The sequence below is a fragment of the Hymenobacter sp. FMD4 genome (assembly GCF_058932745.1).
On sequence record NZ_JBZYWH010000007.1, the window covers coordinates 1 to 56,711 of the forward strand.

Annotated in this window: 53 protein-coding genes (1 of these 53 running past the window's edge); 23 read left to right on the forward strand and 30 right to left on the reverse strand. The window is 58.8% G+C overall.

Features of this window, described 5'->3' with window-relative positions; genetic code table 11:
- The 5 genes from AC5FXY_RS08935 to AC5FXY_RS08955 form a co-directional block, all read right to left on the reverse strand.
- Positions 1–642 (reverse strand): sterol desaturase family protein (locus AC5FXY_RS08935; RefSeq protein WP_493556319.1); only part of this gene is annotated, 642 nt, incomplete at its 3' end.
- A gap of 67 nt (positions 643–709) precedes the next feature.
- Entirely contained in the window at positions 710–1,258 is a 549-nt protein-coding gene (locus AC5FXY_RS08940) for a shikimate kinase (protein WP_493556320.1), read from the reverse strand.
- 48 nt (positions 1,259–1,306) lie between these two features.
- A complete protein-coding gene (locus AC5FXY_RS08945) occupies positions 1,307–2,368 on the reverse strand; it encodes an ABC transporter permease (RefSeq protein WP_493556321.1) in 1,062 nt (353 codons plus the stop codon).
- A gap of 135 nt (positions 2,369–2,503) precedes the next feature.
- On the reverse strand, positions 2,504–3,610 hold the full coding sequence (locus AC5FXY_RS08950) for a BT_3928 family protein (protein WP_493556322.1): 1,107 nt from the start codon (positions 3,608–3,610) through the stop codon (positions 2,504–2,506).
- Positions 3,611–3,836: 226 nt separating this feature from the next.
- On the reverse strand, positions 3,837–4,388 hold the full coding sequence (locus tag AC5FXY_RS08955; protein ID WP_493556323.1) for a DUF1599 domain-containing protein: 552 nt from the start codon (positions 4,386–4,388) through the stop codon (positions 3,837–3,839).
- 136 nt (positions 4,389–4,524) lie between these two features.
- On the opposite strand from AC5FXY_RS08955, the gene folP reads away from it, so the two are divergent.
- The 4 genes from folP (at position 4,525) to AC5FXY_RS08975 (ending at position 9,548) form a co-directional block, all read left to right on the forward strand.
- The gene (folP, locus tag AC5FXY_RS08960; protein WP_493556324.1) at positions 4,525–5,403 is read left to right on the forward strand and encodes a dihydropteroate synthase; all 879 of its coding nucleotides are present in this window, start codon (positions 4,525–4,527) and stop codon (positions 5,401–5,403) included.
- A 48-nt stretch (positions 5,404–5,451) separates the two neighbouring features.
- Positions 5,452–6,258, forward strand: a complete 807-nt coding sequence (gene cdaA / locus AC5FXY_RS08965) for a diadenylate cyclase CdaA (RefSeq protein ID WP_493556463.1) — start codon at positions 5,452–5,454, stop codon at positions 6,256–6,258.
- A 300-nt stretch (positions 6,259–6,558) separates the two neighbouring features.
- Positions 6,559–8,610: a phenylacetic acid degradation bifunctional protein PaaZ gene (gene paaZ, locus AC5FXY_RS08970; RefSeq protein WP_493556325.1), complete on the forward strand. Its 2,052-nt coding sequence runs from the start codon at positions 6,559–6,561 to the stop codon at positions 8,608–8,610.
- 158 nt (positions 8,611–8,768) lie between these two features.
- Positions 8,769–9,548 carry an enoyl-CoA hydratase/isomerase family protein gene (locus tag AC5FXY_RS08975; protein WP_493556326.1) on the forward strand — a complete coding sequence of 260 codons (780 nt, stop codon included), beginning with the start codon at positions 8,769–8,771 and terminating at the stop codon, positions 9,546–9,548.
- An 89-nt stretch (positions 9,549–9,637) separates the two neighbouring features.
- On the opposite strand, the gene AC5FXY_RS08980 is transcribed toward AC5FXY_RS08975, so the two are convergent.
- Positions 9,638–10,876, reverse strand: coding sequence for an exo-beta-N-acetylmuramidase NamZ family protein (locus tag AC5FXY_RS08980; protein WP_493556327.1), 1,239 nt, complete (start codon positions 10,874–10,876; stop codon positions 9,638–9,640).
- 568 nt (positions 10,877–11,444) lie between these two features.
- Between AC5FXY_RS08980 and AC5FXY_RS08985 the strand changes: the two genes are divergently transcribed.
- The gene (locus tag AC5FXY_RS08985; RefSeq protein ID WP_493556328.1) at positions 11,445–12,668 is read left to right on the forward strand and encodes a T9SS type A sorting domain-containing protein; all 1,224 of its coding nucleotides are present in this window, start codon (positions 11,445–11,447) and stop codon (positions 12,666–12,668) included.
- A gap of 1,158 nt (positions 12,669–13,826) precedes the next feature.
- Entirely contained in the window at positions 13,827–14,276 is a 450-nt protein-coding gene (locus AC5FXY_RS08990; protein WP_493556464.1) for a T9SS type A sorting domain-containing protein, read from the forward strand.
- Between the two features lie 68 nt (positions 14,277–14,344).
- Here AC5FXY_RS08990 and AC5FXY_RS08995 read toward each other — a convergent pair whose 3' ends face one another.
- Complete coding sequence (locus AC5FXY_RS08995; RefSeq protein WP_493556329.1) at positions 14,345–15,028, reverse strand: DUF4386 domain-containing protein; 684 nt, start codon at positions 15,026–15,028, stop codon at positions 14,345–14,347.
- Positions 15,029–15,973: 945 nt separating this feature from the next.
- On the opposite strand from AC5FXY_RS08995, the gene AC5FXY_RS09000 reads away from it, so the two are divergent.
- A complete protein-coding gene (locus tag AC5FXY_RS09000; RefSeq protein WP_493556330.1) occupies positions 15,974–16,693 on the forward strand; it encodes a T9SS type A sorting domain-containing protein in 720 nt (239 codons plus the stop codon).
- A gap of 79 nt (positions 16,694–16,772) precedes the next feature.
- On the opposite strand, the gene kbl is transcribed toward AC5FXY_RS09000, so the two are convergent.
- Together kbl and AC5FXY_RS09010 are read right to left on the reverse strand one after the other, a co-directional pair.
- On the reverse strand, positions 16,773–18,020 hold the full coding sequence (gene kbl, locus AC5FXY_RS09005) for a glycine C-acetyltransferase (protein ID WP_493556331.1): 1,248 nt from the start codon (positions 18,018–18,020) through the stop codon (positions 16,773–16,775).
- A 204-nt stretch (positions 18,021–18,224) separates the two neighbouring features.
- A complete protein-coding gene (locus tag AC5FXY_RS09010) occupies positions 18,225–19,622 on the reverse strand; it encodes a S41 family peptidase (RefSeq protein WP_493556332.1) in 1,398 nt (465 codons plus the stop codon).
- A 286-nt stretch (positions 19,623–19,908) separates the two neighbouring features.
- Between AC5FXY_RS09010 and AC5FXY_RS09015 the strand changes: the two genes are divergently transcribed.
- A complete protein-coding gene (locus AC5FXY_RS09015) occupies positions 19,909–21,351 on the forward strand; it encodes an amidohydrolase family protein (RefSeq protein ID WP_493556333.1) in 1,443 nt (480 codons plus the stop codon).
- A gap of 204 nt (positions 21,352–21,555) precedes the next feature.
- On the opposite strand, the gene AC5FXY_RS09020 is transcribed toward AC5FXY_RS09015, so the two are convergent.
- The 3 genes from AC5FXY_RS09020 to AC5FXY_RS09030 form a co-directional block, all read right to left on the reverse strand.
- The gene (locus AC5FXY_RS09020; RefSeq protein WP_493556334.1) at positions 21,556–22,686 is read right to left on the reverse strand and encodes a PepSY-associated TM helix domain-containing protein; all 1,131 of its coding nucleotides are present in this window, start codon (positions 22,684–22,686) and stop codon (positions 21,556–21,558) included.
- A gap of 168 nt (positions 22,687–22,854) precedes the next feature.
- A complete protein-coding gene (locus AC5FXY_RS09025) occupies positions 22,855–25,278 on the reverse strand; it encodes a TonB-dependent receptor domain-containing protein (protein ID WP_493556335.1) in 2,424 nt (807 codons plus the stop codon).
- Positions 25,279–25,667: 389 nt separating this feature from the next.
- The gene (locus AC5FXY_RS09030; protein WP_493556336.1) at positions 25,668–26,750 is read right to left on the reverse strand and encodes a patatin-like phospholipase family protein; all 1,083 of its coding nucleotides are present in this window, start codon (positions 26,748–26,750) and stop codon (positions 25,668–25,670) included.
- 156 nt (positions 26,751–26,906) lie between these two features.
- Here AC5FXY_RS09030 and AC5FXY_RS09035 point away from each other — a divergent pair, with 156 nt between their 5' ends.
- From AC5FXY_RS09035 to AC5FXY_RS09055, 5 genes are all read left to right on the forward strand, one after another.
- The gene (locus tag AC5FXY_RS09035) at positions 26,907–27,905 is read left to right on the forward strand and encodes an NAD-dependent epimerase/dehydratase family protein (RefSeq protein ID WP_493556337.1); all 999 of its coding nucleotides are present in this window, start codon (positions 26,907–26,909) and stop codon (positions 27,903–27,905) included.
- Positions 27,906–28,088: 183 nt separating this feature from the next.
- The gene (locus AC5FXY_RS09040) at positions 28,089–28,820 is read left to right on the forward strand and encodes a DUF3891 family protein (protein WP_493556338.1); all 732 of its coding nucleotides are present in this window, start codon (positions 28,089–28,091) and stop codon (positions 28,818–28,820) included.
- A 91-nt stretch (positions 28,821–28,911) separates the two neighbouring features.
- Positions 28,912–29,883, forward strand: coding sequence for a YihY/virulence factor BrkB family protein (locus AC5FXY_RS09045; RefSeq protein ID WP_493556339.1), 972 nt, complete (start codon positions 28,912–28,914; stop codon positions 29,881–29,883).
- 190 nt (positions 29,884–30,073) lie between these two features.
- Complete coding sequence (locus AC5FXY_RS09050; RefSeq protein WP_493556340.1) at positions 30,074–31,312, forward strand: hypothetical protein; 1,239 nt, start codon at positions 30,074–30,076, stop codon at positions 31,310–31,312.
- Positions 31,313–31,374: 62 nt separating this feature from the next.
- Positions 31,375–32,046, forward strand: a complete 672-nt coding sequence (locus AC5FXY_RS09055) for a hypothetical protein (protein ID WP_493556341.1) — start codon at positions 31,375–31,377, stop codon at positions 32,044–32,046.
- Between the two features lie 76 nt (positions 32,047–32,122).
- Here AC5FXY_RS09055 and rlmN read toward each other — a convergent pair whose 3' ends face one another.
- Positions 32,123–33,190, reverse strand: a complete 1,068-nt coding sequence (gene rlmN, locus AC5FXY_RS09060; protein WP_493556342.1) for a dual-specificity RNA methyltransferase RlmN — start codon at positions 33,188–33,190, stop codon at positions 32,123–32,125.
- A gap of 151 nt (positions 33,191–33,341) precedes the next feature.
- Here rlmN and moeB point away from each other — a divergent pair, with 151 nt between their 5' ends.
- Positions 33,342–34,418 (forward strand): molybdopterin-synthase adenylyltransferase MoeB, encoded by a 1,077-nt coding sequence (gene moeB / locus AC5FXY_RS09065; protein ID WP_493556343.1) that lies wholly within the window; start codon positions 33,342–33,344, stop codon positions 34,416–34,418.
- Between the two features lie 80 nt (positions 34,419–34,498).
- Here moeB and AC5FXY_RS09070 read toward each other — a convergent pair whose 3' ends face one another.
- Complete coding sequence (locus AC5FXY_RS09070; RefSeq protein WP_493556344.1) at positions 34,499–34,927, reverse strand: thioesterase family protein; 429 nt, start codon at positions 34,925–34,927, stop codon at positions 34,499–34,501.
- Positions 34,928–34,953: 26 nt separating this feature from the next.
- On the opposite strand from AC5FXY_RS09070, the gene mnmC2 reads away from it, so the two are divergent.
- The 5 genes from mnmC2 (at position 34,954) to AC5FXY_RS09095 (ending at position 39,599) form a co-directional block, all read left to right on the forward strand.
- Positions 34,954–35,655: a tRNA (5-methylaminomethyl-2-thiouridine)(34)-methyltransferase MnmC2 gene (gene mnmC2, locus AC5FXY_RS09075; RefSeq protein ID WP_493556345.1), complete on the forward strand. Its 702-nt coding sequence runs from the start codon at positions 34,954–34,956 to the stop codon at positions 35,653–35,655.
- 97 nt (positions 35,656–35,752) lie between these two features.
- Positions 35,753–36,613 carry an archaemetzincin gene (locus AC5FXY_RS09080; protein WP_493556346.1) on the forward strand — a complete coding sequence of 287 codons (861 nt, stop codon included), beginning with the start codon at positions 35,753–35,755 and terminating at the stop codon, positions 36,611–36,613.
- Positions 36,614–36,760: 147 nt separating this feature from the next.
- Positions 36,761–37,774, forward strand: a complete 1,014-nt coding sequence (locus AC5FXY_RS09085; protein WP_493556347.1) for a hypothetical protein — start codon at positions 36,761–36,763, stop codon at positions 37,772–37,774.
- Between the two features lie 46 nt (positions 37,775–37,820).
- Positions 37,821–39,035, forward strand: a complete 1,215-nt coding sequence (locus AC5FXY_RS09090; RefSeq protein ID WP_493556348.1) for a DUF2157 domain-containing protein — start codon at positions 37,821–37,823, stop codon at positions 39,033–39,035.
- Between the two features lie 6 nt (positions 39,036–39,041).
- Positions 39,042–39,599: a GDYXXLXY domain-containing protein gene (locus AC5FXY_RS09095; RefSeq protein ID WP_493556349.1), complete on the forward strand. Its 558-nt coding sequence runs from the start codon at positions 39,042–39,044 to the stop codon at positions 39,597–39,599.
- A 265-nt stretch (positions 39,600–39,864) separates the two neighbouring features.
- Here the strand turns inward: AC5FXY_RS09095 and AC5FXY_RS09100 are convergent, their stop codons facing one another.
- The 4 genes from AC5FXY_RS09100 to bshC form a co-directional block, all read right to left on the reverse strand.
- Positions 39,865–40,386: an ExbD/TolR family protein gene (locus AC5FXY_RS09100; protein WP_493556350.1), complete on the reverse strand. Its 522-nt coding sequence runs from the start codon at positions 40,384–40,386 to the stop codon at positions 39,865–39,867.
- A 70-nt stretch (positions 40,387–40,456) separates the two neighbouring features.
- Positions 40,457–41,032: a 5-formyltetrahydrofolate cyclo-ligase gene (locus AC5FXY_RS09105; RefSeq protein ID WP_493556351.1), complete on the reverse strand. Its 576-nt coding sequence runs from the start codon at positions 41,030–41,032 to the stop codon at positions 40,457–40,459.
- A gap of 31 nt (positions 41,033–41,063) precedes the next feature.
- The gene (locus tag AC5FXY_RS09110) at positions 41,064–41,936 is read right to left on the reverse strand and encodes a carboxypeptidase-like regulatory domain-containing protein (protein ID WP_493556352.1); all 873 of its coding nucleotides are present in this window, start codon (positions 41,934–41,936) and stop codon (positions 41,064–41,066) included.
- A gap of 45 nt (positions 41,937–41,981) precedes the next feature.
- On the reverse strand, positions 41,982–43,562 hold the full coding sequence (gene bshC, locus AC5FXY_RS09115) for a bacillithiol biosynthesis cysteine-adding enzyme BshC (protein ID WP_493556353.1): 1,581 nt from the start codon (positions 43,560–43,562) through the stop codon (positions 41,982–41,984).
- 148 nt (positions 43,563–43,710) lie between these two features.
- On the opposite strand from bshC, the gene AC5FXY_RS09120 reads away from it, so the two are divergent.
- Positions 43,711–43,923: a hypothetical protein gene (locus AC5FXY_RS09120; RefSeq protein ID WP_493556354.1), complete on the forward strand. Its 213-nt coding sequence runs from the start codon at positions 43,711–43,713 to the stop codon at positions 43,921–43,923.
- A gap of 100 nt (positions 43,924–44,023) precedes the next feature.
- Here the strand turns inward: AC5FXY_RS09120 and rimO are convergent, their stop codons facing one another.
- The 10 genes from rimO to AC5FXY_RS09170 form a co-directional block, all read right to left on the reverse strand.
- The gene (gene rimO, locus AC5FXY_RS09125) at positions 44,024–45,340 is read right to left on the reverse strand and encodes a 30S ribosomal protein S12 methylthiotransferase RimO (RefSeq protein WP_493556355.1); all 1,317 of its coding nucleotides are present in this window, start codon (positions 45,338–45,340) and stop codon (positions 44,024–44,026) included.
- A 172-nt stretch (positions 45,341–45,512) separates the two neighbouring features.
- Complete coding sequence (locus AC5FXY_RS09130) at positions 45,513–46,091, reverse strand: hypothetical protein (protein WP_493556356.1); 579 nt, start codon at positions 46,089–46,091, stop codon at positions 45,513–45,515.
- Between the two features lie 54 nt (positions 46,092–46,145).
- On the reverse strand, positions 46,146–46,625 hold the full coding sequence (locus AC5FXY_RS09135) for a hypothetical protein (protein WP_493556357.1): 480 nt from the start codon (positions 46,623–46,625) through the stop codon (positions 46,146–46,148).
- The gene (locus AC5FXY_RS09140; RefSeq protein WP_493556465.1) at positions 46,580–47,182 is read right to left on the reverse strand and encodes an acyltransferase family protein; all 603 of its coding nucleotides are present in this window, start codon (positions 47,180–47,182) and stop codon (positions 46,580–46,582) included. The genes AC5FXY_RS09135 and AC5FXY_RS09140 overlap by 46 nt, the downstream gene beginning before the upstream one ends.
- Positions 47,183–47,526: 344 nt before the next feature.
- A complete protein-coding gene (gene ftsY / locus AC5FXY_RS09145; RefSeq protein WP_493556358.1) occupies positions 47,527–48,501 on the reverse strand; it encodes a signal recognition particle-docking protein FtsY in 975 nt (324 codons plus the stop codon).
- A gap of 259 nt (positions 48,502–48,760) precedes the next feature.
- Entirely contained in the window at positions 48,761–48,922 is a 162-nt protein-coding gene (locus AC5FXY_RS09150; RefSeq protein ID WP_493556359.1) for a DUF4295 domain-containing protein, read from the reverse strand.
- A gap of 8 nt (positions 48,923–48,930) precedes the next feature.
- On the reverse strand, positions 48,931–49,113 hold the full coding sequence (gene rpmG / locus AC5FXY_RS09155) for a 50S ribosomal protein L33 (protein WP_045689232.1): 183 nt from the start codon (positions 49,111–49,113) through the stop codon (positions 48,931–48,933).
- Positions 49,114–49,244: 131 nt separating this feature from the next.
- Positions 49,245–50,831 (reverse strand): aminopeptidase P family protein, encoded by a 1,587-nt coding sequence (locus AC5FXY_RS09160; protein WP_493556360.1) that lies wholly within the window; start codon positions 50,829–50,831, stop codon positions 49,245–49,247.
- Positions 50,832–51,057: 226 nt separating this feature from the next.
- Positions 51,058–51,297, reverse strand: a complete 240-nt coding sequence (gene rpmB, locus AC5FXY_RS09165) for a 50S ribosomal protein L28 (RefSeq protein WP_059068864.1) — start codon at positions 51,295–51,297, stop codon at positions 51,058–51,060.
- 222 nt (positions 51,298–51,519) lie between these two features.
- Positions 51,520–51,684, reverse strand: a complete 165-nt coding sequence (locus tag AC5FXY_RS09170) for a C1orf53 family protein (RefSeq protein WP_493556361.1) — start codon at positions 51,682–51,684, stop codon at positions 51,520–51,522.
- A gap of 80 nt (positions 51,685–51,764) precedes the next feature.
- Here AC5FXY_RS09170 and AC5FXY_RS09175 point away from each other — a divergent pair, with 80 nt between their 5' ends.
- On the forward strand, positions 51,765–53,237 hold the full coding sequence (locus AC5FXY_RS09175) for a DUF6056 family protein (protein WP_493556362.1): 1,473 nt from the start codon (positions 51,765–51,767) through the stop codon (positions 53,235–53,237).
- A gap of 149 nt (positions 53,238–53,386) precedes the next feature.
- Here the strand turns inward: AC5FXY_RS09175 and AC5FXY_RS09180 are convergent, their stop codons facing one another.
- Complete coding sequence (locus AC5FXY_RS09180) at positions 53,387–53,767, reverse strand: RidA family protein (protein ID WP_493556363.1); 381 nt, start codon at positions 53,765–53,767, stop codon at positions 53,387–53,389.
- Between the two features lie 276 nt (positions 53,768–54,043).
- Between AC5FXY_RS09180 and AC5FXY_RS09185 the strand changes: the two genes are divergently transcribed.
- Positions 54,044–55,192 carry an acyltransferase family protein gene (locus AC5FXY_RS09185; RefSeq protein WP_493556364.1) on the forward strand — a complete coding sequence of 383 codons (1,149 nt, stop codon included), beginning with the start codon at positions 54,044–54,046 and terminating at the stop codon, positions 55,190–55,192.
- 8 nt (positions 55,193–55,200) lie between these two features.
- Here AC5FXY_RS09185 and AC5FXY_RS09190 read toward each other — a convergent pair whose 3' ends face one another.
- Positions 55,201–56,109, reverse strand: coding sequence for an LEA/WHy family protein (locus tag AC5FXY_RS09190; RefSeq protein ID WP_493556365.1), 909 nt, complete (start codon positions 56,107–56,109; stop codon positions 55,201–55,203).
- 195 nt (positions 56,110–56,304) lie between these two features.
- On the opposite strand from AC5FXY_RS09190, the gene rocD reads away from it, so the two are divergent.
- A protein-coding gene (gene rocD, locus AC5FXY_RS09195) for an ornithine--oxo-acid transaminase (protein ID WP_493556366.1) crosses the window boundary here: on the forward strand, positions 56,305–56,711 show its 5' portion. It continues 856 nt past the right edge of the window; only the first 407 of its 1,263 coding nucleotides appear in the window; it begins with the start codon at positions 56,305–56,307; its stop codon lies beyond the right edge, outside the window.

The following is a 56,711-nucleotide window of genomic DNA, read 5'->3' on the forward strand; positions in this document are numbered from 1 at the left end:
GCTCCGTTTTTCAGGCATTGTCCCGATGATGTGGTCCCACAGCGTGGTCGACACGCCAAAGGCAACTTCATCCTGCCGGTAGTGATGCTGCGCGTGGTGGTGCCACCAGAACTTCAGAAAGTTTTTCGGTGGGGCGTACACGTGAATGGCATAGTGCACAAAGAGGTACAGCGCGTAGCCAAACACGAATCCGGCCAGGATACCGAAACCAGCATTGCCGAAAATAAAGCGGAACAGGAAAAACAGCAGCGAGGTCACAAATACCGTCACGATAGGCGGCATGGCCAAGCGGGTTTTATCCTTTGGAAACTCGTGGTGCACACCGTGCATGGTGTACTGAAACTTAGCACGCTGCGGGGTGCTGGGCTTGATGTGGTACAGGTAGCGGTGCATCACGTACTCCACCAGCGTAAAGGCAAACCAACCGGCTAGAAACAGCCCGAAGGCCGACAGTCCGGTTAGCAGTCCTTGGCTCAGGCTGTAGTAGAGGCTAATGGCAGCTACCGAGAAGAAAATAGAGAGGGGCGCAGCAATGTGCGTGTGCGTCAAACGCTCCAGCACGGGGTTCTCAAACAATTGCGCCGAACCTTTGTGCTTGGGCTTGTGGAGTTGGCCCGACGCAGGAGCAGCCTTTTGTTCCATGGTAGTAGAGAGAAGATGTGGGGCAAAAGTAGCCACGAACGCCTTAACGGCGGACCTACTATAATGTTTAAGCTGACCGCAGATAACGTGCCAGCAGTGCTTGCACTGCTTCCACCGTGCAGGCCGGAGGCGCACAACGCAGTGAAGCTACGGCATAAAACCGGCTTCTATCGGCCAATGTTTCGTGCAGTCGCTGCCGCAGTGCGGCGGTATCGGGCAAGGTTGCCAGCAGGGGGCGCGAGGCAACTGCGTGCTGTAGCCGGGCCACCAATTCATCCACCGGCACGTCCAGCCACAGCGCCACACCGTGCTCATTAAGATACGCTGCATTCCCGTGAAAACAAGGCGTACCGCCGCCAGTGGCCAATACTAACCGCTCGTGTTCGGCTACCACGGCCCGTAAAGTGGCCGCCTCCAGTTCCCGAAAATAAGCTTCCCCCTCCTGTGCAAACACCTCGGGAATGCTTCGTCCCTCGCGTTGCACGATTTCGTCATCCAGGTCCCGAAACGGCAGGCTATAGAGTGCCGCCAGGGCCCGACCTAAAGTAGTTTTGCCGGCGCCGGGCATACCTACCAAAAATAAACGGGGGGGATGCGACAAAGCTTCGTTATTCATGGCGTTTTGTCAGCTTGAGAATGCAAAACCCAGCTTGCCGGGGAACGGCTAGCCCAGTTTCACACGCGGGTCAAGCACGGCATAGAGCACATCCACGCCAATGTTGATGACCACAAACAGAAAAGCCACGAACAGAGTGGCACCCATCACCACCGGAAAATCCAGGTTTTCAACGGCGCGCAGCGTCACTGTACCCAGGCCTTTCCAGTTGAAGATGTACTCAATAAAAAACGCACCAGCCATCAGCGAAGCCAACCAGCCCGATACAGCCGTTACCACCGGGTTCAGGGCATTTTGCAGGGCGTGATGCCACACTGTGCGGTTCTTTGATACGCCCTTGGCCCGAGCTGTGCGCACAAAATCCTGCGACAGCACATCCAGCATGGAGCTGCGCGTGAGCTGCACAATCACGGCCAGCGGCCGGATGCCCAGCGCAAACGCCGGCAACACCAGGTTGCGCAGCACCACGTGCGACTCGGCCGTGAACGGATCGGTTTCAAACAGTTGCCCCGTCAGGCTTAGGCCTGTGTAGCGGCTCCAGTAAAAGCCGAACGTCATAGCAATCAGAATACCGGCTACAAACGACGGCACCGAAATACCCAGCACCGACACCGTCAGCAGGGTGCGGTCGAGCCAGGTGTGCGCCCGTAGCGCTGCCACAATGCCGAAGGCAATGCCCAGCACCGCCGCCAGCAGCATGGCGGCCAGCGCCAGCCACAACGTACCACTGAAGTGGTCGAGCAGAATGTCAAGCACGTCCTTGTTGGACTGAAACGAGCGGCGCAGGTAGGGTTTTTTGAGCACCACAGCCCGCTCGCCTCCCAGGGGCAGCAGCGTTACGCCGCCGTAGCGCGCCACGGAGGCAGAGTCGCGGGGGTGCACGCCCACCGGCGACACATCATTCAGATAACCAGCCAGCTGCATGGGCAAGGGCTGATCCAAGCCCAGATCGGCGGCAATAGCGGCGCGGGTAGCCACGTCGCTGCGCTGGCCAGCCAGCAACGCTACCGGGTCGCCAGGCAATACCTGGAACAACACAAATACCGTAAGGGCCACGCCGGCCAGAATCAGCAGGCCATGCAGCAGACGACGCAGAATAAACAGCAGCATACCGTTTCTATCGTTGTCATCCTGAGCAAAGCGAAGGACCTAACCCCGCCCGAACAACCAGCACTGGGTGGTTACGATCCGCCGTGGCAGGGTCCTTCGCTTTGCTCAGGATGACATTCTTATTACTCGCTTCCCTTACAACGACTCCTCCAGCTTTTCGCGGTCCGGAATATCGTGGTAGTGGAATTTGTTTTTCACCACGCCGTTTTGCAGCACCATGAAGCCGGGGTTTGAGCGAATCATGGACTTGAGCACCGTGGCATCGGCAAAGTAGTATTTGCCCGAGAGGTTCACTTCGTGACGGAACACGTCGAACTCCTGCCGGCTGCTGCTGGTGATGATCATCGTCTTGATGTTCTTTCCCGACGAGTCGGCTGCCGCCAGCGTTTGGTTGATCAACTGAAACCGGTCGCGGTCGGCCTTATCCGTATTCTGGATGATGAGCAGCAGCTTGTTGCCCTTGAGTACTTCCTTGGTTACGTCTTCGCCCTCGGGCGTGCTCACGCTGAAGTCGGTGATGACGGGCTTGGATTTCTCCGGGTTCAGCACCACCATTTCTTTAAAGCGCCAGGTGGTATCGGTGGGGTATTCGGGAAACTCCTGTGTCTGCCCGTTCCGCTCCATCACGTACTTGTACTTTGCCTGCTCCTGGGGCTGCATCAGCTTGCCAATGTCGTTGCCGACTTTGTAGGGCAGGAAATCGAAGTACGGCAGGTGGCCCAGCGCATACACCCCGATGCCCACGGCTACGGCTGTGGCAAACGTCAGGTACATGGCGCCCAGCGTGCCTTTGGCAAACACCCGGCGCAGGTAACGCTGATTAAAAAACACCACCGCCCACAGCGCCAGCAGGAACAGGTCCTTGAAGAAAGAGGTCCAGGGCGTGAGCTTGATGAAGTCGCCGAAGCAGCCGCAGTCGGTGACTTTATTAAATGCGGCCGAATAGAATGTCAGGAAGCCGAAGAATACCAGCAGCCCAAACAGGCACCAGAGCGTGAAGCGCAGGTTCCAGCGCAGCAGCAGGGCCACACCCAGCACCACCTCCAGGGAGCTGAGCGTCAAGCTCAGGGCTCGCGCCATGCCTTTAAAGGCCAGGAAGAATGAGCCTAAATCGGTGGCAAATACTTCAAAGTATTCTTCCAGCTTGTAAGCCGTACCGATGGGGTCGTTGAGCTTCACGAGCCCCGAAAAGATGAACAACGCGCCGAGCAGCAGCCAGCAAAGTCGGACAAACGTACGCATGGGTGGATCTGTGGGGGAAGCCGCTGAACTAGCACCAGGCCAGCGGCACGCTAAGTACTGAACACAAAGAACGTCATGCGAAGCGAAGTCGAAGCATCCCGCCCGCTTTGCCGAATAGAAAAAATACTATCCGGCCTCGGCGGTAGAGATGCTTGCCCAACGGCGACCTTTCGGCTCGCCAAGCTCAGCATGACGCTTGAAGTTTGCGCGTGTAACGGCCGGCTGACTACGCTTGTTCCACCGCCCCGCGCAGGATCAGCGCAAACACGGCGTAATTCAGCATATCGCGGTAGTTGGCCTCTACGCCCTCCGAAGCCAGCGTGCGGCCCTGCAGGTCTTCGATCTGCTTGGTGCGGTGCAGCTTCATCAGGATAATATCGGTGATGCTCGATACGCGCATCTGCCGCCAGGCCTCACCGTAATCGTGATTCTTGGCGAACAGCAAGCGGCGGTTTTCGGCAATTTCCTCGTCGTAGGTAGCAGCCACGGCCTCGGTGTCGAGGTCTTGCGGCGCATCGGCCGGCAGGTGCAGCTGCATCAGGGCAATGACGCAGTAGTTGATGATGGCCACGAACTCGTCGTCGATGGGGTCCTGCACCAGCTGCGCGCCCTTCTCCTGGATGGAGCGGATGCGCTGGGCCTTGATGTAAATCTGGTCCGTGATGCTGGGCAAGCGCAGGATGCGCCACGCCGTGCCGTAGTCGTGAGTCTTGGCCAGAAACAGCTTCCGGCAGCGCTCGATTACGCGGTCGTACTGGAGCTGGGTTTGGTCGTTCAACGTCAAAAAGCTATTTTTAGGGGGAGTGCTTGGGCCTTTGAGCCTAGTGCTTAGGCCGTTACTAGTCTAGCCCGCACGGGTTGCGTGATTTTCAGCTTCCTAAGCACCAAGCACCGGGCTCAACGCACAAGAAAACATGGCCAGCCTGGTTGCGCAAGATACGCTATTTCGGGTGAGGCAGACATTGCGCTGCCCCGGCGGCCGTGTGCTCGATTTGAGCCGCCCGCAGGTAATGGGCATCCTGAACCTGACGCCCGATTCGTTTTTCGCCGACAGCCGCATTTCGGGCACCGACGCCGTACTGCGCCAAGCCGATCAGATGCTCCAAGCCGGGGCCGCGGTGCTGGACGTGGGCGGTTACTCCTCCCGCCCCGGCGCCGACGACGTGCCCATGGACGAGGAACGCCAGCGCGTGTTGCCGGCCATCGAGGCCCTACGCCGGCACTTCCCCGAAGCCTTTATTTCCGTCGATACTTTCCGGGCTGAGGTGGCGGAACAAGCGGTACAAGCCGGCGCCGACATCATCAACGACATCAGCGGCGGGCAGCTGGATGAGGCAATGTTTGCAACCGTAGCACGTTTGCAGGTGCCTTATATTCTGATGCACATGCGCGGCACGCCGCAAACCATGACCCAGCTCACCCAGTACGATGACCTGCTACTGGAGCTCATCCGCTACTTCCGCGACCGACTCACGGCCCTGCGCACCCTCTGGCCCGGCACCGACGTGGTACTGGACCCGGGTATGGGTTTTGCCAAGACGCCGCAGCAAGGGTACGAGCTGCTGAAACGCCTGCCCGAGTTGCACACCGCACTGGATTTGCCACTGTTGGTAGGACTTTCCCGTAAAACCCTCGTATGGAAAACCCTGGGGCTGACGCCGGCGGCGGCTCTTCCCGGCACCATTGCGCTCAACACGCTGGCCGTGCTGGGCGGAGCACATATACTGCGGGTACATGATGTGGCGGAGGCAGTGCAGACCGTACGATTGATTGACAACACTTTAAGCTCGTAACCAACCGTGTTCAACCCCGTTTCCATCGGCTTCCTGCGCATTGGCTGGATGGACGTCGTCGACGTGCTGTTGGTCACGTTGCTCTTTTATCAGATTTACAAGCTGCTGACCGGTTCGGTCGCGCTGCGTATTTTCCTCGGCTTCCTGTCGGTGTACCTGGTATACCTGGTGGTGAAGGCCGCGGGCATGGAGCTGCTGACGTCCATTCTGGGGCAGTTTATGAGCGTGGGCGTACTGGCGGGCATCATCCTCTTTCAGCAGGAAATCCGGCGCTTTTTGCTGAACATCGGCAAGGCTACTTCGCTTGACCGGGTGCGCATGTTTCCGTGGCGCCGCGAGGCAGCGCAGCCGCGCATGAGCGTGACGCCCTTCGTGGAAGCGGCCAAGAGCCTGTCGGGCAAGAACACCGGGGCGCTCATCGCCTTCCAGCAAGCCTCCGACCTGAAATTCTACGCCGAAAGCGGCGACTTGCTCGATGCCACCGTGAGCAAGCGCCTGCTTATGAGTATTTTCAACAAGACCTCTCCGCTGCACGACGGCGCGGTCATCATCGCCAATGGCCGCATCAAAGCCGCCCGCTGCATCCTGCCCGTAAGCGAAAGCCCCGATGTGCCAGCCGCTCTTGGGCTGCGCCACCGCGCCGCCATCGGCCTCTCGGAAGTGACCGATGCACTGGTGCTGGTAGTGAGCGAAGAAACCGGGCAGATGTCCTTGGTACGCGGCGGCGAGGTGTATCGCAACCTCTCCGCAGCCGATCTGCGCGCCAAGCTCAACGAATTCCTGTTCGACGGGGCCCCGCGGCCTTCCACTACTTCGTCGTCTTCGGCCCGTTCCGCAGCGGAAGTAGCGGCGTAATTAGGTTAGCATTCAGAACCTACCAGCCCCGCTTCGGTTGAGGCCATCTTGCCGGTTGTCTTCTGCCTGAACGCGTAGCGCAGGACTGTCCCGCAGGGCGGCACAATGGCCTTGCCACCTTCAAGCCGTCATTGTTTTGACAAGCCCCTGTCGGCTCGCCCTACATCGGCTCTGACCGTGCGCCATTTCTGGCCCTGCTGCTGGGCAGCCCGCAGGTTTAAACCGAGAAGTTGCGGATATTTCCGCTCCAATTTCTGTTGTTGGCTGTAAGCCAATAACCCTTGCTCCCGCTAATTCCCTATGACTCCCACCCTCGAAAACTACGCCCTGGGCCGCTGGATGCCTGGCTCGGGCAACAAGCAGGAACTGTACGACGCCTCAACGGGCGAAGTAGTAGCCATTGCCGACGGCGAAGGCCTGGACTTCGCGGCCATGCTCGACTACGGGCGCCGCGTGGGCAACCCAGCCCTGCGCAAAATGACCTTCCACGAACGCGGCCGCATGATCAAGGCCCTGGCGTTCTACCTCATGGAGCGCAAGGAGCAGTTCTACACGCTCAGCTACCGCTCCGGCGCCACCCGCGCCGACTCCTGGATTGACATCGAAGGCGGCATCGGCAACCTGTTTGCCAACGCTTCGTTACGCCGCAAATTCCCCGATAAGCCGTTCTATGTCGACGGCGAGCCGATCGGCCTGTCGAAGGGCGGCTCGTTTATGGCCCAGCACATCATGGTGCCCCGTGAAGGCGTGGCCGTGCACATCAACGCCTACAACTTCCCCATTTGGGGCATGCTGGAGAAGATTGCCGTAAACCTGCTGGCGGGCATGCCGGCCATCGTGAAGCCGGCCGTACCCACGGCTTATCTTACAGAAGCCGTCGTGCGCGAAATCATTGCTTCCGGCATTTTGCCTGAGGGCGCGCTGCAACTGGTGGTAGGATCCGGCATTGGCATTCTCGACCACGTCAACTATCAGGACGTCGTCACCTTCACCGGCTCGGCCGAAACCGGCCGCAAGCTGAAGGCGCATCCGCGCATCATCGAAGAGGCCGTGCCTTTCAACCTGGAGGCCGACTCGCTCAACGCTGCCGTGCTCGGCCCCGACGCTGTGCCGGGCACCCCAGAGTTTGACCTTTTCATCAAGGAGGTGCGCAAGGAAATGACGGCCAAAGCTGGGCAGAAATGCACCGCCATCCGCCGCGCCATCGTGCCCGAAAACCTGGTGGAGGACGTGCAAATTGCCTTGGGCAAGGCCCTGGCTCAAACCACCGTTGGGCACCCGCAGGCCGAAGGCGTGCGCATGGGTGCACTCGCCGGCCGCGAACAGCTGCAGCGCCTGCGTGAAAAGGTGCAGCAGCTAGCCAAAAACACGCCCATTGTGTACGGCGACCTGGAAAACGTACAGGTGATTGGGGCCGACAGCAAAACCGGTGCGTTTATCTCGCCCATCGTACTGCTCAATTCCGACCCGTTCCGCTTCACCGATTCGCACGAAGTGGAGGCCTTCGGCCCCGTCACCACGCTCATGCCTTATAAGGATGTCGACGACGCGGTGAAGCTGGCCAACATGGGCAAAGGCTCCCTAGTGTGTTCCGTGGCTACCAACGACCCCGGCGTGGCGCAGGAGTTTGTGCTGGGCGCGGCCACGCACCACGGCCGCATTCTGGTGCTGAACCAGGAAGTAGCCAAGGAAAGCACCGGCCACGGTTCTCCCATGCCCCTGCTCATCCACGGTGGCCCCGGCCGGGCCGGCGGCGGGCAAGAAATGGGCGGCATGCGCGGCGTGGAGCACTTCATGCAGCGCGTAGCGGTGCAAGGTTCCCCCACCATGCTCACGGCCATTACCAGCGTGTACCAGCAAGGTGCCAAGCAGTTTGAGCGCGACAAGCACCCCTTCCAGCACTTCTTCGAGGAGTTGGAAATCGGTCAGACTTACACCACGCACCGCCACACCGTGACGGAGGCCGACATCACGGCCTTCGCGCAGGTATCGGGCGACAACTTTTACGCCCACGTCGATGCGACTTCGTTGGAAGGCACGCTCTTCACCGGCCGCGTGGCGCACGGCTACTACATCCTCTCGAAGGCGGCTGGTATGTTCGTAGACCCGCGCAAGGGCCCGGTGCTGCTTAACTACGGCCTCGACGAATGCCGCTTCACCAAGCCGGTGTACCCCGGCATGACCATCGGCGTGCAGCTGACAGTGAAGGAAAAGATCGGCCAAGAGAAGCGCGACGAAACCGACGTAGCCAAAGGCATCGTGCGCTGGCTGGTGCAGGTGACCGACGAAACCGGTGAAACGGTAGCCGTGGCCACCATCCTGACCATGGTGAAGAAAAAGAACCAGGAATAAGCAGCACCATTCATCCTCTAACTCATCTGTCATCCTGAATACAGCGCAGCGGAGTGAAGGACCTTTTCACGCAAGAACGGCCGACGTGAGGCATGTTACCACCTAGCATTAGAAGGTCCTTCGGCTGCGCCTCAGGATGACAGTTCTTTTTTCAGTACATGAGCACCACTGATACCCTAGCCGCTGGCAAAGTTGAAACCACGACCGACGCCCAAGGCATTGCTACCATTTCCTTTTTTCACCCCTCGCACAACTCTCTGCCCGGCGCGCTGCTGACGCAACTGGCTGAAACCATCACCGCCGTTGGGCAGGCTGATTCCACGAAGGTCATCATCCTGCGCAGCGAGGGCGAAAAGACCTTTTGCGCTGGTGCCTCCTTCGATGAGCTAATGGCCATCGATAACGAGGCGCAGGGCCTGGAGTTTTTTTCCGGCTTCGCCAAGGTGATTAACGCCTGCCGCACCTGTCCCAAAGTCATCATTGGGCGCGTGCAGGGCAAAGCCATCGGCGGCGGCGTGGGCGTAGCCGCTTCCACCGATTACTGCTTTGCCACGGCACAGGCTTCGGTGAAGCTGAGTGAGCTGGTGGTAGGCATCGGCCCCTTTGTGGTCGGGCCGGCGGTAGAACGCAAGCTGGGCACCTCGGCTTACGCGCAGCTGGCGCTGGACGCGGGTGAGTTCCGCTCCGCCGCCTGGGCCCGCGACCGGGGTCTTTACGCCGAGGTATTTGACACTACCGAAGAAATGGACCAAGCCGTGGCTGCCTTCGCTGCCAAGCTTGCTGCTTACAACCCCGAGGCATTGGCCGAGCTAAAGCAGGTATTCTGGCAGGGTACCGAGCACTGGGGCCAATTACTGGTAGAACGGGCCGGCATCAGCGGCCGCTTGGTGCTGTCGGACTTCACCCGGCAAGCCATCAGCCGATTTAAAAACCGGTAAATAAGTTAAACCAAAAGGCCCGCTGGAATTCCAGCGGGCCTTTTGGTTTGGCATGTGTGGGGTAAGAAATGCCGGGTAGGTGCCCCGCCTTATCGGTAGAGCAAATACTTCTGCCGCATCTGCTTGTACTGCGACAAGCCCGGCTCCCAGGAATCCTGAATCTGCTTGGCGGTTTTGCCGGCCACTATCTGGTTTTTGAAATCATTGGTGCCAGCCAAGCCGTTGATGTTACCGATTTCCTTGCTCTGGGTTCTGTCGAAGAACCGCTCCTTGTCCGGATAAGCGTTGTACAGGGTAATCATCCAGTCCAAGTTGATGCGCTTGGTTTTGCGCAGCTGACTGACGTCATACTTCCGCAGGTCCAGCCCATAACACACTTGGTTCATGTGCAGCGGAGTTTCGCTCATGCCTGGAATGCTGACCGGCGTGTACGAAAAGGGAAACTTGCCCTTCAGGGCGGGGCTGCCGAGGATGGTAAAGGGAAACTGCGTGCCGCGGCCGTGATTCAGCACCGTGCCTTCAAACAGGCAAGTCGAAGGGTATAGCAGGATGCTCTGCTGGGTATTCAGGTTAGGCGAAGGCTTCACCGGCAGCACGTACTCCATGTCGTGCTGGTAGTTCTTGACGGGGATGACCTTGAGCTTGCAGGTGCGGTCCTCGGGCAGCCACTTCTCGCCGTTGATCATCTGGGCGAATTCAGCAATGGTGACGCCATGCGCAATGGGAATGGGAAACTGCCCGATGCCGGACTTTAGCTGCATGTCCAGCACGGGGCCGTCCACGAGGTAGCCGTTGGGGTTGGGTCGGTCCAGAACGAGCAGTTCTTTGTTGTTTTCAGCGCAGGCATCCATCACATCCCGCAGCACGTTGATGTAAGTGTAGAACCGGCACCCAACATCCTGGATATCGAAAATCATCACGTCCACATCGGCCAGGTCTTCTGCGGACGGTTTGCGCTTTTTACCGTACAGGGAAATGACGGGAATACCCGTGGCCGGGTCTTTCTCGTCCCCGACTTTGGCCCCGGCGCTGGCATTGCCCCGAAAGCCGTGCTCCGGCCCGAAGATCCGGACGATGTTCACCCCCCTGGCCGACAGGCTATCCACCAAGTGCTTCTTGCCGATAACGGTCGTCGGGTTGGCCAGGATGGCGACGCGCTTGTTTTGGAGGTAGGCGACGTAGGCCTCGGTTTGATCGGCTCCGGTGACGATACCGCTCTTGCCCGCTTCACTTGCCGGCACATTGTGTGCGACTGTGGTACGGGTGGTGAGCGTGCTAGATGCAGCGCCGGCTATTAGGAGCACGGGCATCAAATAATAGAGTTTCATAGCACCGGCAAGTTTGGTTACTGTGGCGGGGAGTGGCCGTTGAAATTAGCGTTTATCTGCGTTGGGCAGCTAATAAACTGTAGCGGACCCAGGCGCTTTTTCTGCCACGCATCTGGAGCAATACACACGTCAGCGGAGTTCGAAATTTGGAGGAACGAAATAGCACCCATCCTTCGCGTTGTCGGTGCGTAGAAGTCCACCTTTTAGCCGGTTATCGGATGGCTGCAACATTAGCCTGCTCGCCAGCAAGGCCTACTGAAATTTTGGGCGGGCCTTGCTGCTAGAGTAAAAGCTTCAGAATAGAGTGGCTCGACCACTTGGTTAATCAGCCAATTGATAAGCTGCTGTTTTTAAATGTTCTATCCTATTTCCATACTTTCGAAAAGTCGCAGCTGATTATGTGCTCTGATTTTACTCTTACCATTCTGATCTTATGACAAAAACATTAATCGCTTTGCTAGCCATTGCTGCGTGCACCTTAGCTCCTGCCTATTCTCAAACAAACTGGGTAGCCCCTGCCGGCACGCCGACGTATCCACCATCCGGACTCGCTACTCCCAGTGCGTCCATGAATGTAACCTCGCCTCAAGCCAATGTACTCTGGGGCTTCGGGCGCCAAGCAGCCCAAAACGGGCCAGGCAGCAGATCCGATTGGTACCATATCATCCATACCACGGACAACGGGCAAACCTGGCAGAGCGCGTACAACACGCCCCTTGTCAATGCTATTGTATCCCTCTCTCCCTTGCAAGATCAAACGGCATGGGTACTGCTGAACGACGGAACCCTTACGCGTACCACCACCGGCATCAATGGGTTTGCGCCCGTTGGGACTGTACCCACTGGCGTTAGAGGCATTCACTTTTTCTCGGCTACAGTTGGGGTAGCTTACCCGCAATCGGCTGCCGCAGGTGCCACTACCTGGCCCATCTACCGCACCACTGACGCAGGTGTAACGTGGACACCCATACCAAATCCGCCGACTTTTGCGGCCACGGGCAGCCTGGCCTTCATCGGTCAGCAAGGCATGGGCAGTCACTTGTGGATAAGCACTTCTTCCGACCAGGCCAACCTAGCAAACGGGGTATTACTGCGTACCGCGGATCAAGGGCTGACCTGGACCACAGCACCCAACGTAGGGCGCGTAGCCTTCGAGGATGCCCAGCGTGGCCTTGCCAATTATACCATGGCGGGACAGCCCGTACTGCAGCGCACCACCGACGGAGGTATTACCTGGGTACCCGTTAGCTACGCGGGCACCATTGGCTTCCTGCCAATGACCGCTGTGGCGGGTATCCCAGGCGCTTACTTGAGCTACAGATATACCTACTCGGGGGCGCCATACGAAGTGACGGGCACCACATACATCAGCTATGACCGGGGCACCAACTGGCGGGTATTAGAAACCAGCACTAGCTACAGCGTGAAGCCCAATCTGGCATTTACCGGGCCAAGCCAGTTCTGGGCTGGAAGCGCCGTTCAGACCGGCGGCCAGCCAATGGTAGTCCGCTATGCCGGCCCGGCACTGCCCACCATAAAGCCAAAACAACTGGCTTTGGTAACAGCCTACCCCAACCCCACGCAGAGCACCGTGACGCTCGCCGGTGAACTACCATCCCAAGCCGGTAGCGTGCGCGTTTACGATGCTGCTGGTCGCTTGCATCAGGAAACCAATGTATCTACAACGGTGCGTACTGTTGATTTGTCGCGGCGGCCTGCTGGCCTTTATCAGCTTGTGCTTACTTCCCCTACCGGGCACACCCAAACCATACGCGTGCACAAGCTGCAGTAATAATTACCTTCTAATGCTCTTGCCCGATGTAATAATCAGCAAGTCTAGAAGTTACCATAGGCCCTTATATGGCACTTGAGTGCTGACTCTAGACGTGGTTTTACGCGTTTGTCTAATGTTAAGTCAAGAAACAAGCTCCTATAAGTATTTCAATTAGTTCCGTAGACTTACCCCTGATTTGTGTAAGTGCCATTGATACGCTTCAAGATGAAGAAATTGTTACTATGCTGGTTGACCTTAATCAACTTAGCCCTACATTCTGCTTGGGCCCAGTCTCCGTGGGTGATACAGCCCGGAACACCTTCTTATAATTACCAAGGAGGTGATATATCATATATGGTTTCACCACAAGCAAATGCTTTATGGGGCACTACGTGGGAGTGGTTTGGGGGGCCCGGAATGGACTATTATTCAAGAGTCTTTAGCACTGCTGACAACGGCCAAACTTGGTCAGTATCTCCCACTACCAGCTATTCCTACTACAGGAACGTAGCGCGAGGAGTCAGTGTGCTAGATGTATCTGCACTAGATGGGCAGACTGCCTGGATGCTGCGGCACGACCACAACACAGGGGTCAGAACTTTATTGAAAACTACTTCAGGAGCGAGTGGCTTTGTTGCAGTAAGCGCTGCCCCTGGTTTATCTCGTATTCACTTTTTCTCCTCTACCACAGGAATTGCTGTTGGGCAGCGACTTGCGGGCGAAGCGTCCTGGCCTCTTTACCGAACTACAGACGGAGGGCTTAATTGGACCCCAATACCAAACGCCTTTGGCTTATTAAGCGACAATTCACAAGCGCTTAATTATGTACTAGAAAAGCCCAGTTTGGGCAACATTCTATGGCTTAAAACCAATGACCAAATGCTGTTGCGCACAGTTGATGAAGGCCTGACTTGGACGGCAACTGCCAACGTAACGGTAAGAGACCTTACATTCGAAAATGCTCTAAATGGGCTAGCCTACTCTGCGAATTTGGTTGGCAATCAGTATGTCTATTCCCTACGCAGGACCGCAGATGGGGGGATTTCGTGGAACCCTATTGTCCAAAGTAGCTCATCAAGATACGAATCCATAGCTGCAGTAGCTGGAATGCCTGGCACATACATTAGCTATAGGCCAAACTCGTATGTAGGCCCATCCAACTTGGCAAACGGTACGATGGCCATCAGCTACGACAGAGGAGATACTTGGCAAACCTTACATAGCAATTTTAGGTCAGGCGTTATTAAAAAGCTGGTAGCATCCATACCCGGCCAAGTGTGGGCCGGCCCCAGTTTTGCTGGCTCAAGCGACCCAACTTATGCTTATAATGCGGTAGCTATCCGTTACGTTGGTACCGCATTACCTACAAGGTCTTCTACCAAATCAGCTCCCCCCCTGGTTGCTTATCCCAATCCGACCAAAGGCCAGTTTCAACTGGAAGGAGAGTTGCGGCAAGCAGAGCAACTCCACATTTACGACACCGCTGGGCGCCTATGCTACCAGGCCACAGTCACCAATACGCAACGTACGGTTGACCTGACCAATCAGCCAGCGGGCCTTTATCACTTAGTACTGACATCTAACAAAGCCGGTGCGCGGCGCCTATTGATTCATCTACAGCATTAAGAGCCGCACACTAACACAAAGGCCCGTCGGAACTCCGGCGGGCCTTTTTGCTGCAATTGAGTTTTGAATTATGCCAGCACCCGCGGCACCGTCGTGACTTCCCGCCACTTATCTACATCCACGCCTTTGATCATAAGCCAAATAGCCAAGAGGGTTTCGGCGAAAAACGGCGGCAGCATAATGAATGGGAACAGCGCATCGGCCACCTGCGGCGCAACGATCAGCGCGAAGCTATTGATGATGTAGCACAGGCCCGCTACTTGCATCAGCAGCCCCAGCACCCGGGGCAAATAATGGGAATGGATAATCAGGTAGCCCCATAGCAGGCAGGTCAGGCCGAAGAAGATGAGGCCAATGCCAAAGCCGTAGCCGTGCGCCCGGATGAATACATAAGCCAATGCCTCCCGTTGCTCCGGCGCCAAGCCAGTGAGGTACGGCGCGTCGCCCAACAGAAACAGCGGCATCAGCAGATTCAACTTATTCAACGCCAATACGGCGGTTTGGACCACGTTGGAGACCAGCGCCATGCGGGCCAGGGTCTTGCTGATGGGCTTCAGTAACGAATAGAGGATAATCATCACTACCACGTCGAGCACGTGCATGAGCAGGTCACCCGCAATGCCGGCCTGCCAAAGCAGCTTCGACTCCATTATTCGCCGGGCGGTGGCGGCGGCGTCGCCCGAGACTACGAGCGTATTGCGAACGAATGTCTCCCCCAATAGGCCGGCTACAATGATGATGAGATAAGCCATGCCCCCCACCCGGGCGTACCTATTTGGCGACGTGCCAAGCGCAACATCAAACATCGATTCTTTTATATATTTTTTAAATATATTGATTCTCGAAGTGATAGGTTAGACTTACTGAATGGCCCAGGGAAATACCAGCAGCGCCTGATCATAACCAAGCCTAATGGTAGGATCATGAGTGTGCCAAGTCGCTTCTACTGGCAGGAGTATATTTAATTTCTAATCTTTCGAAAGCCGTCGCCCTTTCTTCCTGTACCGATGAAAAGAACGTTAACTCTCATAGCTTTTGGCGCTATAGGTATACAACAGGTTTGGGGGCAGGCGCCTTGGGTGCAACCACCTGGCGTCCCCACCTACTTTCCGGCCGTTGGAATGAGTATAGGACCTGATATAACCAGGCCCATTATCCCGCGAAGGAACGTACTATGGGGTCATATAACTCAAATAGACCAACTGGGGCCGGGCGGACGCAGCTACCGGTACAAAATTTTTTGCACCACCGATAATGGGCAAACCTGGCAACAAACGTACACGGCGGACCCCAGTCCTACTCCTGCGCAACTCGGAGCTGTTCGAGACTTAACCGCGGTTGACGCCCAGCACGCGTGGGCGTTGAGCGGTTCTAATACTTTATGGCGCACCACTACCGGCCTGAGCGGTTTGGCTCCTCTGCCCAACCCGTTGCCAGCCTCCTTCAGAATCATCCATTTTTTTACTCCAACAGTGGGTATTGCCGTTGCAGTCCCCGGTTACCTCTCTACTAGCTGGCCCATATACAGAACCACCGACGGCGGGCTCACTTGGGCTTTGGCTTCGAACCTGCCCGCTGGTATTCCTAGCACCGGTTTAAATTACTTTGGGGATACTTATTCCATAGCGGGCAGGCCAAGCAACAGTGTATGGATAACTGCTTTTGTCAGTAGTGACCGTTATCCATACACTACCCCTGTGTTGCTGCGTACGGCAGATGCCGGCCTTACTTGGAGCGCGGTTGCCAATGTTGACCGCGTCAGCTTTGAAGACGAGTCTAACGGATTGTCCTATTATTACACCACATCAGGCACCCAAAACGTGCTTCACCTGACTCGCACAACGGATGGTGGCGCTACCTGGAGCCCGGTCAGTCCGACCGGTCTCACGGGTTATGTGAGCTCGATGACGGCGGTGGTTGACCGCCCTGGCACTTATCTGATTTACAGCCGTTCTCCTACATCAACCAGCAACTTTTTGGGCACGATGTTCATTAGCGAAGACCACGGCAACAGTTGGCGAATCACGAATGCCAACATCCAAACCAGCGGAGGAGTGGCGCATCTGGCTGGAACTTCGGATCAGATGTGGGCTAGTATGTCTGGCTCCTCGTCTAACCACCCCGTGCTTTTGCGTTACGCCGGTACGGCCCTGGCTGCCAGGAAAGGAAGCAAGTCAAATTGGAACATCGGAGCCTACCCCAATCCCTCTAGCGGCGTAGTGCAACTGGAGGGCTCACTGCCCAAAGAAGTAGAGGTGCAGGTGTATGACGCGGCAGGGCGCTTGTGCCTGCAAAGTAAGGCATCGAATACAAGGCGCACCGTAGACTTGTCGCAGCACCCTGATGGCCTCTACCACTTGGTATTAACCGGAACCAACGGAGAAACCTCAAGTTTGCGCGTAAGCAAGAGCCACTAGTAGCTACTGCCCCGGACAGCACAACAAAGCCCCACCGAAGCTTCGGTGGGGCTTTGTTTTTTTGAAGAGTCCCTCAGTTTCACGGCGTGTTCTGCACCACCTGGCCAGCCTCCGGCTGGGCGGCGCTCCGGTCCTTTAGCGTGCCCATCTCGCGGCCTACTTCAATGAAGGCCTGTATGGCCTTGTCGATGTGGGCGCGGGTGTGCGCAGCCGAAAGCTGTACGCGGATGCGGGCCTGGCCTTTGGGCACCACGGGGAAGTAGAAGCCTACCACGTAAATGCCCTTGTCGAGCATTTTGGCGGCGAATTCCTGGGCCAGCTTGGCATCGTAAAGCATAACGGGCACGATGGGGTGCTCACCGGGCTTGATATCGAAGCCGGCGGCGGTCATCTGCTCGCGGAAGTACTTGGTGTTTTCCTCCAGTTGGTCGCGCAGCTGGGTGCTTTCGGTGAGCAGGTCGAGCACGCGGATGGAGGCGCCCACGATGGCCGGGGCCAGCGTGTTGGAGAACAGGTAAGGCCGGCTGCGCTGGCGCAGCATGTCGATGATTTCTTTGCGACCCGAGGTGAAGCCGCCCATGGCGCCGCCGAGGGCTTTGCCCAGCGTGCCGGTGATGATGTCCACGCGGCCCATCACGTTGCGGTACTCGTGGGTGCCGCGGCCGGTTTTGCCGAGGAAGCCCATACTGTGGCACTCGTCAATCATGACCAGTGCCTGGTACTTATCGGCCAGGTCGCAGATTTTGTCGAGCTGCGCGATGGTGCCGTCCATGGAAAACGAGCCGTCCGTCACGATGATGCGGTGGCGGGTACCCTTGGCCTGGGCGTCCTGGAGCTGCTTCTCCAGGTCCGCCATATCGTTGTGGTTGTAGCGGTAGCGCTGGGCTTTGCACAGGCGCACGCCGTCGATGATGGAGGCGTGATTAAGGGCGTCGCTGATGATGGCGTCCTGCTCGTTGAACAAGGGCTCAAAAACCCCGCCGTTGGCGTCGAAAGCGGCGGCGTAAAGGATGGTGTCCTCGGTGCCCAGGAACTCGGCCAGCTTGCGCTCCAGCTCCTTGTGAATATCCTGGGTGCCGCAGATAAAGCGCACCGACGACATGCCGTAGCCGTGCGTATCGATGGCTTCTTTGGCGGCTTCAATTACGGCCGGGTGCGAGGAAAGACCCAGGTAGTTATTGGCGCAAAAGTTCAGCACCTCGCCGGCCTCATCGGTTTCGATTTCGGCGCCCTGCGGGCTGGTGATGATGCGCTCCTTTTTATAAAGACCGGCTTCTTTAATTTCCTGCAGCTGCTGCTGAAGGTCGGGCTGGAGAGTGGTGTACATGTCGTGGGAATCTTGGGAATCGGTAGACGAAGGTACGGCCGCCGCGCGGGAAGGTGACGGCTCTACCCAAAGCTAAAAGGAAAACCTCATCCTCTTTCCCTTAGAATCTAGTGCTAGAGCAAAAGCTAGCTCCCCTCCTCAGATGAGAAGGGGAGCTAATTCTAACCGTGCTCCGCGACCTTAGCCGCTGCGTTCAGTCTCTGATTACTTCTTGATCAACGTATTCAGCACATAATCCATGCTGGATCCGGGAGCCACTTTTACATCGGGCGCTACGCCTACCAAGTCCAGGCGCTTGCCGTCGGCAGTGTAATAGTCAGCAGTCGGAACGCGTAGCACAAACGGCGCGGGCAGTGGGAACCGGTCCCCGCTGAGCATGGCGCCGGCGGTGTTTTCGCCTACCACCACCACGCGCTTGTTGTGCTGGTAGCTGTACACCAGCGGTTCGCAGGCGCTGGCAGTTTCTTTATCCACCAGCAGGTACACCTTGCCTTTAAACGCCTGCGGGTCGGGCGGGGCAATCAACGAAAGGCCTTTGTACCGGTGCATGGCCTCTTGAATACCCGCGTAGCTGGCTTCGGAGAACGGCTGCAGTTTTTTGTACTCGGCCTGCGTGGGCGGCACCGGGGAATGCTCAAACCAACCGCGCGTGACGATGGCGCCCAGATACACCGTGTCGGGCGACAGGTACCGGGCCAGGGGCATCACCGCCTCGATGGAGCCGCCCTGATTGTTGCGCAGGTCAATGATCAGGTGTTGGTAAGGCTTAGCCTTGAGCAGGCTCACCACGCTGTCCATTTCCGTGTTGGTACCATCAAACGAGCGTACCTGCAGGTAAGCCGTTTGGGGAGATATTTCCCGTAGCGCCACATTGCTTGCCGATGCTTTCGTTGCCGCAGCCGCGGTTGAGGCTCCTTTTCCCGGCGCCGGGGCCACGGAAGGCCGGCGGGAGGACAAGTCGTAGTGACTGAACGGAAGCCGCGCCGCGCTGAGCGTGTACACAATCTTGAGCTGGTAATCATCCAGGATGGTGCGGCCCTGGCGGCGGATTTGCTTTTTGAAAGCAGTCCACGGCGCCTGCTGCAGCAAGTGCGGGTTGTAGATCTTGCTTTCCGTCACGTGGATGGCCGAGTCGATTATCGCGGCGTAGTTCCGCAGCGGTTTTTTGCGGGCCAGTCGGACGCCTTGCAGAGGCGTTTTGGCCTTGCCATCGGGGGTGATAAAGCCTTGGAAGGTGCCACGGTGGATAGTGGCGTGGAAGCGCCGCTTGGTGTACACCGACTGAAAGCTGCCGTCCAGGATCAGGCTGTCGCCGCTGGTCTTGGACTGCCCTTCGATGTAAACCAAGCTGCCGTTGATGGTTTTGTTGGCCAGGTGGTCTTTGTTATCCGCCGCCTCTTGCGCAAACGGCTTCAGCACATCTTTTTGCGAGTACAGCTGGAACGAGCCCCGGTCGACCCGCAAGGTCCACAGGTTCAGGTCGCCCGAGGCGGCGTTGGTTACCTGCCAAAAGGACTCGGCCGGCAAGGCCTGGGCTTGGGCAGGCGTGGTGGTGGCACTGCCAAACCAAGCCAGGATCGGGAGGATGAATACTTTGTTCATGGCGCGTCGGGGGGAGTGATGTGAAAGTTGGTCCTGCGGAGTTGTACAAGCGTTGCGGGCGAGGCCGCTGCAATTGCTTTACACCGGGCCAGATGGAATGCCCGACTGCGCGGTTGCCTGCTCACATATTCATGTGATTATCAGCACCAAGACTAATTTGCCAATGACGAAGCAGTACAGGCACGGCGTCCATTGGCCACCGGCCTTGCCAGCTTTGGTTAGAAGCCCGGTGAAGCGGCCCCTGCGGCGTATACTTGCGCGCCGCCCCATCACTTCTGCTGCCCTTATGCGCCCTTCCCAACCAAGCCACCTGCTCCGCTTTGCCCTGGCCCTGCTCCTGCCCGCCGCGGCTCAGGCTCAGACCCAGCCGAGCTTTACTCCGCAAGTGCGCGAGTTTATCCGCACCGATGCCCCGCTGATTGCCCTCACCGATGCCAAGGTCATCGACGGCACTGGCCGCCCGGCGCAACTGCACCAAACCGTGCTGCTGCGCAACGGGCGCATTGAGCAAGTAGGCCCGCTGAAGAAGGTGAAGGTGCCCAAGGACGCGCAGGTCATCAACTGCGCCGGCAAGACGCTGATTCCGGGTTTCGTGATGCTGCACGAGCACTTGTACTACACCATGCCTACGGGCTCGTACTTCAACATTGCGCAGATGCCCTACTCTTTCCCGCGGCTGTACCTCGCGGGCGGGGCCACCACCATTCGCACGGCGGGCAGCATTGAGCCGCAGACCGACCTAGCCATCAAGCGCATGATCGGGGAAGGCAAGCTCATCGGGCCCGACATCGACGTGACGGCGCCCTACATGGAGGAGCCAGCCATGGACATTCCGGCCCTAAACACCATCAACGGGCCCGAAGACGCGGCGCGCACGGCCAGGTTCTGGGCCGACAAAGGCTGCACGTCTTATAAGATGTACATGCACGCCACCCGCGCCGATCTGGCGGCCGTGGTAAAGGAAGCCCACCAGCGCAACCTCAAAGTCACGGGGCACCTGTGCGCCATCAGCTACCGCGAAGCCGCCGAGCTGGGTATCGACAACCTGGAGCACGGCTTCATGGCCAGTTCCGACTTTGCCGCTGGCAAGCAGGCCGACAACTGTGACTACCCTGCGGCGCGCAAAGGCTTGCTCGGCTTGCCCGTCAACAGCCCCGAAATGCGCGACCTGATCAGCTTCCTCATCAGCAAGAAAGTGGCGCTGACTTCTACCCTGCCGGTGTTTGAGCCCTACACCGGCCGCGAAGTAGTGCTCGGCGGTGGCATGGAGGCCCTGATTCCGCAGTTGCAGGAACGCGAAACCAAAACCTGGCAGCAAAACCAAAACCGGGACTCGGCCAGCACGGCGCTGTTCAAGAAAGAAATGGCTTGGGAAAAGCAGTTCCACGACGCCGGCGGCCTACTCGTATCGGGCACTGACCCCACGGGTGCCGGCCGCACCATTGCGGGCTACTCCAACCGCCGCCAGGTAGAGCTGCTGGTGGAAGCGGGCTTTACCCCGGTGCAGGCCATCAAGATCAGCACGCTGAATGGCGCCATTTACCTGGGTCGCGAAAAGGAAATCGGGACCATCGAGGCCGGCAAGCAAGCCGATCTGGTGCTCGTCGATGGCGACCCGGAAAAGGACATTCAGCAGCTTCGCCGCACCGAAATCGTGTTCAAGCGCGGCGTCGGGTTTGATTCGAATAAGATTTTCGAATCGGTGAAAGGTAAGGTGGGGCTGAACTAGGGGTATGAACAGTAAGCTCGGAAAGGACTCAAAAAAACTTTCCAGCACGTCCTGCTGAGCGCAGTCGAAGCATCTCTACTGATAGTGACCTCAACGAAGCGGGAGAGATGCTTCGACAAGCTCAGCATGACGTGCTATTGCTTGTAGTTCACTCGACCCAAGTAACCCCGCTAGGCAAAAGCACCTGACAACACTATTGACCTACTACGCCACTGCCACGCGCGGCTTTTTCTTGGTCTTGTTGCGGCGGCCCCACCACACCAGCGTCCCGGTTACGGGCAGGCTGGCGGATATCAGGCTGGCCAGGAAAGCCAGAATCTTGCCCGGCAGGCCTAGCGCCTGCCCCACGTGCAGGTCGTAGTTGAGGTCGGTGAGTTTCTGACCGACGCTCTTGGTGACGTGCGGAATGCTTTTCAGCAGCTGGCCCGACGCGGGGTGGAAGTAGTACTCGTCGCGGCGGTCGTAGTGCAGCGACTCGGGGTAGGCTATGGCGTACACTGGCTGACTTTTGGGGCCCGGCGCCGCCACGTACACCATTTCGGCCTGCGGCGAGCCGCGGCGCACCTGCTGGTAAAACACGTCGATGAGCGGCTGGGCCGGCGCGGCAGCGGCTTGTAGCGTATCCACGGTGGGCGGCGCGTACTCGGCCGGGTAGTCGCGGCCTAGGTTGGCGGTCAGGTACACCGATTTCTGCACCCACTGAAAGGTCATCACCAAGCCCGTGAGGGCCAGGATAAGCGCGATGCTGGCAGCATAAAAGCCCAAGACGTTGTGCAGGTCGTAGTTGACGCGGCGCCACTTCGCGCCCCACTTGATGGTGAAGCTGCGGTGCCGGTCTTGCTTGCGCTTGGGCCACCACAGCACGATGCCCGTGCCCAGCATCAGCACAAAAATCAACACCGATATACCCACCACCCATTTGCCTACCGCTTCGGGCAGCAGCAGGTGCATGTGCAGCTCCTGCACGATGGTAAAAAAGTCGCGGTGCAGATTCAGGTGGCGCAGTTCCTGCCCGGTGTAGGGATTGACGAAGGTGGCAAATTCGACTTCCTGCTTATCGGTCCCGTACACGATGGCCGAGCGGTCGGGGCCCATGTAGAAAACCCAACTGCTCGTGACGGTCGGGTGGTTGCGGCAGGCTTCGGCCTGCAGCTGCGAGGGCGGCAACGGTTCCGAGTGGCTAATTTCCACCTTGCGCCACGGCTGGGTGGCGTCGCGGATTTCGTCCTGAAATACGAAGATGGCCCCGGTCAGGCTTACAATAAACACCACCAGCCCGGATGCCAACCCGAGCCAGAGGTGCAGTTTGCCAATGAGTTTCTTGAAGCGCGTCATGGGTGGCAAGCCTTGAATTCAACAGTTACTTTCTGGCTAGTTGTCGAGGACAGCCCAGGCTGATGTTGGCTTCGGCCGTTGTACAACCGACCGCCGAAGCCCAGCGTTTCACTCACCCTCCGCTGCCCGGTAGCCCGGGCTGCCCCGACAAAAAACTGTTCTGGCAGCCTAGAACTTGTAGGCCAGGCTGCCCACGAAGCTGCGCAGCGGCTGCGCGTTCATGGTAGTGTAGCCAATCCAGTACCGCTGGTTGGTGAGGTTGTCCACTTTGGCCGAGAAGCGGAAGTGGCTCATGTCGTAGAAGGCCGAGGCGTTGAGCACGGTGTAGGCCGGCAAAGTGAATTCGCCCAGGCTCACGCTGTTCATGATTTTGTTGTCGGAAGCGTAGTTGCCGCCGAAGCCGAAGCCCAGGCCCTTCACCACGTGGTCGGGCAGACGGTAGCTCAGCCACAGGTTGGCCAGCACCGGCGAAGAGGCCGTAGCCGGCCGGCGGCCGTTTACGTCGGCATCGGCGCGCAGCAGCTTGGAGTCGTTGTAGCTGAAGCCGGCCACGGCGTTGAAGCCCGGGAAGGGATTGGTAATAATGTCGACCTCCACGCCGCGGCTGCGCTGGGCCCCGTCCTGCACCTGCGTAAACTTGCGGGCTGCCGCGGGGTCGGGGTCAGCGCGCAGCAGGTTCTGCACCTCTATGTGGTAGTAGCTCACGGTGGCCGTTAGCTTGCCGTCGAAAGCATCCACTTTCACGCCGCCTTCCAGCTGATTGGCCGCTTCCAGCTTGGGGTTGCGCGTCACCACGCTGTCGGCATCGGTCACGTCGTAGGCCTGGTAGCTGCCGCGGTTGTTGAAGCTGTTCTGGTAGTTGGCAAACACCGACACCTTATCCTTCACCGGCTGGTACACCACCCCGAACTTGGGCGAAAGGGCTGTTTGGCGGAAGGGCTCTACAGCGCTGCCCACCAGCCCGCCCTGGTTTTCGAAGCGGTCCAGGCGCACGGCGGCCAGCACGCTCAGCCGCTCGGTGAGGTTCAGCACGTCGGAAGCGAAGGCGCTATAGGTATTTTTCTTGGTGGTGACGGGGTAGGTGAAGTCGGGCTGGCGGCTGGCGTACAGGGCCGCTAGGGAAGTGCCGTTGAAGCCGGAGTAATCAGCTTCGGAACCGTTCAGCGGCACGGCGTCGAACACGCTGCCAAAGAAGTTCTGGTCGGAATCGACGCGCAAAAAGTCCAGACCTACCACGGCGCGGTTGCGCAGGCGGCCCACGTTGAAGTCAGCGTTGAACAGCTGCTGCACCTCGTACACCTGGTTGCGGCTGTTGCGCGTAGATTGGTCGGCGCGGTTGACGAGCAAACCGCCGTTGGCGCCCGGCGAGAGGTAGAAGTACGGCCCGAAGCCGTCGGAGAAGCTGTGGCTGCTCGTCAGGTTGGTGGAGGAGGTGAAGCCCGGCGCGATGCGGTAATTTACTTGCCCAAACAGGTTGGTGCTGCGCGAGGCCTGCTCCAGGCCGCTGCCGGTGTACGACTGGCGGTAGTCGAGGGGCAGCTGATCGGCGCGGGTGGCGCCCAGCGAAGCGGCCGGGAAGTAGGAAAAGAAGATCTGCCTGCCCACGTTGCGGCCGCGCATCACTTCGGCATCTATGAGCACCGAGAGCCGGTCATTGGGTCGAAACAGCAGGCTTGGGGCCACCGCTATGCTGCGCGCAAAGCCTTGGCTCTGGAAGTTATCCTGGTACTGATAGGCCGTGTTCAGGCGGAAAGCCAGCGCCTGCCCCAGCGGCGTGTTCACATCGGCACTCACGCGGTGAAAACCGTAGCTGCCCGCCGCTACGGCCGCTTCGCCGCCAAACCGCTCGTAAGGTTTCTTGGTCACGCGGTTGATCAGGCCTCCGTACGAGGTGAGGGCCGAGCCGAACAAGGTTGCCGATGGGCCTTTGATGACTTCCAGCTTCTCCAGATTGGCCGCATCGATGCTGCTGGTCACGTTGCCGGCCAGGCCGTTGCGCAGCTGGCTCTGCACGATGAAGCCACGGGTGTTGTAGTAGGCGCCGCCGTCGCCGGCGCGGCCGGTGGCCTCCCACATCTTCTGCACGCCCGGGGCGTTGCGCATCGCGTCGTCGACGGAAAACACCAGCTGCTCGGCCAGCAGTTCTTTGCCCACAGTGGCGTACACCTGCGGGTTTTCGAGGTTTTTGAGCGGCATCTTGGCCACGTTGTCGGAACTGGGGCGGACGAAGCGGTTGATGCGGGCTCCGCTTACCACTACCTCTTTCAACTGCTGGGCATTTTCAGCCAGCACAAAGTCGAGGGTAGTGGGCTGGCCGTTGCTCACCGTGATGGTTTGTTCGGTGGTTTTCAGCCCCACGCCACTCACCACCACGGTGTATTCCCCGGCGCGTATGCGTTCCAGCGTGTACTGGCCGCGGCCGTTGGTGACGGTGCCGAGGGCTTTACCTTTCAGGCTGACGGTAACGGCCTCGGCCGGCGAGCCGTCTTGTGTGGTGATGGTACCCTGAATGGTACCGGCTTGCTGCGCCCACGCGGGTAGCGCACATGCCGAAACAAGGGCGGTAAGACTAAGTAGTTGGTGTGTGTTCATGCGGCGTATTATTTGGAATCATTCCAAAGAACACCCAAATAAAGAGCCTCAACCTTGATTAGTAAAACACCTACTTCATTTTATTATAAACTTATAACATCAGATTAGAAATGTTCTAAATAATAAGTGAGGTTAACGGGTGGATAAGCTTGGACTGATGCTTGCTCTCTAGTTGCCTTTTCGATGGTTAAGGAGCAGGTGATTCGCCGTTTCGCCTCGTGCAGTATGATGTAGTCGACCGTTTCTTTGACAACGCAAATAACCCGTCATGTCGAGCGTAGCCGAGACATGACGGGCCAGAGAAACAAAGACAACCAACTACCCCCACCCGCGCCGCTCCATGCCTGGAATTCACCTAGGGAGCGGAGCCAGCTGCTGTGTTTCATTCTTTAGCGCTGCACCTGCGCCCGCTGCATAAACGCCTGCACGCCGCGCCGGCCGCTATCCATGAGTTGCTGCTTTTGCGCATCGGGTATGCGCTTGATCTTTGGGTGAAAACCCATGGTGCTGATGCTGATGGTGCGCTGCCAATCCTGCGGCTGGGCTGGATTCAGGTTCTCGATGGCCACGTTGTAAAGCGCGCCGACATAAGACGGAAAGTTGTGAATGTCGTAGGCGGCAAGCTGCTGGCGGCCAGCGCCGGCGGTATCCAGCTGAATCTGCTCGGCGCGGTCGAGGCGTAGGCCTAAGGTTTCTGCGTTGAACACCCGACCGTGAGCATCGGGCACTGCGGCAGGGCCAGTAGTCAGGTAGCGGGGATGGTCGAAGAGGTCGATGGGATAATTGGCAAGCAAACCGCCGTCCACGAGCACCTGCACGGGCTGGTCTTTGGCAGGCTTGCCGTGCACCACGTGGCCATTGGCATCGAGCAGCACGGCCCGGAAGTACATCGGAATGCTCATCGAGATGCGCACGGCATCGGCTATCCGCATGCTGGGGTGCGTTTCATAGCTGAACACCTGCAGGCGCTGGGTGGTTAGGTTGGTGCCGGTGGTATACAAGTCACGGTAGCGGCCGGGCTGCTGCTGGGCCAGCTGGTGCAGCTCCCCCAGCGTCAGGTTGGGGTTGCCGGTTTTGCGGCCCACCAGCTCGCTGAGGTAACGGGCAAACTCGTCGCCGCGGTACCATCCGTACTGCTTTAGCAGGCGCGTGCTGCCGCCCACGAAGACGAAGCGGCCGTCGTTGAGCCGCTGCACCGGCGTGCGGTTTACGACTTCTACGATTTCGGCTGCCGAATAACCCACTGCCAGCAGCGCCGCCTGAATGGCGCCGGCCGAGGTGCCGCCTACCCGCTCAATGCCGCGCAGCACGCCTTGCTGCTCTAGCTCCTGCAGCGCGCCGCCGTAGGCAATGCCGCGGATGCCTCCGCCTTCCATTACGAGGTTCCGGTAGGGGGCTGGCGTTTGGGCCGAGGCCGTCCAAGCGGACCACATCAGCAGCGCTGCCGTATAAAAAAGCCGTTGGTAGTGCATGGTTTTAAGATACCGATTCCGAACGGGCAGTTGCAACTGCGGCCGCAAACTCCTGCCCCGCACACGCCGGCCGAGGCACGCGAAGTTGGTATCTTTGCCACCCAACTTGCGGAATTTTCCCCTGATCTGCTTTTCCCCACGCATTCCCCTTTTCGCATGAGCACAAATGGCACAGCCGACACGATTCTGGTAATTGGCGCCGGCGGACAACTGGGCTTCGAGCTCACCCACGAATTGCGCCAGATGTACGGCGCTTCCAACGTCATTGCGGCCGATGTACGCCTGCCCAAGCACCCAGAGCTGGCCGAGGCCGGCCCCTTCGTGCAGCTCGACGTACTCGACCGCGCGGGCCTGGCCGACGTGATGCAGCGCCACAAGCCTAAGCAGATCTACCACTTGGCGGCCCTGCTCTCGGCCACGGCCGAGAAGAACCCCAAGTTTGGCTGGGAGCTGAATATGGACGGCCTGTTCAACGTGCTCGACGCTGCCGTAGAACACGGCACCGGCCGCGTGTACTGGCCCAGCAGCATTGCCGTGTTCGGCCCGAATACGCCCCGCGACAACACCCCGCAGTACACCGTGATGGACCCCGGTACCATTTACGGCATCAGCAAGCAAGCTGGTGAGCTGTGGCTCGACTGGTACTTCCGCAAGCACGGCCTGGACGTGCGCAGCCTGCGCTACCCCGGCCTCATCGGCTATAAGTCGCTGCCCGGCGGCGGCACCACTGATTACGCCGTCGACATCTACCACCACGCCGTGCACGGCCTGCCTTACCAGTGCTTCCTGCAGGAGGACACTTACCTGCCGATGATGTACATGCCCGATGCGCTGAAGGCCACCCTGGACCTGATGCACGCTCCGGCCGAGCAGATTAAAATCCGCACTTCGTACAACCTCGGCGCCATGAGCTTCTCGCCGCGCGAAATCACGGCCAGCATTCAGCAGCACCTGCCCGGTTTCCAGGTGACGTACCAGCCCGATTCGCGCCAGCAGATTGCCGATTCCTGGCCTAAGAGCATCGACGACTCGCGCGCCCGCGAAGACTGGGGCTGGACGCCTGCTTTCGACCTCGCCGCCATGACGGCCGACATGCTCCAGCACCTGCAAGACGAGCCGCAGTACCTTGCCCCACTGGTAGCGGAGGCAAAGTAGGGTCCCACACGAATGTAGCGCGAACTTGGTAGTCCGCGTCCCCGGATACTAATCTTAATCGTCAATTCAACGATTAGAGGATTTTATCTACGGACGCGGGCTACCAAGTTCGCGCTACTGCTTTTACATCGTTCTGGCCCAATGCACGTACCAGAAGCGCAAGCCCTAAGCTTCCGCTTCGCTATGATTGTCAACTACACCACCGACGGGTGGCAGATCATCTACCAGCAGGCCCACGCCCTGCTGGCCACGCAGCTCATGTTTCAGTGGCCCAGCTTCATGCCGCTGGACCGATGGGTGGGCCTGCTTACCGCCGTGGCCCAGCACGACGACGGCCAGCGCCGCTGGGATGGCCGCTACGCCCTCACGCCCACCGGTGCGCCTGCCGACTTCACCATGAAGGACTTCGCGCTGGAGCAGGCCACCGAAGTCATGCGGCAAGCCAAGTTCCAGGGCCGCTGGCGCAGCCTGCTCACCAGCATGCACATGAGCTTTTTATACGAGGAGCTGCGCGGTCAGAAAAAGGAGACCGATGCTTTTCTGGACGAGCAGCGCCAGTGCCAACAGCGCTGGCGCCGGGAGCTAAAAATCAAGCAAGACGAAGCCCAACAGGCCTACGCCCTGCTGCAGTGGTGCGACCGGCTGTCCCTTATTCTCTGCCGCCGCGAGTTGCCCGAGATGGACCGCGCCCTGGAAATCAGTCTCGGCCCCGATGGCCGCCGCTACGACGTGCGCCAACGCTCCACCGACGAGTCGCTGAGCATAGAGCCGTGGCCCTTCGCAGCTGAGGCCTTCGCTGTGTCGGTAGAAGCCTCGGTGCTCCGCCAGTTGCAGTTCCACGACGACACCGAGCTGAGCAATGCACTCAAAGAAGCACCCATTCAGACGCTAACCTGGCAGCTACGCCGGGGCTAGCTCCCAAACGAAACCAGATTAGGACCGTACTACGGCACAGGCCTGATACCCGCATCGGTCATGGGCTGGCTAAGCCAAATCCCCTTTTAGTATGGCTACTTCATCGTTTCGACTTTCCTCCCTGCTGGGCTTGTTCAAGTCTACCGCCGGTGAGTTTATGGAAAACAACTCGCTGCGCCTCGCCGGAGCGTTGGCTTACAACGCCATTTTTTCCATTCCGCCGCTGCTGCTTATCGTCATTGCCGCCGCGGGCTCGTTGTTTGGGGAAGAAGCCGTAGAGGGCCGCCTCATGGAACAGCTCAGTGGCCTGGTCAGTCCCGACGCGGCCAAGACTATCCAGGAATCGATAAGCAGCTTTCACCAGCAGCAAAAAGGCGGCGTAGCAGCTTTAGTGGGCATCGGCACGCTGATTTTCGCCGCCACCACGTTTTTTGTCACGCTGCAGGAAAGCATCAACAGCATCTGGAATCTGAAGGCCAAACCAGTCAATGGTTTTGTGGGCTTTTTGAAGGCCCGCGTCCTTTCTTTCGGACTCATTCTGAGCGTCGCCCTGCTCATGCTGATTTCCTTTGTGGTCAGCGCCCTGCTTACCGTCTTCACCGACTACCTGCGCGAGCTATTGCCAGGCATAGCCGTCTTCTTTATTCGCCTGGTTGATTTTCTGCTGTCCCTGGGCGTTACCACAGCCCTGTTCGCGCTGATCTACCGCTTTCTGCCCGACGCCATCATTCGCTGGCGCGACGTGTGGACGGGCGCCCTCATTACGGCGCTGTTGTTTGTCATCGGCAAGTACCTCATTACCTTCTACATCTCCACCGCCGACCCTGGCTCTGCCTTTGGAGCCGCCGGTTCTCTCATTGTGCTGCTGGTGTGGATTTACTATTCTTCGCTGATCATTTTCTTCGGCGCTGAGTTTACCCAGCAGTACGCCGACTGCTTTGGCCAGCACGTGCAGCCCAAAGTACATGCCGTGCGCGTAGAGCTGCGCGAAATACCGCCGGGAGAGTCCAAGGAAGAACTGAATACCGGGCGCCCACACGCCGAAGGGAAGTGGCGTAATTAAAAGTCAGCTTCTTGTATTACTTCAGCCCTTGCTTTGCGCCTGTTAATGGCTATGACACTCATAAACGCATCATTTTCGCCGCTGAGTGTCCATTTTCTAAAGTCTGAAACCATGACTTTATTATAGGAGCTGCGCATTGGAGTATACTGCCGAATGGATACGTTTGGCAGTACACTTTACTCCTCGCAGTATGCGGCCTCTTTTACCAGTAAGTCGGGTTTTATTTTTACTGCTGCTATTGCTGGTCAGCAGTCAGCTGCAGGCTCAGACGCCGGGCACGCGGCGCTTGGTAATCAGCTCGGCGGTAGGTCCAGTTATCGACCGCGACGAAAAGGCGGCCTATCAGCTTTTCCCTTATTACTCGGCCAAGGAATTTGTCGAGGCCACCTTCGAGCAAACTTTGGCTCCCGACAGTGCGCTATTTCTGCGCACCACGCTTACCGATGGCCGAACGCTGCTGCGCCCCTTCTCGTCGCTGGAGTACTTCGAAACCCGCAAGCGGATAGAAGCCCAGGTGCAGCGCCAACGGCCCACCGCGAGTATCAGCCCAGCGCTGGTAGACTCTTTGGGTCAAACCTACCGGGTTACTCTGCGCTCCGGCACCACCTTCGCCGGCCGGCTGCAGGCCGTTCGGCCGCAGGAGCTGGAATTTTCCAGCAGTGAGCCAGGCGCCGTTATTGTTGCCCGCAGCCAGATTAAGTCCATGGAACTGGTGCCAGCCGTGGAAGCTACCGACGCCCTGCGGCACCCCTCGTGGGGCTATGTAGGCAATGGCACCCGCGTCTTCTTTGCGCCCACGGCCCGCAACCTACGGGCGGGCGAAGGCTACGCCCAGGTCATCTCCATCTTCCTGCTAGGTGTCAACTACGGCCTCTCCGACAACTTTTCGTTTGGCATGCTAGCATCGGCTATTCCTGGCATCGGGCTCGGCAACCAGCTGATAGCTTTCACGCCTAAATTCAGCGCCCCCGTCAGCAAAGACTTCAGCGTGGGCGCCGGCGTGCTCTACGCTCGCATTCCCAGCTTCGACAGCTACCGCAGTGGCTACGGTGCGGGCATTGCATACGGCCTAACCACGTACGGTAGCGCCGACAACAACCTGACCTTTGGCCTGGGCTATGGCTTTTCAGGAGGCCGTGACAACTCGCAGGGCTTCGGCAAGTCGCCGGTAGCGGTGCTGAGCGGCGCTACCCGCGTCAGCAAGCGGCTGTCACTCATGTCTGAAAACTACCTGCTTACCTCCGGCTCGGGCGGCATGGCCGGCCTGTACGGCGTACGCCTGAACTGGCCCCGCACCACCTTCGGCATCGGCTCGTTTTACGTAGCGCCGTTTGAGGGCGACGGCGCCTTCGGTTACCTCTATCCGGTGTACCTTGATCTGGCGTTACGCTTCGGCACCACCGCACGGCGGGGAACGGACAAACCATGACAGTATGATTATGCCCGGGCTATATTGTCCGCTACTTAGCCGTTCGTTATAGCCCTCCGCTGATGCAAGCTCTGATATTCGCTCTGGCCCTCGTGAGCTGCCTGCTCTGCTCGTTTGTTCCGAGCCGGGCCACTTCCTTCAGCCCACCGGATTCCATAGCGGGCCAAACGCGGCTAGTGCGACGCATTGCGGCCGATGCTTGCCACCGCCTGGGCACCCCGCCTCGCTCCCTGACCGCCGCCCAGGCTCAGAAGCAAATGGATGAGGCTGTGGCTGCTGCTATTACCAAGCACCACACAGCTGCTGAACGGCTGAGCCGCCAAGCCAAATCCGCCGACGCTGGCCGGCGCTTCCTTAACGGATTGCCCACCGCGGTGGCGTTGCGACTGGTGCAAACCTGCCCGGCCGGCTGGCAGTTGTACGACGTGTTCAGCCACAGCATAGCCGAGGGCAGCCCAGCCGATAAGCTTCACCAAGCCATCGGCAAGGACTTGTGCGAAAGCCTGACCCGGCACCAGGCAAACCCTGACTTTGCCCAACGTACGCCGGCCGAGCGCATGGAGCTTTTTCGTACCGATTTTATGCGCGTCGTCGGTACCCATGACCAACAGATCATGGCAGTATATGGCGCTCAGGCCAGTAGCCCGGAAGCCATCGAAACCATCAGTGTGCAGACCCTGGCCTATATGAAAGAGCATTGTCCACAGGCCATGATGGCGCTTGTGCGGCAGTGAAATCCGGAAACCTCAGGCAACAAAAAGCCCCGCGACCAACAATTGGCCGCGGGGCTTTTCAATGGGTGCTGACAGCTTACGCCGGCTGGCCTTCCTTGGTAGCCAGCTGCCCGCAGGCCGCGTCAATGTCCTTGCCGCGCGAACGGCGCACGTTTACTTGCACGCCGCGGTCGGCGAGGTACTTCATGAAGGGCACGAGGCGGTCTTCTTGCGCGTTGAGGAAGGCGGCCGGCGCAATGGGGTTGTATTCGATGAGGTTCACCTTGCAGGGAATCCACTTCGTGATTTCCAGCAGCGCCTTGGCGTCTTCGATGGAGTCGTTGAAGTTATCGAACACGATGTACTCGTAGGTAACCATGCGGCCCGTTACCTGGTGATAGTGCTGCAACGCTTCCTTCAGCACCGGCAGCGAGTTCGACTCGTTGATGGGCATGATGGTGTTACGCTTCTCGTCGGTGGGGGCGTGCAGCGAGAGGGCGAGATTGGCTTTGAAACCGTCGTCGGCCAGCTTCTTGATCATCTTGGAGATGCCGGCGGTGCTCACCGTAAGGCGGCGAGCAGCCATGCCCAGGCCTTCCTTGTTGTCGGTGATGCGCTCCACGCTTTTCAGCACATTGGCGTAGTTCAGAAGCGGCTCGCCCATGCCCATATACACGATGTTGGTGAGCGGCTTGCCGAAGTGCTCCTCAGCCTGCTGGGCAATGATGGCCACCTGGTCGAAGATTTCGGCCGCGTCGATGTTGCGCTTGCGCTCCATGTAGCCGGTAGCGCAGAACTTACACGTGAGCGAGCAGCCCACCTGCGACGATATGCAAGCCGTCATGCGGTCATCTTTCGGGATGAGCACACCCTCCACAAGATTGCCGTCGTGCAGGCGGAAGGCATACTTGATGGTGCCGTCCGTGCTTTGCTGCTGGGTATGGATCTGCACCGAATTGATGGTGAAGTGCGCATCCAGCAACTCGCGGGTGCTCAGCGAGATGTTGTTCATCTCCGCAAACGAGTGGGCCACGTTGCGCCACAGCCACTCCATCACCTGTTTGGCGCGGAAAGGCTTTTCGCCGTGCTCCACAAAGAAAGCTTTCAGCTCGTCGAGCGTGAGTTTGCGGATGTCGCGTTTGGTGACGATGGGCAGCGTAATCATAGTACAAAGGTACAACCAAACAGCCGCTTAGGTTCCAGTCACACGGCGAACAGGCAACCGATTTGGCAAAGCCGTGGTTTATCACCTAGCCGCCACCAATTCACAGCGCTGTATGTAGTTATGAGGCGGGCGCTTACCTTTCCTGCTTCCCATGCTCTCCCCTGCCGAACTCCGCCGCTACGACCGTCACCTGCGCCTGCCCGAAATTGGGCTGGCTGGTCAGCATCAGCTTAAAGCCGCCCGTGTGCTAGTAGTGGGCTGCGGCGGGCTGGGCTGCCCGGTGCTGCTGTACCTGGCCGCCGCCGGCGTGGGCACACTGGGCCTGGTCGACGCCGACGTGGTGGACGAAACCAACCTGCAGCGCCAGGTACTCTACGCTACCGCCGACGTGGGCCGCCCCAAAGCCGCAGCCGCAGCCGAGAAGCTGCAGGCCCACAACCCGCACATCGAGCTACGGGTGCTGCCGGTGCGGCTATCGGCCGCCAATGCGCTGACGGTGCTGCCGGATTATGATGTGGTGGTCGATTGCACCGACAACTTTGCCACCCGTTACCTGCTCAACGATGCTTGCGTGCTACTGGGCAAGCCGCTGGTGTACGGGGCCATCTTCAAGTTCGACGGGCAGGTATCGGTGTTCAATTATCAGGAAGGCCCCACCTACCGCTGCCTGTTTCCCGAGCCGCCGCGCCCCGGCGAGGTGCCCAACTGCGCTGAAATCGGGGTACTGGGCGTGCTACCGGGCATCGTGGGCACGCTGCAGGCCAACGAGGTGCTAAAGATCCTTACCGGCACCGGCGAGGTGCTCAGCGGCCGGCTGCTCTCCTTGGATGCGCTGAGGCTGCACTTCCACACGTTGCGTTTCCGCTTGGTGCCCGCCAACCGCAACGTCTCCGGGTTGATCGATTACGAAGAGTTTTGCGGCGAGAAGCTGTCGGCTGAGGCTTCGGTACCAGAAATCAGTGCCGCCGAGCTAAAACAGAAGCTGCAAGCCCAGGAGCCTTTGCTTCTTCTGGATGTGCGCGAACCGCACGAACACGCCATTCGGCACATCGGGGGCCGGCTGGTTCCGCTGGGCCGGCTCGCCGATGCGTTGCCCTCGCTGCCTCGGGAACTGCCTATTGTGGTGCACTGCGCCAGTGGCCGCCGCAGCCAGCAGGCCGTACGCCTGCTGTTGCAGCACGGCTTCGGGCAAGTGGCGTCGTTACAGAATGGGCTGGCCGACTGGTAACGGTCGTAGCGACCTGACCGTCTTTCGTTGCGACTACTGCAACAGGCCCGGCGGGTTCGGCGAATAATTGCCGCGCTGCACTAGTCAGCCAATAAGCGGGCAGCGGCCTCCTCGGGCAGCGCGGCGAGTTTGCGCGTGTTGTAGTCGAAGCACAGCATGCCCGTTTTAGCCCGCGCAATTTCGCGGCCGGTGGTGGTGTGCAGGTGGTAGGCGAGGTCGAAGCCGTACTTGTGCAGGTCGGTGGCAGCCATTTGCACGCGCAACACGTCGCCGTAAAAGCCTTCACTCTTGTACTCCACCGCCAGATCGGCCATGATCATGCCCTGTTTGGTGGCAGGGTCGAACTCGGCCAGCTGCATGCGTTGCAGAAACTGCACCCGCGCTTCGTGCAGCAAGCTCACGAGGGCATCGTTGCCGAGATGGGCGCCGTAATTGAGGTCGGTGATGCGCACGGGCAGCTCCACGGTAACTGAAAACGACGCGGGCAAGGCTACTTTTACGCGGGCCATAGGCTAGGGAATTCGAAGGCTGAGTAATGAAAGCGGAATCGGAAAACGACGTTACAAAAGTAGAAGTCCGGCAGACGGGTGACGGTTCGAGCACCTTGTACGTGCCGGCGCTGGATGAGCACTACCACTCCACCCACGGCGCGCTGCAGGAATCGGTGCACGTATTCATCCGGGCCGGGCTGGAGCCGCTGCTGCTCACCGCCGACCGCCCGCTGCACATCCTGGAAGTGGGCCTCGGCACGGGCCTAAACGCGCTACTCACGCTGCAGCGCAGCCTCGCCGCCCGCGTGCGCCTGCACTACGACGCCGTAGAAACCTTTCCCCTGCCGCCCGACATCGTGCAGCAGCTCGGCGTGGAGCGCTATGTGCTCAACCCTGAACTGCTCGACTTGCACCAGCAGCTGCACACCGCGCCCTGGAACACGCCCGTAGACCTGACCGCGCACTTCGAGCTGCGCAAGCTGCACGTAGCGCTGCAGCAGGCCCACCTGCCGCCCAACCATTACGAGCTGATTTATTTCGACGCTTTCGCGCCCGAAAAGCAGCCGGATATGTGGACCGAAGCCGTGTTTCAGCAGCTTTACGATGCCACTGCCCGTGGCGGCCGCTTGGTGAGCTACTGCGCTAAAGGTTCTTTCAAGCGCAGTCTGAAGGCCGCTGGCTGGGAAGTAGAAGCCCTGCCTGGCCCGCCCGGCAAGCGCGAGATGACGCGGGCTTGGAAGCGGTAATAATTCCGCTTCATTTAAATTAAGCTAATAGGGCCTAAGCCACTAAATGCGCGGACCCGATGAATACTCGTGAATGATAAGCTTCTTTGTAACGGCTGTGCTTCTTGCCAAATCACTGCTTCACCACGACCAGGTAGCGGAGCAGGATGGACGCTATTTCGCGGCCGTAGCAACTAACGATGTTCGTCTCCCGAAGCCCAAGCTAGGCGAATGGCTGTACGAACACCCGGAGCCAGGGCAAAGCCTAGAGCAGTACCAAGCCGCCGCTCCCGTACGGCCTGACAGCGTGGTACACACCATCTATCTGAAACCCATCGGCCAGTTTTCGCCCCTACAGCTGCAAGTCCTGGCCACGACGCGCCAATACCTTTCCCTGTTCTATCAGTGCCGAGTGGAGGTGCAGGAAGCTAGCCTTCCGCAGATTCCGCCCGCAGCCAAACGTCGTCGGGGCCGCCATGCGCAAGTCTTAGCCCCTTACCTCCTCCACACGCAGCTCGAGGGCCAGCTTCCGCCGGCAGGATTGGCCATGATGGGTTTCTGCCCTTACGACTTGTACCCCAAAGCTGACTGGAACTATGTGTTCGGCCTGGCTTCGTACAAGGACCGGGTAGGCATTACCTCGCTCTACAGGCTGCAGAATGAGCAGCTTACCCCGGCCAACTACTCTCTAACCCTGACTAGGCTTGTCAACTTATCGTCCCACGAAATTGGGCATATGCTAGCGCTGCGCCACTGCACCTATGCCCGATGTGTAATGAACGGCACCAACAGCCTCGCCGAAACTGACGCAACGCCCAACCGGTTATGCTCCCAATGCCAACAGAAGCTGCATTGGAATTTGCGTTACGATAATCGACAGCGGTTGAAGCAGCTGGCTGCCTTTTTCAAGGAACATCAGCTCAAGCGCGACTACCGCCTAGCTCGGCAGGATTTACGGCAAGTGGATAAAACGCGATAAACTTTGCTAGCCGTTAGCTTTCCATTCAGTTTCTTTCGGGTAGCTCAGCCACTCTACGCTGCAGTTCTGTATCCTCGCCTTTACCGAAATGATGCCCTCATTGAGCTATCAACCACATGAAGCATTATCCCTTTTGCCTTGTTACCTATGAAAAAACTACTGGTTCTCCCGTGCTTGGCGCTGACGCTGGAGGCCCGCGCCCAAAGCCCCGAATTCACTGTGCAGCGCCTGTCGTTTCCGCCGGAAATTACTTACTTCGACAACCAGTTTTCGGGGCTGTACATCCACAAAGGCCAGCTGTTTCTGCTCTCGGAAAGCCGCTTGCAGGACAAGGCTGAGGCCAAGCTATACGCCATTCGCCTCGCCGACCTCGACCGCAAAATGGCCGACACCAGCTACGTGCTGCCCTTCCGCAAGTATCCTTTGCAGCACCTGGAGGCTGCCCGCCGCCAGATGCAGGTCGCTGGGCAGAGCTACGAAGGCTTGGAAGCCTTGATCATCGATGGCAACGACGTGTACCTCTCCGTCGAAACGGAAACCAACTCCCCGCTGAGCTACCTGCTCAAGGGCAAACTAACCGATGCGGGCGTGGTCCTGCAGGAAAACTTCTTGCTGCCCATCACCAAGCCCAAAGCGGCCGATGGCACGCCCCTCTACAATGCTGCCTTCGAGGCCGTGGCGAAACACCGCAAGAGCCTGTACTCCTTTTTCGAATACAACTACTTTCCCACCGCCAATCTCGTCAGTCGCATTCCGCTGCGGCGGTTGACCAGCAACACACCCGTCAGTACGACCACCATCAGCCGGTTGCCTTTCCGCATTACCGACATCACAGCCACTGGCCGCAACCGTTTCACGGCTATCAATTACTTTTTTAGCGGCGGCGGGGCCGATACGCTATACCGCGTTCCGCCGCAGGACCAAGCGGCTGATCAGCTGATTCGTAACGGCGCCACTTACCGCAGCTACACCCGGCTGATTGAGCTAGAGCTGAAGGACGGCCGGTTTACCTGGCAGCCACTTTGGCCATTTCCCGAAGAGTACTGGGGCTATAATTGGGAAGGCATTGCGGCTTACCGCCAGGGCTATTTCGTATTGAACGACAAGTACACGCCACGCAAGCCTTACCAATCCACGCTCCTGTACTTGCGCCGCAAATAGGCCTGCTTCGGTCGGCTGCAGCCTTTCTGCGTATGTTGGCGGTGATATGAGTCGGAAATTGATCGAAACCGAGGGCCGCACGTGGGTGGATCAGGGCATCATCAGCCCCGAGCAGCACCAGCGTCTGCTGGCTCTCTACCCCGATGAGCAGCGGGCCGTGGGCCTGCTGCCGCTGCTGGGCTCCTTGCTCGTGGGCCTGAGTGTGCTTAGCCTGGTGGCCGCCAATTGGCAGGACTTGCCCGAATGGACGCGCCTGGCGCTGCTACTCGGCTCCATGGTGGGCGCTTACGCCGGCGGCGAATACTTTCTGCAGCGCGGCATTCGGCAGCTTGGCATCGGGTTGGCGTCGCTCGGATTGATGATTTTCGGGGCGGGTATTGTGCTTATCACCCAGATGTACCAGCTCATCGGCTACGATGTAACCGGGCTGCTGGCCTGGGTAGTAGCAGCCGTAGCCCTCACCTACCTCTACGACAGCCGCTTTCTGTTCTTGTTAGCCGTGGCCGTGGGCACCATTGCGCAGGGCTATAGCTCCCTAGAGTTGAACAGTTACAGCTACGCCACGGCCCTGCTACTGTGGGGCGGGCTGGGCTACTACTGGTGGCGCCGTCCCGACAGCCTGTGCGGGGCCGTGCTGGCCACCGGTCTGCTCTGGCAAACGGGCATGCTTATCGGCTACCTGCACATCAAAATCACGTGGTTTTTTGTGGGCGCTATGCTCATCTACGCCGCCGGCGACTGGCAGCTAAACCGCCCTGGCGCGCGGGCCCTGCAGGCGCCGCCGCTGGTGGCCGCCTTCCTGTTCATGCTGGGCCTGGCCATGTTCGGGGAAGCCGGCTCTTATACTGACCGCCTCCGCCCTCACTTACTGGCCTATATTCCGGCCCTGCTGCTGGTGCTGGTCCTTTCGGTGGCCGGTAAGCGCAGCCGCGGGCACACCATCAGCGCACTGGATTGGCTGCTGCTGCTGCCGGGCTTCTACTTCTCGGCGGGTTTGCCATTGGCTATAGCGGCGCTGGTGGTGCTGTACGCCTACTCCGGCTCGGTGCTCTGGCGCGGCCACCGCGACCAAGCCGCCGACCGCATCTACCTCGGCACAGCGCTGTTTATCCTGACCACCATGGTAGCTTACTTCAAGCTGACCTGGGGCTTCATGGATAAGTCGCTGTTCTTCCTGCTGGGCGGCTTGCTGCTGCTCGGGCTGAGCTGGTACCTGCGCCGCCGCGCCGCCCAAACGCTGCCTCCGCCCACCCAACGCTAAGCCGCCATGTTCACGCCTTCCTCCCCCGCTCAGCGCCGCAAGTGGCTGATCGTGACCGTAGCCGCGCAGGCGGTTTTCATCCTGGCCGTGGCTGCGGCGGGCTTTGCCACCAGCATCTTCGGGCGCACCATTACGCTGCGCACCGCCCCCGTCGACCCGCGCGACCTGCTCTACGGTGACTACGTAGTGCTGAACTACCGCGTCAGCGAGTTGCCGATGACCTTGTGGCGTGGCCCGCGGGTGCGTCTGCGCAGCAACCAACCCGTGTACGTGCAGCTTCGCCCCACGCCCCAAGGCTACGAGCCCGTGGCCATCTACCCCAAAGAACCCAAGTCCGTCCCCACCGACCACGCCGTGCTACGCGGCTGGGTGCGCAGCAGCTGGCGCCGCGGCATGCGCGTGCGTTACGGGTTAGAGAAATACTTCATTCCCGAAGGCACCGGCCGCGGCCTGGAGCAACAAGCCCGCCGCGGTGGCTTGCTGGTGCATGTGAGCATCGCGCCCTGGAGCCAGGCCCGCATCACGCAGGTAGAAGTAGCGCCCGCCGAGCCCGACATGCCTTAGCATACCTAGCTCGTACCTAAACCGCATTTGGGGTTTGATACAGCACGTTCTGCTTGATCTATCGTCCGCTTGCTGCAGCAGCTCTACCGTTTCGCTCGGACAGATATCAACCGAAGCAGCTAAGTTGCTTGGTCATGTGGAGCTTGGGCTTAGCGAGTTCGGACCGAGTTGCAACGCCTGGATAATCACTTGTTCAAGCCATTAATAATAAAGCCTGGCCGCGCGAGTATGCTCGCGCGGCCGGGCTTTTGTTTGGCATCCTTCGCTAATAGCCTTTGCGTTGGAGCAAGTCTTGGTCCTGTTTGCTTAAGTCGACGAGGGCATATTTCTGTTGATCAGTGATGCTCATCTCATCCAGCGCATCTACGATGTCGCGGTATGCAGCTTTGGGCGTGTTTTTGATTAGCACGGTGGTGTTGCGGTTGCGCTGCCGTTGCTCCAGCAACACGCGCCGTAGTCCTTCGGGCCCAAAGCCGGTGGTGTGCAGTTCCGGCGCGGTCGACTCATCGTTGAGGCCGTAGAAATAATGCACGCGGCTTTTTTCGTCCAGAATCAGCGTTAAGGCATCGGAATGCCGAGTAGCCGTTAGCTCATCACCGGACTCTGGTATGGCGGGCATGGTCAGTTGCATCACGTTGGGCTTGGCAAACGTGGTGGTGAGCATGAAGAACGTCAACAGCAGAAAAGCTAGGTCCACCATCGGTGTCATGTCGAGGCGAAAGGCTTGCTTTTTGGCGCGGGGCTTGGAGCTGCGCGCCGGGGCGGCGGAGGGCTGAATGTCGGCCATGGCGGTGGAGTTGGTTAGGTGTTGTTGCTGACCTTCCAACGCCGGCCACGTAGCGCTTATTGCGGCCGCTCTATATTCCAAAGCGCCACACCTGTTCCGGCGTCACGCAGGCGTGCAAGGGCACGTCGCCGCTCCAAGCATCAGAAATAAAGGGCACCGGTGGCTCCAGGCTCAGTCCGATGCGCTTGGCTTGCGGGCATTCGGACAGAAACCGGTCATAAAATCCTTTGCCGTAGCCCACGCGGTGGCCCTGCTCATCAAAGGCCAGCAGCGGCAGCAGCACCACATCGATTTCGGCCGGCAGCACCTGCGGCGCTACCAGTGGCTCGGGTATGCCCCACGCGTTTTCCACCAGCTTCGTCTCCGCAGTCAGCAACTGGTGCGTAAGTTGGCCATCCGCAGCTATTACCGGGACCACCACGCGGGCAACCGTCAAGTCTGCCCATAAGCGCCGGATAATTAGCCAGGTGTCCAGCTCATGCTGCCGCTGAATGGGCAAAAATACGTGCACCGTGTGCCACGCGGCTACTTCAAACGACTCAAACAACAGCGCCGCTACTGCTGCACTGCGCGCTGCCAGTTCCGGCGCCGGGAGCTGCCGCCGGCGCGCCAGCATCAGGCGGCGCAAGTCTGCTTTTAGGGTCATAAGTGCAATGTCTTACCAAGAAGCCACCCCGTCAGTCCTGCACCGTCAGGTAAAAGTTGATGCGGGGCTGCATGCCGGCCATAGCCGCTCCTACTGACAATCGCTCCCACTTGGCTTGGCTGGTGGAGCGCAGGTACAAATCGTTGTTGGAGAACCCAACCCCAGCTGAAAAGCCCAGATTGCTATTCACGTTCTTGGCATCGGCCCCGCCAATCCACTCCAGCGTCAGAAACACGTCTTCGTCCAGAATGAGCTGGTCGGCCGCCAGGTCTATTGTAATCGGCCCCGAAGCCAAGCTGGTCGTCACGATGATGTCGCGCTTCAGCAGTTTCTCCTCCGAAGGCTTACCATTGGGCAGGAGGCGGTACATATTCACGCGAAACATCAGGGAGCCCGCTCGATTATAAGCCACCGTAAAATTGGCATTGAGCACCCGTGTGGGTTTGCGCTTCAGGCTGATGACGGTGCCAATCTCAGCGCCCAGGTCCTTGGCTTCCAGCGTCAGGGTAGCCACGCCGGAGTTGCCCATGTTGCCCAGCGTATGCGTGCGCTTGTACAGGGCCTTGCCACGCACCTGCACTTCCTTCAGCGCCACAGCTTCGGGCATGAGCTGCACATTGGCTTCGGCAGCTAGTTCCTGCACCGTGAGCAGGCGCGGCCGGTAACCGATGCTGCTCACGCGCACGGTATCGGTAGAAGCCGTACGCGTAAGCTGGTAAGCGCCGTGCTCATCGGCCACGGTGCCTACCCCTTTGCGCAGGATGCCAATGTTGACGAAGGGAATGGCTTCGCGGGTTTGGGCGTCGGTAACGCGGCCGGATATTACCTGGGCCCAGCTGGTATGCGCCAGTAGTATCAGGCCTACCAGACTCAGGCTACGAACAATCTTCTGCAAGTGGATCATGCCCTTGAGATGGAGCCGACCGCCCACCCGTTGCCTGAAGGCCGCCTATTCTTCCTCGATAACGGTAAACTCCAGCGCCAGCGGATCGAAGGCTTCCAGCAACTGCGGAATGAAGCCCGGGTTGTTCACTACAATGCTGAGCACGTTGTCGTGGCGCTCCTGCAGGCTACCGGCGGGAAACAGCTTGTCCTTTAGCCCCCCGAGTTGGTTGTACGCCGTTTCGTGCTTGGCTTCAGCGGCCTTGCTTAAGCGTTTTTCCAGCCCGGCCACGATGCCCGTTACCTTCTGTTGCTCGGCCGCCACGGTTTTCACCAAGGTCGGGTCGAGGCGCTGGGCCAGGGCGGTGACGGCTGCGAATGCCTCAGCTAGCTGCTGCTGTTGCTCGGCCAGGGATACTTCTTCCTGCCCCAACGAAGCGGCCACCTGTTTTTTCAGCTCCGGCAACGGGCGGAACAGGTCGTCGACCGACAAGCCCAACTTGCGCAGCTTGCCCACGTGGGTGCGGCCCACGTACAGCGCCGAGTTGCGCAGCAGCACCAGCGGCATGGCTACTTGGTAGTGCTCAAACACGCCTTTTAGCTGCAACCAGTACGCTACTTCGGCGCCGCCACCCACGTAGCAGAGGTTAGGGAGCAGCATTTCTTGGTAGAGCGGACGCAGCACCACGTTGGGGCTGAAACACTCGGGGTGCGCTTCGGCGTGGGCCACGGCCTCGTCGGTAGACCAGCGGATGTCGGTGTTACGCACCACCACGTGGCCGTCTTCCAGCTCCAGCCGCTCGCGCTGGCCGGCATCGGTGAGGTAAAAGAGGTTAAGCGGGCGCGCGTACACCTGCGGCTTGTAGCCGGCAGCTTCCAGAGCTGCGTCGGCGGCTTGCACGGCTTGATAGGCAGGCTGCGTGCGCAGTTCCTCGGTGAGCACCGGAGTCAGCACCTGCTTCAGCTCGGCGTCGTCGGGCTCGATGCTCACCAGGCCGTATTCCCCGAACAGCTGGTGCGTGAGGCGGCGGGTAGCTTCGGCCAGGGTCTGGCTCTGCTCATAGGCCTCCCGGAAGGCGGCGGGCACGTCGGCGGGCAGTTGGCTCAGGACCTGATCAGCCAACCCGCCCAGCGGCATGCGTCCCACGGGGCCGCCGGTTTGGTCGGCCTGCCACTCCAGCTTTTTGCCGAAGAGGTGCAAGTGGTTGATTTCGGCGAAGTCGTGGTCTTCGGTAGCCATCCAGTACAGCGGCACGAAGTCGTACTGCGGGTGCTGTTCCTTGAGCTGCCGGCACAGCTTCAGCACCGTCACGATTTTGTAGATGAAGTACAGCGGCCCGGTGAGCAAGTTCAGCTGGTGGCCGGTGGTGATGGTGAAAGTGGTGTCTTTCTGCAGCAGCGCCAAGTTGGCCTGCACAGCCGGGTGCACCTCCCCTATGGCTTGGTACTGACGCTGCAAGGCAGCCGTTAGCTTCTGCCGCGTAGCCGCGGGGTACTGGGTTTGCTTCTCATTCAGCTGCTCGGCGAAGGCTGACAGCGTTGGGAAACGGACATAAAAAGGCTGGAGGCGAGGCTCTTGCTTCAGGTAGTCAGCTATAAATGAGCTGAAAGCGCCGGTAGTGGCGTAGGGCAGACAGTGCACGGGCATGGGCGGAGCGGAACGTTGCGCCTGCAACGTTCGCAAAAAAACCGCGGCTACCACTGAATGTTCAAGCGCAACTTTATTTCTCCCAATTCCGTCATCGATTTGCCACGTCCATTTGGTATATTGCTTGACCACCCCCACCCCACCCATCATGATATATTCTATTCCCACTTGGTGCTGGCTGGGAGCCGTGGTGCTCCTGCCTTGGCTGTACACGTTGTGGCACATCCGCAGCGGCGAATTTCCAGGTCGCTCGGAGCGGCGACGCTGGATGTACACGGTGGCCTACCTGCCTTTTATCGGCATGTGGCAGTACTGGACCAGCGGCGTGCACCGCCGCCGCAGCGACCGTTACGCAGCCTGATTGCTCCCTACCGTTCTTTCCAACATCACCTAGCAGAAATTAAAAGAGCGGGCCCACCATCTGGTGGGCCCGCTCTTTTGCTGTCTTCACTGCCGGCTACTTAGCTCAGCACTACTTCGCCGTACAGGTCGAAGTCCGAAGCGTCAGTAATCTTTACCTGGGCGAAATCACCGAGGCGCACGTACTGGCTCGTGGCAGGTACCAGCACCTCGTTATCTACCTCCGGCGAGTCGTACTGCGTACGCCCTACCCAGTAGCCACTTTCCTTGCGGTCGAAGAGCACCTTGTAGGTCTGGCCCACCTTCTGCTCGTTCAGCTCCATCGAGATGCCCTGCTGCAGCTCCATAATCAGGTCGGCGCGCTCTTGCTTCACCTCGGCGGGCACGTTGTCTTCCAGCGAGAAAGCGTGGGTGTTTTCCTCGTGGGAGTAGGTAAAGATGCCCAGGCGCTCAAACTTGGTCGTCTCCACAAACTGGTACAGCTCCTCGAAATCCTGCTGCGTTTCGCCGGGGTGGCCGGCGATGAGCGTGGTGCGCAGGGCAATATCGGGCATGCGCTGCCGGATCTGGTCCACCAGCTCCACCGTACGGCGCTTTGAGATGCCGCGGCGCATGGTCTTGAGCATGTTGTCGGAGATGTGCTGCAGGGGCATGTCGAGATACTTGCACACGTTTTCGCGCTCCTGCATCACGTCCAGCACTTCCATCGGAAACTGCGACGGATAAGCGTACTGCAGGCGAATCCAGTCGATGCCGTTCACGTCGGAGAGGCGACGCACCAGCTCGGCCAGCTTCCGCTCACCGTACTTTTCCAGACCGTAATACGTCAGGTCCTGTGCAATGAGGATCAGCTCTTTCGTGCCCATGTTGGCCAGCTTGGTGGCCTCGGTCACCAGGTCTTCCATGGTCTTGTCCACGTGCTTGCCGCGCATCAGCGGGATGGCACAAAACGAGCACGGGCGGTTGCAGCCCTCGGCAATCTTGAAGTAAGCGTAGTGCTTGGGCGTAGTCAGCAGCCGCTCACCCACCAACTCGTGCTTGTAGTCGGCGTTCAGCGTCTTAAGCAGCTGCGGCAGCTCCAGGGTACCGAAGTAGGCATCCACCTGCGGAATTTCTACCTCCAGCTGGTCCTTGTAGCGCTGCGACAGGCAGCCCGTTACGTACACCTTGTCCACCTTGCCGGCTTCCTTGGCGTCGGCGTACTGCAGAATGGTGTCGATGCTTTCCTGCTTGGCGTTGTCGATGAAGCCGCAGGTGTTGATGATGACGACGCCCGCTTCGTCCTTGGTCGATTCGTGGGTAACGTCGTAGCCGTTGCCGCGCAGCTGGCCCATCAGCACTTCCGAGTCCACCAGGTTCTTGGAGCAGCCCAGCGTGATGACGTTGACCTTGTTGGCCCGATTGCCTTTTACTTTCATGCAGTAGCGCGAACTGGTAGTCCGCGTATCGTTAGAGCGATGCGCCCACACGGGAAGCACCTAATACTGAACATTTTGCCCCGCTTTCGCCGCTGGCGAAAATTGGAGTGCAAAGGTACGCAGGAGCCAACGCCTTTTCCTAGGACGAACGTTCCTTCTGTAGCGCGGGCTATTACCAATCGATTCCTCTACTTCTATCTATATCGAACGGCGTATGGAGCGTACGCCGCTCACGCACATTGTCCCATGTCACCAAGTCATACTCTGCTCTTAGATAGGGCTTTTTCACTGAATCAGGCAGTGCAATGACATAATCAGACACGTAGTAATAGCTGACTGACTCTTTTTGGCGGGCATGAACTTCACAATATTCTTTGTAAGGCGGCTTAAAGCGAACAAAGGCTGAATCACGCGTTTCGTAATACACCTTACCGCCTGACTCTATGCCTACACTCCTCAAAACCAGCCCTTGGTAAGGCCTCGCCCCGACTCCATACAGATGAACGCCTAAAGCAAAGTCCCCCTTTTCGCCCAAGTAGGCAACGAAAGGATAAACTTTTGACGTGTGTTGTCTTCTCAAATCGAAAGTCACAATGGGTACTTCTGTAATAGTAGCGCTACTTGTTCCTGGCTCCGGCAAGACGCTGAAGGCATCGTAGCTGGTTCTATTGGTTACAGGCAGGCAGCCGACGCTAGAGATGGTGACCACCGCCAATAGCCCCTTGTTCAGAACCCAACGTTTTGCCTTCAAATGCATAAGCTTATTCGATACAGATACAATAATAGCTTAGTATCTACTCACTCATCAAAGACCTCTGCCGCCCGTCAGCACGCCGTACGCGCCCGGCACCAGCCGCCGCATTGTGGCTCCCAGCAGCACTGCCGCTGCCGATACGCCCAAGGGCAGCAGCAGGTATATCAACAGATTATGCCCGGGCCTGATGCGCAACACGATTTCATTGATGTAGTTCACCGTGGGCACGTGCATGGCGTAAATCATAAAGGAAAAGCTCGTCAGCCACACAAACCACGGCTGCCGCATGGCCACGCGTACCAGGGCATCAGTGCCAAACCACATCACGCCTACGCCCAGCAGCTCGGCCCCCTTATGCAGCAGCAGCATGGGCAAGAAAAACGACTGCTTGAACGTAAATGCTAACCAAGTTTTTACCGCCAGCAAGGCCAGCCAAGCCACCGCTAACAGCCCCACCCGAAACCAACGGGGCCGCGTCAGCACATCTACTTCGCGACGGCGCAGCCACACACCCAGGGCGAAGAACAGCAAACCGGTACCTTCAATGATAAGCCGATTTCACTCATCAAGAAGAGCGCCACTAAGGAGAAATAAACAACCGGCTTACGTTCCACGGCTTTGCGGATGAGTGGGTACGCCCAGTTGTAGACAAACAGGCTGCGCAGAAACCACATTTGGAAGGTCACCGGAAACAGCAGCCAGCGTAGCAGCAGCATCCACCACGGCATGTTGCTGATCAGTGGATTATTCGGGTCGCTCAGTTGTGCATTCAGCACCACTTGCCGGCTGTCCGGAAACTGCTCCATCAGCCAGGTGGCCGCCAGTCCAATGGTGCTCCAAAGCACAAAAGGCAGCAGCAGGGTGCGCACCCGTTTGCGGACCCGCTCCGCATGCAGCGTGCCGGTATCAAAATGAGCAAATAGGTAGCCCGAAATGGCAAACAGTATAGGAATGCGGAAGCGCACCAGCCCGTTGGCAACGAAGTACCGCAGGTAGTTGCTCACCGACAGCGGCTCCTCCACTGGCGTCCAGGGCTGCAGGTAGCGCGGGTGCAGGTTGTAAGCGTGCACGTACACCAGCAACAGCATCGCCACCAACGACCAAAACCGTAGCTTCTGACTCAGAAACGAGCGAGCTGTTGGGGCTCAACAGTGTCAACAACGGATGTCGGGAGGGTGCCCGTAGCTTGCATATAAACCAGATGCCCTGCTTGGCGCATCGGTTGGCTAGTTAGCCAGGAATGCTTTGCTTGTCACTAGCATAATAGGGTAACTATCAGTATAATCCCTTATCAAACAACGCTCTACCCTGTTACCCTAAGCAAAGCGAAGGACCTTACCACTGCTGAACAACTATCGTAACAACGATCTGGTCGAGCGTGGTAAGGTCCTTCGCTTTGCGTAAGCTAGATGAAGGATGACAGGGTAGCGGACTACTTTTTCGAAAACAGCGAGTCCACAAACGTACGGCGGTCAAACAGCTGCAGGTCGGTCATCTTCTCACCCACACCGATGTAGCGCACCGGCACGTTCAGCTGATCCGAAATGCCGATAACTACGCCGCCCTTGGCCGTGCCGTCGAGCTTGGTAATGGCTAGGGCCGATACTTCGGTGGCCTTGGTAAATTCCTTGGCTTGCAGGAAGGCATTCTGCCCGGTGCTGCCGTCGAGCACCAGCAGTACTTCGTGCGGCGCATCGGGAATCACCTTCTGCATTACGCGCTTGATTTTGCTCAGCTCGTTCATCAGGTTCACCTTGTTGTGCAGGCGCCCGGCCGTGTCAATGATGACCACGTCGGCTTGCATCTCCACGCCTTTCTGCACCGCATCGTAGGCCACTGAAGCCGGGTCGGTGTTCATGCCATGCGAAATCACCGGCACGCCCACGCGCTGGCCCCAGATGATGAGCTGATCCACAGCAGCGGCGCGGAAGGTATCGGCGGCGCCGAGCACCACTTTCTTCCCCGCCGAGTGGAAGCGGTGCGCGAGTTTGCCGATGGTAGTGGTTTTTCCCACCCCGTTGACGCCCACCACCATAATCACGAACGGTTGGCCCGTGTTATCACCGCGCTCGAGCACGGCGGTGGAGCCGGAGTCATTCTTCTGCAGCAAGTCGGCAATTTCCTCGCGCAGGATGCGGTCCAGCTCTGAGGTGCCCACGTACTTGTCGCGGGCCACGCGCTTTTCGATGCGGTCGATAACCTTCACCGTCGTCTCAATGCCCACGTCGGCGTGCACGAGCACGGTCTCCAGTTCATCCAGCACTTCCTCGTCGACGGTGCTCTTGCCGACTACTGCCTTGCTAAGTTGGTCGAAGAAGTTGGTTTTGGTTTTTTCCAGCCCCTTATCCAGCGACTCGCGTTGCTCCTTATTCTCTTTGTCTTTCTTAAAAAAATCGAACAGGCCCATGTAGTTGGTGCTTCGTGCCTAGTGCTTGGTGCTGGGAAATAGGACGGTTATAGCCGCCTTGCCGCCGCGCAGGCGGCGAATTGGTGTTTTCGGCCTAAGCACCAAGCACTAGGCACGAAGCACTCCGAGGTAACAACGCAAAAAAGTCCCACGGAAAGGCGGGACTTCTTCACTAATAGACGGGTGCGTAACGGTTGCCATTGCAGGAACCGGATGGGCGTTGGCACAGCCGTTCGACCGTACGCACCCGCTTTAAGTCTTACTTGGTGCCGGAAGTGATGAACTCCTGCACTTTGTCAACGGGTACCATTTCCTCCTTAAAGGTGTAGGCACCAGTCTTAGGCGAGCGGACGGCACGGATAACCTTAGCCCAGTCCTTACCGCCCGAAGTCTTCAGCGTAGCAACTACTTTCTTTGCCATGACTCAGCTTACTTGATTTCTTTGTGGACGGTCATTTTCTTCAGTACCGGGTTGAACTTCTTCAACTCGATACGCTCCGGAGTATTTTTCCGGTTCTTGGTGGTGATGTAGCGCGAGGTGCCTGGCTGACCCGAGTTCTTGTGCTCGGTGCACTCCAGGATTACCTGCACCCGGTTTCCTTTCTTGGCCATCGTGATACAGTCAGGACGTGGGTTTCGATTTTAGGACTGCAAAGATACGATATGTTTTGACAATGTCAAACACTTGACCAATAGCAAGAACATAAGTTTTTTCGCCGACCAGTGGTTTACACCGTCTGAGGCTACTTCAACTCAGGCAATTTAAAGTCGTCCAGGGCACTGGGTTTGGCCATCAGCGCCTCTATTTCAGCAATTGTGCGCGGCGCTTCCTGTGAAAGATTTTCGTAGCCGCCGGGCGTAATCAAGATGTCGTCTTCGATGCGCACGCCAATATTCCACCACTTTTTGTCGCAGGGGCTGCCCTCGGGAATGTAGATACCCGGCTCCACGGTGATGACGTTGCCCGCCTTCAGCGGGCCGTAGGTGCCGCGGTCGTGCACATCCAGCCCCAAGTAGTGCGAGGTGCCGTGCGGAAAGTAGCGGCCTACCTCAGCCTCGGTTTTCGCCAAGCCGAGGCGCTTGAGCCCTTCGCTGATGACCTGCTGCGCGGCCCGGTGCGGCGCCTGAAACTCGCTGCCCGGCTTGCATTCCTTGAAGGCTGCCTCCTGCGCCGCCAGCACCAGCTCGTAGATCTGGCGCTGCTCCGCAGAGAACTTGCCCGAAGGCGGAACCGTGCGCGTCACATCGGCGGTGTAGCCATGGTACTCGGCCCCGCAGTCCATCAGGATCAGGTCGTTGCCGATGCGCGGCTTATCGTTGGTTTCGTAGTGCAGCACGCAGGCGTTGTTGCCGGCACCCACAATGCTCGGGTAACCTTCAAACTCAGCGCCGTACTTTTTGTACACGTACTCGTGCAGGCCCTGCACTTCCATTTCGCTCATGTTGGGCTTGACGGCCTTCATCACTTCCTGCTGCCCTACGGCCGAGATGCGCACGGCCCGGCGCAGCAGTTGCACTTCTTCCGGTGTTTTTACCTCGCGCAGCTGAGTTAGCCATTCGCCCAAGGCTGCGCCATCGAAGCGCGACACGGGCTGCGACGCTACTACTTTCTGCCGCTCGGCGTTGCTGTCGGCCTTGAGGTAAGCCTGCACGAAGGCATCGGCGGCCACTTGCGGCTGCGCGCTGACCATGTTGGTCAGATAGGGCCACAATTCGGTGGGGTTATCTAGGCCGTAGCGCTGGATGAGCTTGTGCGCTTCCGCAATGCCAAGGTTGAAATCAGAGGGCAGGTTGGCTTTCTGGCGGAACGTAGCCATTAGGCTGAATAGGTCGGCGGGGTCCTGGGGGTCGTCGCGTACGTCGGTGGGCAGATCCAGCAGCAGCACCTTGCTGAAGCGGCTCCACGGAATGGGGGCCGCGGCAAATTCGCGGTTGTCGGCGGTGTACTGCAACTTGAGCTGCTGCTTCACGCCCTCGGCCCCGAGGCGGCGCCCGGTCCACAGCTCGCGCTTCGGGTCCCGCGGCTGCACAAAGAGGGCTTCGGTCACGCCGCTTTGTCCGCCCAGGTTTTGCGGTTCCTTGAAGAGCAGCAGCACGCCGTCGGGCTCGTCGTAACCGGTGAGGTAGTACAGGTCAGGGTTCTGATGAAAGATGTGGTTGACGTCGTTGGCGCGGTTGCGCACAGGGGCCGTAAACAGCACTGCCACCGAGCCGGCCGGCATCTGCTGGCGCAGCAGCTCACGCCGCCCACGGTGAAACGCCGGGTCCAGGAAATCAGTGGGACGACCGGGGCCGGCTTGCCGCTGGGCCTGCGCGGGCTCAGTAGACATGGTACTCAGGCAGAATAGCGCAACAGCTCCTCGGCGGAGCCAACTCGAAATACATTTCATAAGCAATACAGCAGGCTTTGCCGACGCCATGCCTTGGCGCCACCTCGGCAGCTAAAGCAAAAGAAGCGAGATTCAAGCTGACGTTGCGCGCACGCGGCGGCAAGGTCAGCTTGAATCTCGCTTCTCTGAAAACAACAGCTATGCGCTCCGGTCGGAACGCGGCTGACTAGTAAACTACGTAGCCTTCCTGCTTGGCTTTCTTCAGCACGGCCATGATGCCGTTCTTGTTGATCGTGCGGATGGTCGAAGCGGCCACGCGCAGGGTTACCCAAGCATCTTCCTCGGGGATATAGAAGCGCTTCTTCTGCAGGTTCGGGTAGAACTTACGCTTCGTTTTGTTGTTGGCGTGCGACACGTTGTTACCAACGCGCGTACGCTTGCCGGTCAGATCACAAACTCGGGCCATGGCTATGTGTGTACTTGAAGTGACAATACGGGAAACAGGGGCGCAAATATCGGCAAAAGTCTGGACTAGTCAAACTTCTGTCGAAAAATAGTGGCTAATAGGATGTTGGGCGACTACTAACACGGTGGTAACTACCATAACCGGGGGCCTCACCCACCCTCCCGCCAACCGTAAGGGCTGGTAGCGGATTGGCGGGTCAGGATGACTTCTACTCAGCCAAGGCTAACGCTTCGCGGCCTTTTTGGATTTCCACGGGCAGTGCCGGCAGCCGTTGGCGCAGCAGCTGCCGCGGCGCAGGTGATACTGTTCGGTAAAGACCATGTAGCCCTCGGGGGTGAAGTAGTAGTCGCCGGGGCCGGGCTGAAGCAGCTTGGGGGGAGTGGGCATAAGACAAAGCGGCAACAGCGACGCGGGGCAAAAATACTCCTCAGATTGGAAGTACCTTGCCTAGCCATTGTTTTGACCTTATGTCCTTAAGTCGTTCGGCCCGTTTATCGTGGCGCTGGGTGCTGCCCGTTGGGCTGCTGCTCGTAGCCCTGCTTCCGTTAGCCCTGCTCAGCTACTTCAATCATCCGTTCATGGATGATTATTTTAACGCCGCCAATGCCCGGCAATTTGGCTTTTGGGCCGGGCAGCGTGACTTGTACCTCAACTGGACCGGACGGTTCTTTTCGTCGCTGGTAGTGGTGGGGGCAAACCCAATGCATTACGGCTGGTACGACGGCCTGCGCCTAACGCCTTTTTTGGTGCTGAGCATCAGCTACGCGGTGACTTACCTTGGAGTACGTACGCTGAGCCCCGCCGCGCGGCCGCGAGTGGAGGCTGTGGTGCTGACGGGCACCTTGGTGCTGGCTTATTTTCAGATTATTCCGCGGATATACCCGGCGCTGTACTGGTTTACGGGCAGCGTGGTGTACCAATTGGCCGGGCTCTGGGTGGTGCTGACGTTGATTGCAGGCGTGCGGGCGGGGCGTACTCCACACCGAGGCAAGCAAGGTGCGTGGTGGGCTGTGGCGGGCCTGAGCGCCGTGGCCGCCGCCGGCTCCAACGAGCTGACGCTGCTGCATACCCTGTTGGGTACGGGCCTGATGGCCGCGCTGCACCCGCGCACCCGCGGCGCCTGGCTGGCCGTGCTGGCTCTGACGGCTGTAGCCGGCATTGCGGCGCTGGCAGCCCCGGGCAACTTCGCCCGCATGGCCGATGAATACGCCGAAAACCCAACCCAGCGTAGCTTGTTCGCGGCGCTGCTAGCCTTCATCCCCGAGGCGCTTTATCGCACGCTCCGCTTTTTTGGCCACGCCCGGACGCTGCTTTGGCTTGGGCTGATGGGCTTCTGGGCGCTGGTAGCTATGCGCTGGCAGCGCGAGGCCGAGCTACCCAGCGCCCCGCGCCTGCCGTGGCACCTGGGTCTGCCTTTCTTACTGATTAGCTTATACGGCAGCCTGCTGCTGCTGCTGCTAGCCATGGGCGACCGTGGCTTTCCCGACCGCGTGCAGAACGCGCTGTGGCTGTTTTGGCTCTCGGCAAGCATCCCGGTGGTGTGGGCGGCCGTGGCGGCCAACCCGGCACTGCGCACCAAACGCCTGCCTGCCTGGCCCATGCCAACCTTGTTCACGGTGGTCATAGTAGCGCTGCTGGTGCAGCCGCTGCCCCGGCGGGCGTGGCGAGAGTTGCTGCTGAACGCTCCCTCCTACGACCAGCAACTGCTGGCCCGCGAGGAAATGCTGCGCCAGGCGCAACGGCAGCAGCAAAAGCACTTGGTAGTTCCGCCCATTTTGGGCATCAAGCCGGAGCGCATACTTATTACCGGCTGGGACCTGTCGGCCAACCATTACTTCTACGTCAACACCGAAACGGCCCTGTACTTCGGGCTGGAAACGCTGCGCGTAGATGAGCAACTGCTCAAGCAGGCGCATCCGGATTTTCAGGAAAACAACTAATAGCTCCTAATGCCTGTGGTCTGTGAGCTAAATGGGCGTCATGCTTATGACACCCGTTTGTGGCAGCTAGTTGTCGGATTGAATTGAAAAAGAACGTCCTGTTGAGCGCAGTTGAGGCCTTTCAAGCAAATGACTGTGCTACTTGGTGCTTACTGCCGCAGCGCCGCAATGCACTCAATTTCAACCAGCGCCTCAAGCGGCAGGCGCGACACTTCCACGGTGGTACGTGCTGGGCGGTGCGTACCGAACACCTCGGCGTACACGGCGTTCATGCGACCGAAATCAGCAAAGTTTTTCAGGAATACCGTCGTCTTGACAATGTCGCTGAGCCCCAGGCCCTGTGCCGACAGCACAATGCGGAGGTTTTCGAGCACGCGGTAGGTTTGCTCTTCAATGGTGGTGCCCTCAATCTGCATGGTAGCAGGATTTAGGGGCGTTTGGCCGGAGCAAAACACCAGGCCGCCTGTTACAATAGCTTGCGCGTAGGGCCCTACGGCTAAAGGAGCGTCGTTGTGATGGAGCGTTTTCATGGGCAGAAGGGCAGCTTAGGGGCCGCTGGGTAATGATAAGCAGAGTGGTCTTAACAAGCCTTACCGCAAGCAGCAATTTGGCTTGAGTCCCGCAACAAGCTATTTCACTATTCGAAGTCCTTAGGCCTCCATCAATATCGGAAGCTCATTACTGCTGCATTATTCCCATATTAATTCACTTTAATATTTATAATCAACAATTTAATTCAATTCCATCTTCAAAATCTCCATGTTGGCCGCACAATTCTTATTTCCCTCAGCGGATCAGCTATTCGAATGGAGACCAAAAAGTATGAGTACATCGATGCCTTGCGGGGCATAGCGGTATTGGCGGTATTGGCAGTGCACTGCGGCTTATTTGGCGCGCCGCTGCCCGAGGACTCTAGTCTGACCTCGGCCATTACGCAGGGAGCACGCGGGGTGCAGTTGTTTTACGTGATGAGCGCCCTCACGCTGTTCTTATCGATGGGCCGGCACAACAAGCATGAGTACAACCCTACCCTGAATTTCTTTCTGCGACGCTTCTTTCGCATTGCGCCGCTTTTTTACTGCGCCGTAGCCTACTACCTCTGGCAAGATGGCTTAGGCCCGCGCTACTGGCTGGGCGATGCGCCCGGAATTACCTTGGCCAACGTGGCTGCCACTCTGAGCTTTTCCAACGGGTTCAATCCGTACTGGATCAACAGCATCGTGCCCGGGGGGTGGTCTATTGCGGTAGAAATGACCTTTTACCTGCTAGTGCCGCCGTTGTTTGGCGTGATAAACACGGGGCGCCGGGCCTTGGGGCTGCTGGTACTGAGCATCGGCATTGCGGTACTGTACAACGTGTTGCTGGGCCCTCGACTACAAATCGGCGGCGACGAGCTGTGGAGCAACTTTGTTTTCCTGTCGTTTCCCACGCAGCTGCCCGTTTTCGCGTTGGGCATCTGCCTGTTTTTCTTGGTGCGACCAGAATCGGGCGAACCGGCCGCCCAGGAGTTTGCACCCCGCGCCATGCTGCTGGGCTCCCTCATCCTGCTAGCCGGACTGGCACTGGGCGATGTAGTGCCCAAGTACCTGATGTTTGGGGTGGTGTTTGTGCTGTTTGCTTACGCCCTGGGCCAGCACCCCAACCGCTGGCTCGTCAATGGGGTGACACAGTACCTGGGCCGCATCAGCTACAGCATGTACCTGACGCACTTCGCGGTGCTGCACTGGCTGCATAAGTTTGGCTTTGCCAATCTGCTGGAGCTTCCCGGCTCCACCGGCGCTGTAGTCAATTATGTGCTCCGCTACTCCCTATTGGCCGTGGTAGCCACGGTAGTTTCCACCATTACTTACCGACTTATCGAGCTGCCCACCATGCGCATGGGCAAGCGCGTGATTAAACGGCTGGAGCAAACCGCTCACAGGAATCAACCTCAGCGGGTGTTGGAAGCGGCCTGATCAGCGACTTACTCCCCGCTCTTCGGAATGTTCTTCAGTTCCTGCAGCGTGCCTTCGCTGTTAAAGGTCATGGTCATGTCCTCGGGGTTGTGCTTGCCAGCCGCCACTACGGCCGAGCCGTTGAGCGTGTAGGACGTTTTTTTGGCCTTAAACAAGCCTTTGAACGCTACTTTGGGCATGGCTTTAGGCTCAAAGGTTACCCGAATAGGCATGGTTTCAACGCCTTTTTTGCGGAACGAGACATCCTTGGTTTCGACGCCTTTTACCTCCATGTCGTCACCGCCGACGGTTAGGTTGTACTTCACGCTGCGAATCGTCACGGGGAAGGGGTTGTAGTTGGTCACCTTCAGATGCACAATGGCCTCGCCGTTGTTGAGCCCGAGCTTGGTAATATCCACGTTGTCGACCTCAATTTTGGGCATCTTCGGCACGTACACGCGCTGGGTCACGTCCACGGGAATGCGCTCCGTACCCACGATGGGCAGCCGGGTGTACATCTGCATCCGCATCTGCACATCGACGCAATCCTGCTGAATCTCCTTGATCTTGCGCTTCAGGTCGCCCATATCCACGCTCATGGGCACCTCTATCTGACTGATGCCGCGGCGCTTCACTACGGTGGGCTTGTCCTGGGCTCCCCGGGCCATTGGCTGGCCATCGATGCGCGTTTCGTAGCTGAAGCTGTCGATGCGCATGCCAATGGGGGCATTGTTGCGCAGGCTTACCTGCATTTTGGCCTTGAGCGAATCGGCGCCGATGTCGCCGACCTGCATATTCGCGTTTTCCAGGGTCGGCAGTAGCTTCCGACCGTTGTCGGTGGCTTTGTACCCGATGAAGCCCCCCACTATTAACAACAACACCAAACCAAGCAGCGCCCCAAGCACGGGATGCCGTCGGAAGAACGACTGATTAGCCATACCTCGTAGCAGGAAAGAATACCAACAATAGCTGCGGCGCCTACCCAGCGGCGGCGCCCATCAACAGCTTATGCAGACGAGCCTTAACTTATTTTGTTATTGATCAGCTACTTGCTACCGGGTATCCTACGCAGCCCTTTTCCGTACTTTTGGGCAATCCGATCTGATTTCCCTCCCATCAAATCATTCTTGCCCATGTCCGTCAGCACGCCCCCCGCTACCGCCGCCCCCATCCAACTGAGCAGCCAGGCTCTGATGCAGCTCGAAGACCAGTACGGTGCGCACAACTACCACCCGCTGCCGGTGGTGCTCAGCCGCGGCGAAGGCGTGCACCTGTGGGACGTGGAAGGCAAGCACTACTACGATTTCCTATCGGCCTACTCGGCCGTCAACCAGGGCCACTGTCACCCGCGCATCATCGGGGCCCTGGTGGAGCAGGCTCAGAAACTCACGCTCACCTCCCGCGCCTTCTTCAACGATCAGCTCGGTCGTGCCGAAAAGTACCTCTGCGAGCTGTTCAACTACGATAAGGCTCTGCTGATGAACTCGGGTGCTGAGGCGGTGGAAACCGCTCTGAAACTGGCCCGCAAATGGGGCTACGA

Excerpts from the sequence above, each read along its gene's own strand:
- AC5FXY_RS09030 (WP_493556336.1), bottom strand. The coding sequence starts at position 26,750 with ATGCACTACCAACGGCTTTTTTATACGGCAGCGCTGCTGATGTGGTCC.
- AC5FXY_RS09085 (WP_493556347.1), top strand. The coding sequence starts at position 36,761 with ATGAAAAAACTACTGGTTCTCCCGTGCTTGGCGCTGACGCTGGAGGCC.
- AC5FXY_RS09050 (WP_493556340.1), top strand. The coding sequence starts at position 30,074 with ATGCGGCCTCTTTTACCAGTAAGTCGGGTTTTATTTTTACTGCTGCTA.
- cdaA (WP_493556463.1), top strand. The coding sequence starts at position 5,452 with ATGGACGTCGTCGACGTGCTGTTGGTCACGTTGCTCTTTTATCAGATT.
- rpmG (WP_045689232.1), bottom strand. The coding sequence starts at position 49,113 with ATGGCCAAGAAAGGAAACCGGGTGCAGGTAATCCTGGAGTGCACCGAG.
- AC5FXY_RS09110 (WP_493556352.1), bottom strand. The coding sequence starts at position 41,936 with ATGATCCACTTGCAGAAGATTGTTCGTAGCCTGAGTCTGGTAGGCCTG.
- AC5FXY_RS09150 (WP_493556359.1), bottom strand. The coding sequence starts at position 48,922 with ATGGCAAAGAAAGTAGTTGCTACGCTGAAGACTTCGGGCGGTAAGGAC.
- AC5FXY_RS08975 (WP_493556326.1), top strand. The coding sequence starts at position 8,769 with ATGAGCACCACTGATACCCTAGCCGCTGGCAAAGTTGAAACCACGACC.
- AC5FXY_RS09090 (WP_493556348.1), top strand. The coding sequence starts at position 37,821 with ATGAGTCGGAAATTGATCGAAACCGAGGGCCGCACGTGGGTGGATCAG.
- mnmC2 (WP_493556345.1), top strand. The coding sequence starts at position 34,954 with ATGAAAGCGGAATCGGAAAACGACGTTACAAAAGTAGAAGTCCGGCAG.
- AC5FXY_RS09170 (WP_493556361.1), bottom strand. The coding sequence starts at position 51,684 with ATGCCCACTCCCCCCAAGCTGCTTCAGCCCGGCCCCGGCGACTACTAC.
- kbl (WP_493556331.1), bottom strand. The coding sequence starts at position 18,020 with ATGTACACCACTCTCCAGCCCGACCTTCAGCAGCAGCTGCAGGAAATT.
- AC5FXY_RS09175 (WP_493556362.1), top strand. The coding sequence starts at position 51,765 with ATGTCCTTAAGTCGTTCGGCCCGTTTATCGTGGCGCTGGGTGCTGCCC.
- AC5FXY_RS09140 (WP_493556465.1), bottom strand. The coding sequence starts at position 47,182 with ATGCTGTTGCTGGTGTACGTGCACGCTTACAACCTGCACCCGCGCTAC.
- AC5FXY_RS09040 (WP_493556338.1), top strand. The coding sequence starts at position 28,089 with ATGATTGTCAACTACACCACCGACGGGTGGCAGATCATCTACCAGCAG.
- AC5FXY_RS08985 (WP_493556328.1), top strand. The coding sequence starts at position 11,445 with ATGAATGTAACCTCGCCTCAAGCCAATGTACTCTGGGGCTTCGGGCGC.
- AC5FXY_RS09070 (WP_493556344.1), bottom strand. The coding sequence starts at position 34,927 with ATGGCCCGCGTAAAAGTAGCCTTGCCCGCGTCGTTTTCAGTTACCGTG.
- rpmB (WP_059068864.1), bottom strand. The coding sequence starts at position 51,297 with ATGGCCCGAGTTTGTGATCTGACCGGCAAGCGTACGCGCGTTGGTAAC.
- folP (WP_493556324.1), top strand. The coding sequence starts at position 4,525 with ATGGCCAGCCTGGTTGCGCAAGATACGCTATTTCGGGTGAGGCAGACA.
- AC5FXY_RS09015 (WP_493556333.1), top strand. The coding sequence starts at position 19,909 with ATGCGCCCTTCCCAACCAAGCCACCTGCTCCGCTTTGCCCTGGCCCTG.
- AC5FXY_RS09180 (WP_493556363.1), bottom strand. The coding sequence starts at position 53,767 with ATGAAAACGCTCCATCACAACGACGCTCCTTTAGCCGTAGGGCCCTAC.
- moeB (WP_493556343.1), top strand. The coding sequence starts at position 33,342 with ATGCTCTCCCCTGCCGAACTCCGCCGCTACGACCGTCACCTGCGCCTG.
- rlmN (WP_493556342.1), bottom strand. The coding sequence starts at position 33,190 with ATGATTACGCTGCCCATCGTCACCAAACGCGACATCCGCAAACTCACG.
- AC5FXY_RS08940 (WP_493556320.1), bottom strand. The coding sequence starts at position 1,258 with ATGAATAACGAAGCTTTGTCGCATCCCCCCCGTTTATTTTTGGTAGGT.
- AC5FXY_RS09045 (WP_493556339.1), top strand. The coding sequence starts at position 28,912 with ATGGCTACTTCATCGTTTCGACTTTCCTCCCTGCTGGGCTTGTTCAAG.
- AC5FXY_RS08950 (WP_493556322.1), bottom strand. The coding sequence starts at position 3,610 with ATGCGTACGTTTGTCCGACTTTGCTGGCTGCTGCTCGGCGCGTTGTTC.
- AC5FXY_RS09055 (WP_493556341.1), top strand. The coding sequence starts at position 31,375 with ATGCAAGCTCTGATATTCGCTCTGGCCCTCGTGAGCTGCCTGCTCTGC.
- AC5FXY_RS08990 (WP_493556464.1), top strand. The coding sequence starts at position 13,827 with ATGGCCATCAGCTACGACAGAGGAGATACTTGGCAAACCTTACATAGC.
- AC5FXY_RS09190 (WP_493556365.1), bottom strand. The coding sequence starts at position 56,109 with ATGGCTAATCAGTCGTTCTTCCGACGGCATCCCGTGCTTGGGGCGCTG.
- AC5FXY_RS09100 (WP_493556350.1), bottom strand. The coding sequence starts at position 40,386 with ATGGCCGACATTCAGCCCTCCGCCGCCCCGGCGCGCAGCTCCAAGCCC.
- AC5FXY_RS08980 (WP_493556327.1), bottom strand. The coding sequence starts at position 10,876 with ATGAAACTCTATTATTTGATGCCCGTGCTCCTAATAGCCGGCGCTGCA.
- AC5FXY_RS09035 (WP_493556337.1), top strand. The coding sequence starts at position 26,907 with ATGAGCACAAATGGCACAGCCGACACGATTCTGGTAATTGGCGCCGGC.
- bshC (WP_493556353.1), bottom strand. The coding sequence starts at position 43,562 with ATGCCCGTGCACTGTCTGCCCTACGCCACTACCGGCGCTTTCAGCTCA.
- AC5FXY_RS09020 (WP_493556334.1), bottom strand. The coding sequence starts at position 22,686 with ATGACGCGCTTCAAGAAACTCATTGGCAAACTGCACCTCTGGCTCGGG.
- AC5FXY_RS09010 (WP_493556332.1), bottom strand. The coding sequence starts at position 19,622 with ATGAACAAAGTATTCATCCTCCCGATCCTGGCTTGGTTTGGCAGTGCC.
- AC5FXY_RS09095 (WP_493556349.1), top strand. The coding sequence starts at position 39,042 with ATGTTCACGCCTTCCTCCCCCGCTCAGCGCCGCAAGTGGCTGATCGTG.
- ftsY (WP_493556358.1), bottom strand. The coding sequence starts at position 48,501 with ATGGGCCTGTTCGATTTTTTTAAGAAAGACAAAGAGAATAAGGAGCAA.
- AC5FXY_RS08945 (WP_493556321.1), bottom strand. The coding sequence starts at position 2,368 with ATGCTGCTGTTTATTCTGCGTCGTCTGCTGCATGGCCTGCTGATTCTG.
- AC5FXY_RS09185 (WP_493556364.1), top strand. The coding sequence starts at position 54,044 with ATGGAGACCAAAAAGTATGAGTACATCGATGCCTTGCGGGGCATAGCG.
- rimO (WP_493556355.1), bottom strand. The coding sequence starts at position 45,340 with ATGAAAGTAAAAGGCAATCGGGCCAACAAGGTCAACGTCATCACGCTG.
- paaZ (WP_493556325.1), top strand. The coding sequence starts at position 6,559 with ATGACTCCCACCCTCGAAAACTACGCCCTGGGCCGCTGGATGCCTGGC.
- AC5FXY_RS09160 (WP_493556360.1), bottom strand. The coding sequence starts at position 50,831 with ATGTCTACTGAGCCCGCGCAGGCCCAGCGGCAAGCCGGCCCCGGTCGT.
- AC5FXY_RS08995 (WP_493556329.1), bottom strand. The coding sequence starts at position 15,028 with ATGGCTTATCTCATCATCATTGTAGCCGGCCTATTGGGGGAGACATTC.
- AC5FXY_RS09120 (WP_493556354.1), top strand. The coding sequence starts at position 43,711 with ATGATATATTCTATTCCCACTTGGTGCTGGCTGGGAGCCGTGGTGCTC.
- AC5FXY_RS09025 (WP_493556335.1), bottom strand. The coding sequence starts at position 25,278 with ATGAACACACACCAACTACTTAGTCTTACCGCCCTTGTTTCGGCATGT.
- AC5FXY_RS09105 (WP_493556351.1), bottom strand. The coding sequence starts at position 41,032 with ATGACCCTAAAAGCAGACTTGCGCCGCCTGATGCTGGCGCGCCGGCGG.